General features: G+C 60.4%; 41 protein-coding genes (1 of these 41 running past the window's edge). 16 read left to right on the top strand and 25 right to left on the bottom strand.

What is annotated here, in order from left to right; all coding sequences use genetic code 11:
• A protein-coding gene (locus tag QYH43_RS08370) for an MAPEG family protein (RefSeq protein WP_095057437.1) crosses the window boundary here: on the top strand, positions 1-195 show its 3' portion. It extends 189 nt beyond the left edge of the window; 195 of the gene's 384 nt are visible here — the last part of the coding sequence; the start codon falls outside the window, past its left edge; it ends in the stop codon at positions 193-195.
• An 80-nt stretch (positions 196-275) separates the two neighbouring features.
• Here QYH43_RS08370 and QYH43_RS08375 read toward each other — a convergent pair whose 3' ends face one another.
• The gene (locus QYH43_RS08375; protein WP_301156866.1) at positions 276-1,451 is read right to left on the bottom strand and encodes an MltA domain-containing protein; all 1,176 of its coding nucleotides are present in this window, start codon (positions 1,449-1,451) and stop codon (positions 276-278) included.
• A 128-nt stretch (positions 1,452-1,579) separates the two neighbouring features.
• Here QYH43_RS08375 and QYH43_RS08380 point away from each other — a divergent pair, with 128 nt between their 5' ends.
• A complete protein-coding gene (locus tag QYH43_RS08380) occupies positions 1,580-2,029 on the top strand; it encodes a cytochrome c (RefSeq protein ID WP_095057439.1) in 450 nt (149 codons plus the stop codon).
• Between the two features lie 92 nt (positions 2,030-2,121).
• On the opposite strand, the gene QYH43_RS08385 is transcribed toward QYH43_RS08380, so the two are convergent.
• The 4 genes from QYH43_RS08385 to QYH43_RS08400 form a co-directional block, all read right to left on the bottom strand.
• Entirely contained in the window at positions 2,122-2,517 is a 396-nt protein-coding gene (locus tag QYH43_RS08385) for a DUF1090 domain-containing protein (protein WP_095057440.1), read from the bottom strand.
• A gap of 83 nt (positions 2,518-2,600) precedes the next feature.
• The gene (gene ligB / locus QYH43_RS08390) at positions 2,601-4,280 is read right to left on the bottom strand and encodes an NAD-dependent DNA ligase LigB (RefSeq protein WP_301156867.1); all 1,680 of its coding nucleotides are present in this window, start codon (positions 4,278-4,280) and stop codon (positions 2,601-2,603) included.
• A 188-nt stretch (positions 4,281-4,468) separates the two neighbouring features.
• The gene (gene metK, locus QYH43_RS08395; RefSeq protein WP_008050251.1) at positions 4,469-5,659 is read right to left on the bottom strand and encodes a methionine adenosyltransferase; all 1,191 of its coding nucleotides are present in this window, start codon (positions 5,657-5,659) and stop codon (positions 4,469-4,471) included.
• An 18-nt stretch (positions 5,660-5,677) separates the two neighbouring features.
• Positions 5,678-6,673, bottom strand: a complete 996-nt coding sequence (locus QYH43_RS08400; protein WP_301156868.1) for a metalloregulator ArsR/SmtB family transcription factor — start codon at positions 6,671-6,673, stop codon at positions 5,678-5,680.
• Positions 6,674-6,934: 261 nt separating this feature from the next.
• Between QYH43_RS08400 and tkt the strand changes: the two genes are divergently transcribed.
• The 6 genes from tkt (at position 6,935) to fba (ending at position 13,276) form a co-directional block, all read left to right on the top strand.
• Entirely contained in the window at positions 6,935-8,932 is a 1,998-nt protein-coding gene (gene tkt, locus QYH43_RS08405; protein ID WP_301156869.1) for a transketolase, read from the top strand.
• A 163-nt stretch (positions 8,933-9,095) separates the two neighbouring features.
• The gene (gene epd / locus QYH43_RS08410) at positions 9,096-10,151 is read left to right on the top strand and encodes an erythrose-4-phosphate dehydrogenase (RefSeq protein WP_095057444.1); all 1,056 of its coding nucleotides are present in this window, start codon (positions 9,096-9,098) and stop codon (positions 10,149-10,151) included.
• A 26-nt stretch (positions 10,152-10,177) separates the two neighbouring features.
• The gene (locus QYH43_RS08415; protein WP_095057445.1) at positions 10,178-11,341 is read left to right on the top strand and encodes a phosphoglycerate kinase; all 1,164 of its coding nucleotides are present in this window, start codon (positions 10,178-10,180) and stop codon (positions 11,339-11,341) included.
• Between the two features lie 35 nt (positions 11,342-11,376).
• Positions 11,377-11,598: a hypothetical protein gene (locus tag QYH43_RS08420; protein ID WP_301156870.1), complete on the top strand. Its 222-nt coding sequence runs from the start codon at positions 11,377-11,379 to the stop codon at positions 11,596-11,598.
• Positions 11,599-11,654: 56 nt separating this feature from the next.
• The gene (locus QYH43_RS08425; RefSeq protein ID WP_095057447.1) at positions 11,655-11,987 is read left to right on the top strand and encodes an MliC family protein; all 333 of its coding nucleotides are present in this window, start codon (positions 11,655-11,657) and stop codon (positions 11,985-11,987) included.
• Between the two features lie 224 nt (positions 11,988-12,211).
• Positions 12,212-13,276: a class II fructose-bisphosphate aldolase gene (gene fba, locus QYH43_RS08430; protein WP_053163154.1), complete on the top strand. Its 1,065-nt coding sequence runs from the start codon at positions 12,212-12,214 to the stop codon at positions 13,274-13,276.
• A gap of 75 nt (positions 13,277-13,351) precedes the next feature.
• Here fba and QYH43_RS08435 read toward each other — a convergent pair whose 3' ends face one another.
• A complete protein-coding gene (locus QYH43_RS08435; protein ID WP_095057448.1) occupies positions 13,352-14,020 on the bottom strand; it encodes a polysaccharide lyase family 7 protein in 669 nt (222 codons plus the stop codon).
• Positions 14,021-14,341: 321 nt separating this feature from the next.
• On the opposite strand from QYH43_RS08435, the gene QYH43_RS08440 reads away from it, so the two are divergent.
• The 3 genes from QYH43_RS08440 to QYH43_RS08450 are packed head-to-tail and all read left to right on the top strand — an operon-like array spanning position 14,342 to position 17,333.
• A complete protein-coding gene (locus QYH43_RS08440) occupies positions 14,342-16,465 on the top strand; it encodes a bifunctional diguanylate cyclase/phosphodiesterase (protein ID WP_301156871.1) in 2,124 nt (707 codons plus the stop codon).
• Between the two features lie 45 nt (positions 16,466-16,510).
• Positions 16,511-16,999: a M48 family metallopeptidase gene (locus QYH43_RS08445; protein WP_095057450.1), complete on the top strand. Its 489-nt coding sequence runs from the start codon at positions 16,511-16,513 to the stop codon at positions 16,997-16,999.
• A gap of 37 nt (positions 17,000-17,036) precedes the next feature.
• Positions 17,037-17,333, top strand: coding sequence for a winged helix-turn-helix domain-containing protein (locus QYH43_RS08450; protein ID WP_301156872.1), 297 nt, complete (start codon positions 17,037-17,039; stop codon positions 17,331-17,333).
• 123 nt (positions 17,334-17,456) lie between these two features.
• On the opposite strand, the gene QYH43_RS08455 is transcribed toward QYH43_RS08450, so the two are convergent.
• Positions 17,457-17,909, bottom strand: a complete 453-nt coding sequence (locus QYH43_RS08455; RefSeq protein WP_095057452.1) for a GNAT family N-acetyltransferase — start codon at positions 17,907-17,909, stop codon at positions 17,457-17,459.
• A 241-nt stretch (positions 17,910-18,150) separates the two neighbouring features.
• Here QYH43_RS08455 and QYH43_RS08460 point away from each other — a divergent pair, with 241 nt between their 5' ends.
• Positions 18,151-18,888 (top strand): ABC transporter substrate-binding protein, encoded by a 738-nt coding sequence (locus tag QYH43_RS08460; protein WP_095057453.1) that lies wholly within the window; start codon positions 18,151-18,153, stop codon positions 18,886-18,888.
• Between the two features lie 149 nt (positions 18,889-19,037).
• Here QYH43_RS08460 and yccS read toward each other — a convergent pair whose 3' ends face one another.
• The 9 genes from yccS to betI form a co-directional block, all read right to left on the bottom strand.
• Positions 19,038-21,221: a YccS family putative transporter gene (gene yccS / locus QYH43_RS08465; RefSeq protein ID WP_301156873.1), complete on the bottom strand. Its 2,184-nt coding sequence runs from the start codon at positions 21,219-21,221 to the stop codon at positions 19,038-19,040.
• A gap of 217 nt (positions 21,222-21,438) precedes the next feature.
• Positions 21,439-22,617, bottom strand: coding sequence for an NAD(P)/FAD-dependent oxidoreductase (locus QYH43_RS08470; RefSeq protein WP_095057455.1), 1,179 nt, complete (start codon positions 22,615-22,617; stop codon positions 21,439-21,441).
• 131 nt (positions 22,618-22,748) lie between these two features.
• The gene (gene dbpA, locus QYH43_RS08475) at positions 22,749-24,086 is read right to left on the bottom strand and encodes an ATP-dependent RNA helicase DbpA (protein WP_256580310.1); all 1,338 of its coding nucleotides are present in this window, start codon (positions 24,084-24,086) and stop codon (positions 22,749-22,751) included.
• Positions 24,087-24,191: 105 nt separating this feature from the next.
• Entirely contained in the window at positions 24,192-25,619 is a 1,428-nt protein-coding gene (gene mdtD / locus QYH43_RS08480) for a multidrug transporter subunit MdtD (RefSeq protein ID WP_301156874.1), read from the bottom strand.
• A gap of 142 nt (positions 25,620-25,761) precedes the next feature.
• Positions 25,762-27,099 carry a TldD/PmbA family protein gene (locus QYH43_RS08485; protein WP_301156875.1) on the bottom strand — a complete coding sequence of 446 codons (1,338 nt, stop codon included), beginning with the start codon at positions 27,097-27,099 and terminating at the stop codon, positions 25,762-25,764.
• A complete protein-coding gene (locus QYH43_RS08490) occupies positions 27,099-28,541 on the bottom strand; it encodes a TldD/PmbA family protein (protein WP_301156876.1) in 1,443 nt (480 codons plus the stop codon). Before QYH43_RS08490 ends, QYH43_RS08485 begins: the two co-directional genes overlap by 1 nt.
• 281 nt (positions 28,542-28,822) lie before the next feature.
• Positions 28,823-30,523, bottom strand: a complete 1,701-nt coding sequence (betA, locus tag QYH43_RS08495; RefSeq protein WP_301156877.1) for a choline dehydrogenase — start codon at positions 30,521-30,523, stop codon at positions 28,823-28,825.
• Positions 30,524-30,663: 140 nt separating this feature from the next.
• A complete protein-coding gene (gene betB / locus QYH43_RS08500) occupies positions 30,664-32,136 on the bottom strand; it encodes a betaine-aldehyde dehydrogenase (protein WP_301156878.1) in 1,473 nt (490 codons plus the stop codon).
• Positions 32,137-32,242: 106 nt separating this feature from the next.
• Positions 32,243-32,836 carry a transcriptional regulator BetI gene (gene betI / locus QYH43_RS08505; protein ID WP_095057462.1) on the bottom strand — a complete coding sequence of 198 codons (594 nt, stop codon included), beginning with the start codon at positions 32,834-32,836 and terminating at the stop codon, positions 32,243-32,245.
• A gap of 381 nt (positions 32,837-33,217) precedes the next feature.
• On the opposite strand from betI, the gene QYH43_RS08510 reads away from it, so the two are divergent.
• Positions 33,218-35,158: a BCCT family transporter gene (locus tag QYH43_RS08510; RefSeq protein ID WP_256580311.1), complete on the top strand. Its 1,941-nt coding sequence runs from the start codon at positions 33,218-33,220 to the stop codon at positions 35,156-35,158.
• 171 nt (positions 35,159-35,329) lie between these two features.
• Here the strand turns inward: QYH43_RS08510 and choV are convergent, their stop codons facing one another.
• The 3 genes from choV to QYH43_RS08525 form a co-directional block, all read right to left on the bottom strand.
• Complete coding sequence (gene choV / locus QYH43_RS08515) at positions 35,330-36,508, bottom strand: choline ABC transporter ATP-binding protein (protein ID WP_301156879.1); 1,179 nt, start codon at positions 36,506-36,508, stop codon at positions 35,330-35,332.
• On the bottom strand, positions 36,505-37,350 hold the full coding sequence (gene choW, locus QYH43_RS08520) for a choline ABC transporter permease subunit (protein ID WP_053163121.1): 846 nt from the start codon (positions 37,348-37,350) through the stop codon (positions 36,505-36,507). The genes choV and choW overlap by 4 nt, the downstream gene beginning before the upstream one ends.
• 76 nt (positions 37,351-37,426) lie before the next feature.
• On the bottom strand, positions 37,427-38,374 hold the full coding sequence (locus tag QYH43_RS08525; RefSeq protein ID WP_095057465.1) for a choline ABC transporter substrate-binding protein: 948 nt from the start codon (positions 38,372-38,374) through the stop codon (positions 37,427-37,429).
• 435 nt (positions 38,375-38,809) lie between these two features.
• On the opposite strand from QYH43_RS08525, the gene QYH43_RS08530 reads away from it, so the two are divergent.
• Positions 38,810-40,186, top strand: coding sequence for an L-serine ammonia-lyase (locus QYH43_RS08530; RefSeq protein ID WP_095057466.1), 1,377 nt, complete (start codon positions 38,810-38,812; stop codon positions 40,184-40,186).
• Between the two features lie 529 nt (positions 40,187-40,715).
• Positions 40,716-41,819 carry a GlxA family transcriptional regulator gene (locus QYH43_RS08535; protein WP_095057467.1) on the top strand — a complete coding sequence of 368 codons (1,104 nt, stop codon included), beginning with the start codon at positions 40,716-40,718 and terminating at the stop codon, positions 41,817-41,819.
• A gap of 75 nt (positions 41,820-41,894) precedes the next feature.
• Here QYH43_RS08535 and QYH43_RS08540 read toward each other — a convergent pair whose 3' ends face one another.
• The 6 genes from QYH43_RS08540 to choX form a co-directional block, all read right to left on the bottom strand.
• Positions 41,895-42,161, bottom strand: a complete 267-nt coding sequence (locus QYH43_RS08540; RefSeq protein ID WP_095057468.1) for a hypothetical protein — start codon at positions 42,159-42,161, stop codon at positions 41,895-41,897.
• A 392-nt stretch (positions 42,162-42,553) separates the two neighbouring features.
• Positions 42,554-43,717 (bottom strand): gamma-butyrobetaine dioxygenase, encoded by a 1,164-nt coding sequence (locus QYH43_RS08545; RefSeq protein ID WP_301156880.1) that lies wholly within the window; start codon positions 43,715-43,717, stop codon positions 42,554-42,556.
• A gap of 13 nt (positions 43,718-43,730) precedes the next feature.
• The gene (locus QYH43_RS08550) at positions 43,731-44,207 is read right to left on the bottom strand and encodes a thioesterase family protein (protein WP_095057470.1); all 477 of its coding nucleotides are present in this window, start codon (positions 44,205-44,207) and stop codon (positions 43,731-43,733) included.
• A gap of 128 nt (positions 44,208-44,335) precedes the next feature.
• Positions 44,336-45,301 (bottom strand): L-carnitine dehydrogenase, encoded by a 966-nt coding sequence (locus QYH43_RS08555; protein WP_095057471.1) that lies wholly within the window; start codon positions 45,299-45,301, stop codon positions 44,336-44,338.
• 133 nt (positions 45,302-45,434) lie between these two features.
• Entirely contained in the window at positions 45,435-46,322 is an 888-nt protein-coding gene (locus QYH43_RS08560; RefSeq protein ID WP_053163105.1) for a 3-keto-5-aminohexanoate cleavage protein, read from the bottom strand.
• Positions 46,323-46,396: 74 nt separating this feature from the next.
• Entirely contained in the window at positions 46,397-47,341 is a 945-nt protein-coding gene (gene choX, locus QYH43_RS08565) for a choline ABC transporter substrate-binding protein (protein ID WP_301156881.1), read from the bottom strand.
• 225 nt (positions 47,342-47,566) lie between these two features.
• Here choX and QYH43_RS08570 point away from each other — a divergent pair.
• A partial coding sequence (locus QYH43_RS08570; protein ID WP_301156882.1) for a GlxA family transcriptional regulator occupies positions 47,567-48,442 on the top strand: 876 nt, incomplete at its 3' end.

The raw sequence follows: 48,442 nt of genomic DNA on the forward strand, positions 1-48,442 counted from the left end.
TTTGCGGCTGCGGTGATCGTGGCTCACCTGGCTGGCAATGCAGAGCTGGTGACAGTCAATGTGCTGGCGGTGTTGTTCATTACCAGTCGACTGCTTTACATCATTTGCTACCTGGCGGACTGGGCAATGCTGAGGTCGCTGATGTGGTTTGTGGGGATGGGGTTGATCATCAGTTTCTTTGTGGTTTCTGCTTAAAGGCTGGATCAAAAGATCGCAGGTTCCTACGGGGTTTTGAGTCTCTGTAGGAGCTGGCGCAGCCTGCGATCTTTTTGCTGTTAGAGCTTGTCAGCTACCTGCGGCACTTGCGGCAATGCCGCGCCTTTAGGCCAGAGCATCCAGATCTGCCCCTGTTGTTTCATGTCCCCGGCCAATTGCCCGGCCGCCTCGCCGGTGCCCCAGAACAGATCCGCCCGAACCTCGCCGGCAATGGCGCCGCCGGTGTCCTGTGCGGCGACCGGTCGAACCAGTGCCGTGCCGTCCGGCTTGGTGGTGGATAGCCACAACAAACTGCCCAGTGGAATCACCTTGCGATCCACCGCCGCGCTATAGCCTGCGGTCAGCGGCACGTTCAGCGATCCGCGAGGACCTTCGTTGCTGTCCGGGTTGCGAGTAAAGAACACGTAGCTCGGGTTGCTGCCGAGCAGTTCAGGAATGCGTGACGGGTTGGCCTTGGCCCACGTGCTGATGGCGCCCATGGTCACGTCTTCCTTTTTCAGCTCGCCTTGTTCCACCAGCCAACGTCCGATGGGGCGATACGGGTGGCCGTTCTGGTCGGCGTAGGCGATGCGCAGCTGACGCCCGCTATCGAGCTGGATGCGTCCCGAGCCCTGGATTTGCAGGAATTGCAGGTTCATCGGGTCGGTCAGCCAGGCCACAACGGGTGCCTTGACCCCGTTGCTCTCGATAGTGGCTGCATCGTCGTAAGGCTTGAGTACGCGGCCTTCGAGCCGGCCGCGCAGGCGTTTGCCCTTCAACTCCGGATAAATGCTGTCGAGGGAAACGATGATCATGTCTTCGGGCACGCCATACACCGGGACATTCGCCACGTCGGTCTGGGTCAGGCTGCCGGGGTAGACCGGCTCGTAGTAGCCGGTGATCAGGCCGTTCGGGTTGTCATTGGCGGCGCGCAGGCCGTAGACGTCGAGGTTCTGCTTGAGGAAGCCGCGAATGTCGCTGGCGGTTTGCGGAACGTTGGCAGCCGCGGCGCAGGTGCCGCCCCAGACAGCGTCAGCCTTGAGTCGCGCGCAGGCGCTACGCCATGAGCCGAAACCGGCGACGAGGTCGCTGTCGGACACCGCTGGAAGTGCTTCCCACGTGGCGCTGGAGTAGGTGGCCAGGGCATGGGTTTTCGGTTTGTTGTCATCACTTCCGCCGGTGCAACCCGCGAGCACGGCCACCATCGGAAGGGTCCAGGTCAGGCTGTGACGCCAGGCCTTGAAACGGCTGTTCATGGAGTGATTCCTTTGCCGGTTGCCCGAGTGCTCCATGCGCTCAAGCAACCCGTATTGATAATAGGGCTATTGGTCTTTTACCGATCAGGCGAGGATACTGGCCGCCGTTTCCGTGACCTGAAGCCACCATGACTCTTAAAAGACTTTCTGTTGTATTGCTGGCCTGTCTGACACTGACCGCCTGTGGCGGGGTCGACCCCAATTCGCCGCTCGGTCAGCGCAAAGCCATTTTCAAGCAAATGCTCAAGACCGGTGAAGATCTGGGTGGCATGTTGCGTGGCCGTATTGCGTTCGACGGTCCGAAGTTCGCTGAGGGCGCGGTGAAACTTGATGCCCTGTCCCGTGAACCGTGGAAACATTTTCCGCAGGTGCGTGAAGAAGATCACACCAGCGCCACGAGCGATGTCTGGGAACAGCAGGCGCGCTTTCAGGCAATGACTCGTGATCTCGAAACCGCCACCGGTGAATTGGTGATTGCCAGCCAGGTTCAACCCTACAAGGCCAGCAACCTGGGGCCGGCGGTGCAGAAGGTCGAAGATGCTTGCAGTGCCTGTCATAAAGCGTTTCGGGACCATTGATTCAGGAAAGGATCGCAGCCTTCGGCAGCTCCTGCGCCGAACTAATGTAGGCGCTGCCGAAGGCTGCGAACTGTTGATCTCAAGACGCGCAGTTACTGATCCAGCTCATCCAGCGCATCCTGCAATTCCTTGCGGGATTCGGCGAGCTTGTCCTTGCGCTTGTTGATCTTGTCGGGATCGCCTTTTTTCATGGCCTTGTCGAGATCGGCCTGGCGCTGGCTGACTTCGTGCTTGGCGTCGAGCACCTTGTTTTCCCGTTCTTTTTTCAGCGATGCGTCCGTGCAGTTTGCCTCGACTTCGCTCAGAGCCTTTTCCAGACCGGCCTGTTGTTCGAGATTGGCGTGGGATTTGGCCAGTTCGATCTGGTTGATGATGCCTTGCTTCTTGGCGGCGCATCCGGTCAGCCCCGGTGCTTCTTCATCCGCCATCAGCGGAGTGGCCAGCACGCTGCAAAGGGTCAACAGGGCCAGCGGTGAAAGAAGTTTCATAAAAGCTCCATGTAAGAAAGCAAGCGGGGTGGCGATGGCTTGTTTGAGCCGATCGACACCTTGGGGTTCCCGGTGGACGTCGGCTAAAAGCCTTCGATCCCGATGTCACGTAGCGTTTCACTCAAGGCCAGCACCTGCGGATCGCGGAAAAAGGCGTTCAAATGCGCCGCGCGTCCCGGCCCGATACCTGCTTCGGCTTGCCATTGTTCGGTATTTCGTTGCGCCAGTACCTGCCAGGAGTCGGCCAGTTGTGCCTGGCCTGTCGGCGGCAATCCCAGGGCTTTGAGCCAGCGAGCGAACGGGCGTTGTCGGGCGCTGCGGAAACTGTCGGCAAGGCGCGCCGCGCTTCGTTCGCCGAAACCGTCAATGTTAGCAAGCTCTCGGACATCGAGGGTCATCCAATCCAACAGGCTGTTCAGGCGACCTGTTGCAAGAAGTTTTTCCCAGGTACCGGCGCCGACATGGGGCAGGGCCAGACCGTTCTTGCCGCTGAGCCAGGTCAGGCGCGCAAGAAACTGGCTTTCGCAGCCTGGGGTCGGTTGCCAACAGCTCAAAGGGTGAAAGTCTTCGGCTTGCGGCACGTTCAATTCGACACGCTCGGTACTGCGTAACACGACGTCATCAAGCCTTGGAATTGTCAGGCCGGCCAGGCTGATCGAGACTTGGTCACCGGGGCGTATATCCAGCGCCTGCCAGCGCTGTAGCGAGCTGACGCTGACGCGTTTGATCTGCCGGTCATCCAGTTTCACCGGTCGCAGCTCCAGTACCGGAGTGATGCGCCCGGTTCGCCCGATCTGGAAGTGAACCTTGCGCACTTCCGCCAGCGCCTGGGCGAAAGGGTATTTCCAGGCCACGCTCCAGTAAGGCGGTTTCGCCTGCCAGCGTTTGGCGGGTGGGCGCTGGTTCTGCCGCAGGACGATCCCGTCGCTGGCGAAGGGCAGTGCGGAGCGATACCAGTGATCACGCCAGCGCTCAGCGTCAGCCAGTCCATTGACCGGCTGGATGTAGGCGACGGTGTCCGAGAAGCCCAGTTCATTCAATGCAGTTGCCCGTGCGAGCAGGTTCGCCGGGCCTTGGGGCCAGTCCCACGCAAACAGGCCGATCCCCGCGGCTTGTGCGGCATTCAACGTTTTGCGACCCATCAGCCCGGCCACCGTGGCGCGGGCATTAACGCTGCCGTCCCGGGCCTGTATGTGGTTGTCCAAGCGCCAATAGAGCTCGCCCTGCACAAGCAGGTCCAAAGGTTGTGACAACTGTTCGGGAATGGCCTGGATCTGCCGTGCCGCAATCGTCCAGTCCTGCCCCTTCACGCCATCGCCGCGACTGATTGCCTGAGTCAGCAGGCCTTTTCGGTAAATCAGCGTGACTGCCACGCCGTCGATTTTCGGTTGCGCCCAGACATCCGCGCGGTCGCGCAGCCAGTTTTCGACAGCGCGTGCGTCGTGCAGTTTTTCCAGGCCGGTGTGGGCTATGGGGTGTGGGAGTGTGCCACGAGCTGTGCGCAAGGGGTTTGCGGGTGGGGTCAGGTTGAAGCATTGGCGCCAATGGCTCAGTTGCGCCCGGGACTGATCGTAGAGTTCATCGGCAACCAGAGAGCGGCCCTGGCGGTGATAGCTGTCGTCCCAGAGGTCGATTTGCTGTTGCCGTTTGCCGACTTCGTCCAAGGCGCGTTCCGCTGACCAGTCGGGGCAATCCATGGCGCGGGCGCCGAGGCAGGTCAGCATCAGCAGAAAGGCGAAAAACAGGTGCAATGGCGGGAGCATCGTGAGCGTCCTTGCTCAATGAGATGCTTGAAGGTTAGGTCAGGATGGGAGGGTGTCAGGGCTGGGTGTTTTTCCGGGTATTTCGGGAGGCTGTGCCCGCGAAGGCCGCGCCACGGTGTAAAGCCAATCCCAATAAAAAGCCCCGCAGGGCGCGAGCCGTGCGGGGCTTTTGGGTGCAGCAGGAAGTGTTACAGACCGGCAGCGGAACGCAGGGCGTCGGCGCGGTCGGTTTTTTCCCAGGTGAACGTGGTGAAGGTATCGTCGCCCACGGTCTTGGTCGCCGGGGTGCGGCCGAAGTGGCCGTACGCTGCGGTTTCCTGGTACATCGGGTGCAGCAGGTCAAGCATGGTGGTGATCGCGTATGGACGCAGGTCGAACACTTCGCGGACCAGTTTGACGATCTTGTCGTCGCTGATCTTGCCGGTGCCGAAGGTGTTCAGCGAGATCGACGTCGGCTGGGCAACGCCGATGGCGTAGGACACCTGAATCTCGCAACGCTCGGCCAGGCCGGCAGCGACGATGTTCTTGGCCACGTAACGGCCGGCGTAGGCCGCCGAACGGTCAACCTTCGATGGATCCTTGCCGGAGAACGCGCCGCCGCCGTGACGGGCCATGCCGCCGTAGCTGTCGACGATGATCTTGCGACCGGTCAGACCGCAGTCACCTACCGGGCCGCCAATGATGAACTGGCCGGTCGGGTTGATGTGGAACTGGGTGTCCTTGGACAGCAGTTCGGCAGGCAGCACGTGCTTGACGATCAGCTCCATCACGCCTTCGCGCAGGTCGTTGTACGACACTTCCGGGTTGTGCTGGGTCGACAGAACAACGGCGTCGATACCGACAACCTTGCCGTTTTCGTAACGGCAGGTCACTTGCGACTTGGCGTCCGGGCGCAGCCAAGGCAGCAGGCCGGATTTACGGGCTTCGGCCTGGCGCTGAACCAGCTGGTGCGAGAAGGTGATCGGTGCAGGCATCAGCACGTCGGTTTCGTTGCTGGCGTAGCCGAACATCAGGCCCTGGTCGCCGGCGCCCTGATCTTCAGGCTTGGCACGGTCGACACCCTGGTTGATGTCAGGGGACTGCTTGCCGATGATGTTCATCACGCCGCAGGTCGCGCCGTCGAAGCCAACGTCGGAGCTGGTGTAGCCGATGTTGGTGATCACGTCACGAACGATCTGCTCCAGGTCAACCCAGGCCGAAGTGGTGACTTCGCCGGCGATGATGGCCACGCCCGTTTTCACCAGAGTCTCGCACGCCACACGGGCGAACTTGTCTTCAGCAATGATGGCGTCCAGCACCGCATCAGAAATCTGGTCGGCGATTTTGTCCGGATGCCCTTCAGACACGGACTCGGAGGTGAAAAGGGAGTATTCGCTCATCTCGATGTTTTCCTGAAATTACCGATGGTGAGTGTCGCCAGCCGGCCGCTGAAAGTTACGGACCTGGATCTGGAAACCATTACGTAAGCCTACATAGAGGCTTTCCCCGGGAACGAGTCCCGCAGCGGTGGCCCAACGGGCCAGATCGTCCTGTTCAAACCCCAACCAGAGATCACCGCAGGCCTCCTTGGCCCAACTCTGGTTGTGGCTACATAACTCTGTCACTAACAGGCTACCGCCTGGTTGCAGCAAGTGGGCCATGTGCTTGAGCGCATCGGCCGGTGCGGCAAAGTGGTGCAGCACCATGTTCAGCACCACGCAATCGGCCTTGAGGGTGACGCCGTTCAAGGCGTCGGCCAGTTGCAGGCTGACGTTAGTCAGCTTGTCGCGTTCGCAGACCTGGCGCGCCAGTTCGAGCATCGCGGTGCTGTTGTCCAGCGCCGTGACCTCGGTGAAGCGGCGCGCCAGTTCGGGCAGAAATGCGCCGTCTCCGGGGCCGACTTCAATGGCCGTAGCGCCTTGACCGAAGCTCAACTTGTCGAGCAGGGCCACCACGCTGTCGCGGTACTGCGGCAGACCGGCGATAAGGTCTTGCTGGGCGCGAAACTTCTCCGCGACCCGTGAGAAAAAGTCCTGGCTGGCCGCTGCGCGTTGCCCGTGGACCTGTGCGATGCGCGCCAGTACGTCAGTCGGCAGCGTCAGGTTGTCCACTTCGTCGAGCAGCGCGGCGTGAAGTTTGCCGCCCAGCAACCCGGTGTGGGGCAGGGCGCGACGGTAAAAAATCGCGTTGCCTTCACGGCGGGTCGCCACCAGGTCGGCCTGGGCCAGTACTTTGAGGTGGTGGCTCATGCCTGACTGGCCGATGCCGAAGATCTGCGCCAGTTCCAGCACGCCGAACGAGTCGTTGGCCAGTGCGCGCAATACATTCAACCGCAGAGGGTCGCCGCCAGCCTTGCACAGGGCCGCCAGCTCATCGCAATCGTCATGTTGAATGGAAGGCACGCGTAAGTTCATAGGGCCGGCAGTCTAGTCATGGGTCGAAAGCATCGCAAGAGCAATATCAAAAAGTTTTGATATTGCTCGATAGATGGCACTTCTCGACGTTAGCTTCAGTCAACAAACGAACGGCGGAAAGGTTTCACCAGGCGAAACCGTCGTTATCCGTTGGAAAAACGCCTCCAGATGACTATCTGTCATTGCCCCGAGGCGTCCGGGTGAGGGAAAATGCTCGCCTTTTTTCCGATTCGTTTTAATCAAGCCCCCAGGAGAACAGCGATGCCTAGCCGTCGTGAGCGTGCCAACGCCATTCGTGCCCTCAGCATGGATGCCGTGCAAAAAGCCAACAGCGGCCATCCGGGTGCCCCTATGGGTATGGCGGATATCGCCGAAGTACTTTGGCGCGACTACCTGAAGCACAACCCGAGCAATCCATCCTTCGCCGACCGTGACCGCTTCGTGCTGTCCAACGGCCACGGCTCGATGCTGATCTATTCGCTGCTGCACCTGACCGGCTACGACCTGTCGATCGAAGATCTGAAGCAGTTCCGCCAACTGCACAGCCGCACCCCGGGTCACCCGGAACTCGGCTACACCCCGGGTGTTGAAACCACCACCGGTCCTTTGGGCCAAGGCCTGGCCAACGCCGTGGGTTTCGCCCTGGCTGAAAAAGTCCTGGCGGCGCAGTTCAACCGTCCGGGCCATAACATCGTCGACCACCACACCTATGTGTTCCTGGGTGATGGCTGCATGATGGAAGGCATTTCCCACGAAGTCGCTTCCCTGGCCGGTACCCTGGGCCTGGGCAAGCTGATCGCTTTCTACGATGACAACGGCATCTCCATCGACGGCGAAGTCGAAGGCTGGTTCACCGATGACACGCCGAAGCGCTTCGAATCCTACAACTGGCAAGTGATCCGCAATGTCGACGGTCACGATCCGGAAGAGATCAAGACCGCGATCGACACTGCCCGCAAAAGCGAGCAGCCGACCCTGATCTGCTGCAAGACCACCATCGGCTTCGGTTCGCCGAACAAGCAAGGCAAGGAAGACTGCCACGGCGCCCCGCTGGGTGACGCGGAAATCGCCCTGACCCGTGCGGCGCTGAAATGGAACCACGGCCCGTTCGAAATCCCGGCCGACATCTATGCCGAATGGGATGCCAAGGAAACCGGTCGCGCTGCCGAAGCCGAGTGGGACCAGCGTTTCGCGGCCTACTCCGCGGCCTTCCCGACCGAAGCCAACGAACTGGTGCGTCGTCTGAGCGGTGACCTGCCAGCTGACTTCAGCGAAAAAGCCTCGGCCTACATCGCCGAAGTGGCGGCCAAAGGCGAAACCATCGCCAGCCGTAAAGCCAGCCAGAACGCCCTGAACGCGTTCGGCCCGCTGCTGCCTGAGTTCCTCGGCGGTTCGGCTGACCTGGCCGGTTCCAACCTGACCCTGTGGAAAGGTTGCAAAGGCGTCACTGCCGAAGACGCCAGCGGCAACTACATGTACTACGGCGTGCGCGAATTCGGCATGACCGCGATCATGAACGGCGTTGCCCTGCACGGCGGCCTGGTGCCTTACGGCGCGACCTTCCTGATGTTCATGGAATACGCCCGCAACGCAGTGCGCATGTCCGCTCTGATGAAGCAGCGTGTGATCCACGTCTACACCCACGACTCCATCGGTCTGGGCGAAGACGGCCCGACTCACCAGCCAATCGAGCAACTGGCCAGCCTGCGCTGCACGCCGAACCTCGACACCTGGCGTCCAGCCGATGCTGTTGAATCGGCCGTGAGCTGGAAATACGCACTGGAGCGCAAGGACGGTCCTTCGGCCCTGATCTTCTCGCGTCAGAACCTGCAGCACCAAACCCGTGATGCCGGCCAGATCGCCGACATCAGCCGTGGTGGTTATGTGCTGAAAGACTGCGCTGGCGAGCCAGAGCTGATCCTGATCGCTACCGGTTCGGAAGTCGGCCTGGCTGTTCAAGCCTTCGACAAACTGACCGAGCAGGGCCGCAAGGTTCGCGTGGTTTCCATGCCATGCACCAGCGTCTTCGATGCCCAGGACGCCGGCTACAAGCAATCGGTTCTGCCGTTGCAGGTCAGCGCCCGTATCGCCATCGAGGCTGCTCACGCAGACTACTGGTACAAGTACGTGGGCCTGGAAGGCCGCGTGATCGGCATGACCACCTACGGCGAGTCGGCGCCTGCGCCTGCCTTGTTCGAAGAGTTCGGTTTCACCCTGGAAAACATCCTGGGTCAGGCTGAAGAGCTGCTGGAAGACTAAAGCACAACGCGGTGTTCTAACGAACACCGCGGTCTCCTGTAGGAGCTGGCTTGCCAGCGAAGGCGTCCGTTCAGGCAGCATTTATGTTGACGCTGATGACCCCATCGCTGGCAAGCCAGCTCCTACAGGGGTTGTGTTGTTAGCGAATACTATCGAGAACCCCATGCCTCAACCGCGTCCTTACAAAGTTGCACTCAACGGCTACGGCCGGATTGGTCGTTGCGTCTTGCGTGCGTTGTTTGAGCGAGGCGACAAGGCCGGGTTTGAAATTGTCGCGATCAACGATCTGGCGGACATGGCCAGCATCGAATACCTGACACGCTTTGACTCCACTCACGGGCGTTTTCCCGGCGAAGTGAGGGTCGATGGCGATTGTCTGCATATTAATGGCGACTGCGTGAAGGTCCTGCGCAGTGCCACCCCCGAAGGCATCGATTGGGCGTCCCTGGGCGTCGATCTGGTGCTGGAGTGCTCCGGCGCTTACAACACGCGCGAAGACGGCCAGCGGTTCCTCGACGCCGGCGCCCCGCGCGTGCTGTTTTCCCAGCCGATGGCCAGCGAGACCGATGTCGACGCCACCATCGTCTACGGCGTGAACCAGGACTGCCTGACCGGCGACGAACTGCTGGTGTCCAACGCGTCCTGCACCACCAACTGCGGCGTGCCGCTGTTGCGTCTGTTGAATCAGGCCATTGGTCTGGATTACGTGTCGATCACCACCATTCACTCGGCGATGAACGATCAGCCGGTCATCGATGCCTATCACCACGAAGACCTGCGCCGCACCCGTTCGGCGTTCCAGTCGGTGATCCCGGTGTCCACCGGTCTGGCGCGCGGCATCGAACGCCTGTTGCCGGAACTTGCCGGGCGAATTCAGGCCAAAGCCGTGCGGGTGCCGACGGTTAACGTGTCCTGCCTCGACATTACGATGCAGACCGCCACCGCGACCGACGCCACCGAGGTCAACCGAATCCTGCGCGAAGCTGCCACCAGCGGCCCGCTCAAAGGCTTGCTGGCCTACACCGAGTTGCCTCACGCCAGTTGTGATTTCAACCATGACCCACATTCGGCCATCGTCGATGCCAGTCAGACCCGCGTTTCCGGCCCACGGCTGGTGAACATCCTGGCCTGGTTCGACAACGAATGGGGGTTTGCAAACCGAATGCTCGATGTTGCAGAACACTATCTGCACACAGCCTCTACAAAACCTGCTCTCTAAGAACAGCTATTCAGGAAGTGCGACCCATGACCGTGTTGAAGATGTCCGACCTCGATCTGCAAGGTAAGCGCGTATTGATTCGCGAAGACCTCAACGTCCCAGTCAAGGACGGTGTTGTCACCAGCGATGCGCGAATCCTGGCCTCGCTGCCGACCATCAAGCTGGCCCTGGAAAAAGGCGCGGCCGTGATGGTTTGCTCGCACCTTGGCCGTCCGACCGAAGGCGAGTTCTCGGCCGAGAACAGCCTCAAGCCAGTCGCTGACTACCTGAGCAAGGCTCTGGGTCGTGAAGTGCCGCTGGTGGCGGATTACCTGGGCGGCGTCGACGTGAAAGCGGGCGACATCGTGCTGTTCGAAAACGTGCGCTTCAACAAAGGCGAGAAAAAGAACGCTGACGAACTGGCCCAGCAATACGCCGCCCTGTGCGACGTGTTCGTGATGGACGCCTTCGGCACCGCTCACCGTGCCGAGGGTTCGACCCACGGCGTGGCCAAGTTCGCCAAAGTCGCTGCTGCCGGCCCGTTGCTGGCTGCTGAACTGGATGCACTGGGCAAAGCCCTGGGTGCCCCGGCCCAGCCAATGGCTGCCATTGTTGCCGGCTCCAAGGTGTCGACCAAACTCGACGTGCTGAACAGCCTGAGCCAGATCTGCAACCAGTTGATCGTGGGCGGCGGCATTGCCAACACCTTCCTGGCCGCTGCCGGTCACCCGGTCGGCAAATCCCTGTACGAGCCGGACCTGCTGGACACCGCTCGCGCCATCGCCGCCAAGGTCAGCGTGCCGCTGCCGGTTGACGTGGTCGTTGCCAAGGAATTCGCTGAAAGCGCGACGGCCACCGTGAAGCTGATCGCTGACGTCGCTGCCGACGACATGATCCTGGACATCGGCCCGCAGACCGCGGCGAACTTCGCCGAACTGCTGAAGTCGTCGCAAACCATCCTGTGGAACGGTCCGGTTGGCGTGTTTGAATTCGATCAGTTCGGTAACGGCACCAAAGTCCTGGCCCAGGCCATCGCGGACAGCGCGGCGTTCTCCATTGCGGGTGGCGGCGACACCCTGGCGGCCATCGACAAGTATGGCGTTGCCGAGCAGATCTCCTACATTTCTACCGGTGGCGGCGCGTTCCTCGAATTCGTCGAAGGCAAAGTGTTGCCAGCCGTTGAAGTCCTGGAAAGCCGGGCCAAGGCCTGAGGGTCGCCCGTTTGACCAGGCAAGGGAGTGTTGAAATGGTCAAGACGTTAGTGCTGTTGATCGTCGCGGGTTCGCTGGCGGCTTGCGGGAGTAACCCGAAAGCCACGCCGGAACCTGCGCCTTCCGGCTCGGAAAAAAACTGCTACCAGGCCGACTGGCAGGCGGAAACCAACCCGGTGCTCAACAAGCGGTCCGGGCCTGATGGCCTGGACAAATACGAGACACAGACTCCCGCCAAGGAACATGGCTGCCCCTGACGGGTCTGACTCTTTACTCAGGGCTGGCGGCGTGTGCCGTCGGTCGAGGGACACGGATGAAAGGTTTTATCGCCGTTGCGGCACTGGCATTACTGGCAGGATGCGCCTATTTGAACCCGTTCCAGTCGTCCGCCCCTGTGGATAACTGGACCACCTGGACCTGTGACAGTCAGGCCAAGGTGCTATGGCGCTTCACCGACGACAGCCGCAAGGAAGTCGACGTGCGCCTGGGTGGTGCCGACCAGGTTTATCGCCTGAAAGAGGAACCGGGTGCGTCGGGTGCGCTGTACAGCAACGACATGCTGGCGTTTCACATAAAAGGTGAGGAAGGCCTGGTTTACTGGGTCGCCACCAATGATTTGATTGGCCGTGGCTGCAAGGCCGAATAACAACGCAAACCCTGTAGGAGCTGGCTTGCCAGCGATGAGGCCCTTGAGGCATGCACTGTCCAGGCGGACGCCATCGCCGGCAAGCCGGCTCCTACAAGGGATGAGTTGAGCAATTAGCGAATTCGCAGGCCGGGCCAACCCCCGATCTGCAATAACTTGAATAGCCGCCGCCGCTCCGGCAGGCTGGCACGATTAACGACCCTCAACCGGGAGAGATACACACAATGGCACTTATCAGCATGCGCCAGATGTTGGACCACGCAGCCGAGTTCGGCTACGGCGTTCCAGCTTTCAACGTCAACAACCTTGAGCAGATGCGCGCCATCATGGAAGCCGCTGACAAGACTGACTCCCCGGTGATCGTCCAGGCTTCGGCCGGTGCTCGCAAATACGCCGGCGCGCCGTTCCTGCGTCACCTGATCCTGGCAGCCATCGAAGAGTTCCCGCACATCCCGGTGTGCATGCACCAGGACCACGGCACCAGCCCTGACGTCTGCCAGCGCTCCATTCAACTGGGCTTCAGCTCGGTGATGATGGACGGCTCCCTGGGCGAAGACGGCAAGACCCCGACCGACTACGACTACAACGTCCGTGTTACCCAACAAACCGTTGCCTTGGCTCACGCCTGTGGCGTTTCGGTAGAAGGCGAGCTGGGTTGCCTGGGTTCGCTGGAAACCGGCATGGCCGGTGAAGAAGACGGCATCGGCGCTGAAGGCGTTCTGGATCACAGCCAAATGCTGACCGACCCGGAAGAAGCCGCTGACTTCGTAAAACGCACTCAGGTGGATGCCCTGGCCATCGCCATCGGCACCAGCCACGGCGCGTACAAGTTCACCAAGCCGCCTACCGGCGACGTGCTGGCCATCGACCGCATCAAGGAAATCCACAAGCGCATTCCGAACACTCACCTGGTGATGCACGGTTCGTCTTCGGTTCCGCAAGAGTGGCTGGCGATCATCAACCAGTACGGCGGCGACATCAAAGAAACCTACGGCGTTCCGGTTGAAGAAATCGTCGAAGGCATCAAGCACGGCGTGCGCAAGGTCAACATCGACACCGACCTGCGCCTGGCGTCCACCGGCGCCATGCGTCGCCTGATGGCCACCAACCCGAGCGAGTTCGACCCGCGTAAATTCTTCGGCGCCACCGTCACCGCCATGCGCGACGTGTGCATCGCTCGCTACGAAGCCTTCGGCACTGCCGGCAACGCTTCGAAGATCAAGGCGATCTCGCTGGAAGGCATGTATCAGCGTTACCTGAAAGGTGAGTTGAACGCCAAGGTCAACTAAGCCTTAGCGTTTGAGTCGCATAAAAAACCCGCCGAAAGGCGGGTTTTTTGTGGGCGATGATCCGACTTTGTGGCGTTACTTGTCGTGATCAATATCCAGCTTGCTGAACGTCACCTTCCCGCCTTCGCTGGTGTACCCGGTGTTGTCCTGCACATAGACCCCGGCCTTGAAGTACAGCGGTTTCTCGCGCCAGGTCGTGCTGATGTTGGTGTCCCACGTGTAGCCCGCCGCGCTGATGCCCAATGCGCCGCCGGGGCTGAGGTGAATGAGGTAGGAAAATTCGCGGTCGAGTTTGACGCCGGTGGCGATGGTGATTACCCGTCCTGTGTCGTCATAGGGGTGCATGCGCACTTTGGCGACGATGTTGCCTGTCTCGGTGTCGGTCTTGTACTGGTACTCCACCTTCACCATGGGTTTTTGACTTTGATAGGCATGGATCTGGCCGATGACAATCTTCCCCGAACTCGGCACCTGGTTCACTGCCAGGGTGGCGCGCAAGGTGTTGTCGGCGTCGGGGTAGTACCAGTTGCGCAGGGTGCCGTTGCTGTAGGTTTCACGCAGTTCTGTGCGGGGATAAATAGCATTTTCGGTTCGTGAGCCGGTCACCGGCGTCCAGAAAAACAATGTGCCGGTATCGGAATGGAAGTACTGATCCTTGAAGCCGTCTACCAGTTTGGAGGTTTCTACTGTGTACGGCGGGCTGCCAACGGGGACGCTTAGGTTCCAGGTTGCGAGATCGATCATGTAGGTTCTTCCATTTTGGTCGTGCTGCACGGGCGTGCCAGAAGCTCTAGCCCGCACCTTTTGGGGCGGTCTTTATAAGCGCAGAGGGGTGTTTTGTTAACGCCCGTCTGGCGGTTCGTTGGCGCCAACATCCTGTCGAAATGCCATCCTTCCCGGTTTTAGCGGGCTGTAGAGGTGACCGTTAGTCGGCGAGTTAACCCTTTGGTTAGGTGATGGCGCTCTGATGGCTTCTGCTTTTTTGGATCCAGGTCTAGAGTAATGGCTTAGTATTTGTCCGGTTTTCACGAGAAGCCGGCCTGGCCTCGCACAAAGAGAAGCAGCATGGAATGCGCGCAACCCACGTCCGTCGAAGGCAACTCAACGTTACTGATTGTCGACGACTACCCTGAAAACCTGATCAGCATGCGCGCGTTGTTGCAGCGTCAGGACTGGCAGGTCATTACCGCCGCCTCGGGTTTCGAGGCGCTCGGCTTGTTGCTTGAGCATGATGTCGACCTGGTGCTGCTGGACGTGCAGATGCCGGGCATGGACGGATTTGAAGTGGCCCGCCTGATGCGCGGCAGCCAGCGAACCCGTCTCACACCGATCATCTTCCTGACCGCCAATGAGCAGTCGCCGGATGCGGTAATCAAGGGTTACGCCAGTGGTGCCGTGGATTACCTGTTCAAACCCTTCGATCCGCAGATCCTCAAACCCAAGGTCCAGGCGCTGCTCGAACATCAGCGCAATCGCCGACAACTGCAGCGTCTGAGCCACGATCTGGAGAGCGCACGCGCCTTCAATGCTTCGGTGCTGGATAACACCGCCGAAGGGATCCTGGTGTTGGGTGAGGACGGGGTCATTCGCTTCGCCAACCCGGCCATGTCGCGGCTGCTCAACGCGACGGTGCAGGAGCTGCAAGGCAAAGAGTTTCTCGACTACCTGCAAAAACCGCATTTTCCAATCTGGGCCGATTCCGAATTTTTCGCCGGTTACAAACGTCGCGAGACTTTGCGTCTGCACGACGCCGTATTGCGCACGGCGCCCGGTCAGCAAGTGCCAGTGGCGTTGTCCTGCGCGCCACTGCCCTCCGAACAGCACGCGATGGTGGTGACCGTGCTGGACATGTCGGTGGTGCGTCATCTGCATCAGCAACTGGAGTTTCAGGCGGTCACCGACCCGCTGACCGGTTTGCTCAATCGCCGGGGTTTTTACCAGACGGCGGAAAACCTGCTGCTGCGGGGCGAGCGCTCCGGGAGTGCCTGGGTGCTGCTGTATCTGGACCTCGACGGCTTCAAGCGCGTCAACGATTCCCTGGGGCACGATGCCGGTGACCGTGTGTTGCGTTGGGTGTCCGAACAGTTGAAATCCTGCTTGCGGCCCTTCGACATTCTGGCCCGCATGGGGGGCGATGAGTTCACCGCGCTGCTGGATCTGGAGTTCCCCGAGCAAGCGGCCAAGATTGCCGAAAAGCTCATTGAGCGGGTGTCGATCTGTCAGCAGATCGATGGCCTGGATATGGCCTTGGGGGCCAGCATCGGCATTGCCACGTTCCCCGATTGCGGTGCCAACCTGGATGGGCTGCTGCGGGCGGCTGACATCGCCATGTATGAAGCCAAGCGCGCCGGGCGTCAGCAATATCGTTTCTACGATCATGACATGAACGGGCGGGCACGCTCGCGGCTGATGCTTGAAGACAGCGTGCGCACCGCCATCGAGAACCGTGATTTCAACCTGGTGTATCAACCTCAGGTGTCGATTGTCGACGGGCGGATTCGCGGGTTCGAGGCCTTGCTGCGCTGGCAGCACCCGAGCGTCGGCGATGTGCCGCCGGGTCTGTTTTTACCTTTGCTGGAAGAAGCGCGGCTGATCAGTCGTCTGGGCAGCTGGATTTACCATTGCAGCGCAGGCCAGCGTAAAGCCTGGGAAACACTGTTTACCGAAGACCTGGTCGTGGGCGTCAGTTTGAGCAGCACGCAGTTCGGCATGCCCAATCTGGCCACTGAATTGCGCCAGGTGCTTGAGCGTCATGGCTTGCAGGCGCGTCATCTGGAGCTCGAGGTCACGGAAGAAGCCTTGATGCACAACCCTGAAGAGACGCGTAAACAACTGCGTCTGCTGCGCAACCTGGGGGTGCGTGTGGCGCTGGATGATTTCGGCTGCGGACATTGCTCGCTGTCGCATCTGCGCGACCTGGAACTGGACACCCTCAAGCTCGACCGTCACTTGATCGCCCGGCTGCCGGATTCCGTTCGAGACGCGGCACTGGTGCGCAGTGTGATCGACCTGTGCAAACAGTTCGGCATGCTGGTGATTGCCGAAGGGGTGGAAACGGTCGCGCAATATGAGTGGCTGCAAGCCAATGGCTGCGAGTATGTACAAGGGTTTCTGGTGGCGCGACCGATGACGTCTGAAGACGCCGGTGAGTTTGTACAGCCCTTCGACTGGAGCGCGCTGACCCGCTGAATTCGCTACACTGGCGACCTTTTAGTGATCTGTATTGCCGCCCCGATGACCGCGTTGAAATACCTCCAGGCTTATCCCGCCAACTTGCAGGACCAGGTGCGACAGCTGATCGCCGACGGTCGGCTGGGCGATTACCTGACCCAGCGTTACCCGGAAAAGCACGGGGTGCAGAGCGACAAGGCGCTGTACACCTATGCGCTGGACCTCAAGCAGGAATACCTGCGAAATGCCCCGTCTATCGACAAAGTGCTGTTCGACAATCGTCTGGACCTGACTCACCGCGCGTTGGGCCTGCACACCACGATTTCCCGGGTGCAGGGCGGCAAGCTCAAGGCCAAGAAGGAAATCCGCATCGCTTCGTTGTTCAAGGAAGCACCGTCCGAGTTCCTGAAAATGATCGTCGTGCATGAGCTGGCGCACTTCAAGGAATCGGACCACAACAAGGCGTTCTACAAACTGTGCGAACACATGCTGCCGGGGTATCACCAGGTCGAATTTGATGTGCGGGTCTACCTGACGTGGCGGGATCTGTAGGCGCTGCCGCAGGCTGCGATCTTTTAAGGAGTATTGGATGGACGTGAGCAAGACCAAAAGCAGCTTCTATCGCCGCTTGTACGTGGCGTACCTGATCGACAGCGGGCTGGCCAGCAGCGTGCCGTCGCTGACCGAAGTCACCGGCATGCCCCGGCGCACGGCGCAGGACACCATCGCGGCGTTGGCGGATCTGGATATCGTCTGCGAATTCGAGCAGGAAGAAGGCGCACGCAACCATGCGGGGCGTTATCGGATTCGCGAGTGGGGGGCGATTGATCGCGGTTGGATCGAGCGTAATCTGCGGCAGATCAAGGCGGTGTTGGAGTATCCCTGAGATTTGCCTTGCCTGAGCTGACGCCATCGCGAGCAAGCTCGCTCCTGCAGTAATCGCGTTTGGATCAAAATCACTCAATCCAATCGGTACCCTGCGGGAGCTGGCCTGCCAGCGATGGGGTCGTCAGGGACGGCGCATTCCAATGTGTGGAATGCCATCCTCGACAAACTCCTCACCTGTCACGACAAACCCGTACCGCCCGTAATACCCCTGCAAATGCGTCTGGGCCGAGAGGTAAATCGGCGTTTGCGGCCAGCGTTCTTCAATCTGCTCCAGCGCCTGGTCCATCAACGTGTGTCCAAGCCCGGCGCCACGTGCGTGCGGGGCGATGATCACTCGGCCAATCACCACGTCCCCGCCTTGCAGTTCCGGGTCGAGCAGCCGCAGATAGGCCACCAGTTGATTGCCGTCCCAGGCCATCAAGTGGCAGGTGTCACCTTCCAGGTCCTGGCCATCCACGTCTTGATAAGCGCATTGCTGCTCAACGATGAACACCTCGGCGCGCAGCTTCAAAATGGCATAGAGCTGTTCTTTGCCCAGGTCGCTGTGATGCTTGCAGATCCAATCGACTGTCATGTTTTGATTCCCTGAAAACGTCGCTCCGATACTAAGCGCACTCGCGCCAGAAGTCTTTATGGCGGAGGAATCTGTAACAAAGGCCAAAATGCCATCATTCGATTCTCGCGGCCTTGTCGTCTTTGTGTAATCTGCAATGCAGCGCTGTGCAGTGGTTCCCATGAGCCAAGGTTTGCAAGACGAGCCTTGGGGTTTTGGCTGAAAACAAGAAGGGCTGACCGCCCGCTAAGGACTTTCTAGCATGCCGCGATTGCATCGAGCCTTTGCCTTGACTGGATTGCTGTTGCTGGCTCAGGGGGTGGCAGCAGAAAAGCTGCGCCTGGTTGCTGATGCCTGGCCACCTTTTACCGATGCCACGCTCGTCAATGGTGGCTTGGCCACGGATATTGTCAGCACTGCATTGGCCAGGGCCGGTTATGCCAGTGAATTTGAGCAGGTGCCTTGGGCCCGGGCGCTGATGGGATTGGGCGAAGGGCGATACGACGTGCTCGTCAACGCCTGGTACAACGACGAGCGCAAAAAGCTGGGTCAGTTTTCCAGCGAGTACCTGCTCAACCGCGTGCGCTTTCTCAAGCGCAAAGACGCGCCGATCGAGTACAACAGTTTGCAGCAACTGCACACTTACCCGATTGCGATCGTGCGCGGTTATGCCTATTCACCGGCGTTCGATAAAGACGAATCCCTGCAGAAAGTCCCGGTGCACAGCTTCGCCATGGCGGTGCGCATGCTCGCTGCCGATCGGGTCAAGTTGACCCTTGAAGACGAATACGTCGCGCGCTATTACCTGGCCCGTGAAGCGCCCAGTGTGCGTAACGCGGTTGAGTTTCTGCCGAGGCCTCTGAGTGAGAACAGCCTGCACATCCTGGTCAGCCTGAAGAACCCCAGGCACAAGCAAATCGTCGCCGGTTTTGAGCGGGAGATCGCGGCGATGAAGGCGGACGGGAGTTATGCCAAATTGATGAGGCAGCATGGGATGTGAGTAGGCGGGTCCAGAATCCATGTTGTTTTTGCCAGCCTCATCGCGGGCAAGCCCACTCCCACAGTGGGCGAACGCAAAACGTGTGACCACCAGATAACCCTGTGGGAGCAGGCTTGCCAGCGATTGCGTCGGTCCGGACAGCGAAAATCTCAACCCTCACGGCTGTCCTTGATCAGGTGCGCCGCCAATGTCCGCAGCGGCCCAAGCTGCCGACAGATCAACGCCAATTGCGTCTGCACCAGTCGCTGGCCTTCATCGATCTCATCCGGCATCTGCTCAAGCGTGTCGGCCAGCGCTTCCTCTTCATCACTCTGAATCGCCACCGAGGATTTGCTCGCCAACCCTTGCGCGATCTCGTCGATGCTGGCGGCCAGCTTCGCGCCAGCGCCTTCGATCAATTGCTCGCGCACGTCCGCCGGCAGCGGGGTTTCCCGATGCGCGCCCAGGCCTGAGAGGTAACTGAGCAGCGTGTGTGACAGCACCAGGAAACGGAAACCCACGTCCGCCTCCTTACGGAAATGCCCCGGCTCCATCAGCATGTTGGCCAGGGTGGTCGACAGCGCGGCATCGGCGTTGTGCGCGTTGCGGCGGGCCAGGCGATAGGCCAGGTCGTCACTTTTGCCATCAGCGTATTGCTGCATGATCTGGCGCAAGTAAATGCTGTTGCAGGACAACGTATTGGCCAGCACCTTGTTCAGGCGTCGACCCTGCCAGTCCGGCAGGAACAGGAACACCGCCAGCCCGGCGATCAGGCTGCCAAGCAAGGTATCGAACAATCGCGGCAGGAACAGCCCGTAACCATCGCCGACCTGATTGAAGCAGAACAGCACCATCAAGGTGATCGCTGCTGTCGCCAAGGTGTAGCGGGTGGTGCGGTTGGTAAAGAACACCACGCCGGCGGCAATGGCGAAGCACGACTGGATCAGCGGATTGGGGAACAGGTCGAACAGCGCCCAGGCCAGGGTCAGGCCAATGGCGGTGCCGATGATCCGTTGACCGAGTTTGCGGCGGGTCGCGCCGTAATTCGGTTGGCAGACAAACAGCGTCGTCAGAATGATCCAGTAACCTTGGGACGGGTGGATCAAATGCACCATGGCGTAGCCGATGCACAAGGCCAGGGGCAATCGCAGGGCATGACGGAACAGCAGGGAAGTCGGCGTCAGCTGTGTGCGTAACCGCAGCCATACGTCCTTGAGGCTGCGTGGCGAGCGATCGAGCAGGCTGCTGTCAGTGGCATCGGCCAGGGCGTCGGGGTTGCTGGCGTCGCTGAGCAAACGGTCGAGAGTGCCAAGGTTGGCCGCCAGCGCCCGCAACGAGCGCAGCAAGCCGCGCCAGGCCGGGTTGCTCTGGACGCGCAGGTGTTCGAGAGAAGCATCAAGATCGCTCAAGGCTTCGGCGAAGCTGGCGTCGTAGGTGAACGGCTGGCGCATCTGGATCGATTCGGCCAGGGCCCGGCAGGCCTTGCCTTGCTGGCGCAGCAGGCGCTGACAGCGGAACAGCACGTCACTGTGGAAAAACGCTTCCGCCAGCGCGTTATAGGGGTAGTGCGAGGAACTGGCGCGCTCGTGGATGTCCTGGGCGAGGAAATACAGCTTCAGGTAGCGACTGACTTTCGAGCCCGGACGACCGTTGCCGACCCGGTGCAGGATGATTTCCTTGGCCGCGTTCAATGCGGCGACGACGCGCCCGTTTTGCTGGGCCAACTCCAGTCGACGTGCCTCGACGTCCAACTGGCGAATGGGTTCAAGCAGCGACGATTTCAGCTTCAGGTAAAACCCCAGCTCCCGGAACAACCGCGCCAGGCTCTGCTGCACCGGTTGATTGGAAAACAGCGCCTGCCACAACACCGACAGCAAGCCGTACCAGGCCGCGCCGGCCACCAGCAACACCGGTTCGTGCCAGAAGTCGGTGACCGCGCCACCGCGCTGGTCCACACCGATCATGGTGTAGACCGACAGAATCAGCGTCGCTGAGGCAATCGCGCCATAGCGTTCGCCCAGCGCGCCGAGCATGGTCAGGCAGAACGCGGCGAGGGCGAAAGCGATGACGAAGAGATAGGGGTAGGGGAAGAGCAGTTCGACGGACAGGGCGGCAACGGCAAAACACACCAGCGTCACCGCCAGCGCGTTGAGACGGCCCTGCCAACTGTCGTCGGTTTCGGCCAGGGCGCTGGCGATAATCCCCAGGAACAAGGGAATCAGCAGCCCCATTTCATCCTGATACCAACACAGCGCCATGGTGCCGGTCAGGGCAATGAACACCCGCACACTGTAGCTGAATTTATCCAGCGCCCACAGGCGCCGCAGAGACTGACGGAACGAAGTCGATGACATGAAGTGCGAAGGCCTTCCGAGGCAATGACGCTAAATTGAGCCACTAATGACGCCGACGCAATGGCGTCGATCACATCAGACAGCAAAATCTGTTCCTTCCCTGTGACACACGGCATTTGTAGGAGCCGGCTTGCTGGCGATGAATGATCATGCGGTCTGCCTGGTAGACCGTGTTGTCCGCATCGCTGGCAAGCCAGCTCCTACAGGGCTTTGGGTGTCAGACGTATTGCGCAGCCGCGTAGCCCGAGGCCCAGGCCCACTGGAAATTGAATCCGCCTAAATGCCCGGTCACGTCGAGCACTTCGCCGATGAAGTACAGGTCTGGGCTTTTCAGCGATTCCATGGTCTTGGACGACACTTCATTGGTGTTGACGCCGCCAAGGGTCACCTCGGCCGTGCGATAGCCTTCAGTGCCGGCGGGCACGACTTTCCAGCTCGCCAGTTTTTCAGCGATGGCGGCCATTTCTGCGTGGGTGTACTGCTTCATCGGTTTGGAGACGAACCAGTTGTCCGCCAGCAAGTTGGCCATCTTCTTGGTGAAGATTTCACCGAGCAGGGTTTTCAGCTCGCTGTTGGGGCGTTCAGCTTGCTGTTGTTGCAGCCAGCCCGGCACGTCGTGATCAGGCATCAGGTTGATCTCGACCGTGTCACCGGATTCCCAGAACGAAGAAATCTGCAAAATCGCCGGGCCGCTGAGGCCGCGGTGGGTGAACAGGATGTTCTCGCGGAAACTCTGCTCGTTGCAGCTCACCAGGCAATCGACCGACGTACCCGACAGCTCGGTGCACAGTTCCTTGAGCTGATCGGTGATGGTAAACGGCACCAGGCCGGCGCGGGTCGGCAACAACTCGTGGCCGAACTGCTTGGCCACTTGATAACCAAAACCGGTGGCGCCCAGGGTCGGGATCGACAGACCGCCAGTGGCGATCACCAGGGATTCGCACGTCACTTGGCCAAGCGTTGTATCCAGCAAGTAGCCTTTTTCAAGCTTCTCGATGGTCTGGATCGACGTGTCCAGGTGCAGGCTGACGCCAACCTGGTCGCACTCGTTGAGCAGCATTTCCAGGATGTCGCTGGATTTGTTATCGCAGAACAACTGGCCGAGTTTTTTCTCGTGGTACGGCACACCGTGCTTGGCCACCATGCCAATGAAATCCCACTGGGTATAGCGGGCCAGGGCAGATTTGCAGAAGTGCGCGTTTTGCGAAAGGAAATTGCTCGGTTCGGTGTACATGTTGGTGAAATTGCAGCGGCCACCGCCCGACATCAGGATTTTCTTGCCGGCCTTGTTGGCATGGTCGAGCAACAACACCTTGCGCCCGCGCCCGGCGGCGGTCAGCGCACACATCAACCCTGCGGCGCCAGCGCCAATGATCACGACTTCGGTAGAGCGCAAAACGGTGTCCTCACAAATTTTTAATCAAACGCAAAACCTGTAGGAACCGACTTGCTGGCGATGCAGACGCTGCGGTCCATCAGGTCGACCGCGTCATCGTTCATCGCCAGCAAGCCGGCTCCTACAGTGAATCAGAGGATACGAACGCGCAACGAACGGCCCTTGATCTTGCCGTCGTTCAAACGCTGCAGGGCCTGCTTGGCGACGCTGCGATCCACGGCCACGTAAGCCTGGAAGTCGAAGATCGCGATCTTGCCGACCTGGGCACCGGGGATGCCGGCGTCACCGGTCAGGGCGCCAAGGATGTCACCTGGGCGAACCTTGTCTTTACGGCCGGCGCCAATGCACAGGGTGCTCATCTGCGGCAGCAGCGGACCGCCGCCCTGGGAGACGAGGTTGTCCACCTGATCCCAGGTCAATGGCGTTTTCTGCAACAGTTCGATGGCCTGCGCACGCTGCGCTTCGGACGGCGCGACCAGGCTGATGGCGAGGCCTTTCTCACCGGCACGACCGGTACGGCCGACGCGGTGGATGTGGATTTCCGAATCACGGGCCAGCTCGACGTTGATCACCATGTCCAGGGAATCGATGTCCAGACCACGGGCAGCAACGTCGGTGGCAACCAATACCGAAGTACTGCGGTTGGCGAACATTGCCAGCACCTGATCGCGGTCGCGCTGTTCCAGATCGCCGTGCAGGCCGACGGCGGAAATGCCTTTGGAGGACAGGTGATCAACGGTTTCCTGCACTTGCTGCTTGGTGTAGCAGAAGGCGACGCAGGACGCCGGACGGAAGTGACCCAGGACCTTGGTCACCGCGCTCATGCGGTCGTCAGGGGAAATTTCGTAGAAGCGCTGCTCGATCTGCGTGTCGTCGTGGAACGCTTCAGCTTTAACCTGCTGCGGGTTGCGCATGAACTTCGACGCCAGTTGCTTGATGCCCACCGGGTACGTGGCGGAGAACAGCAACGTCTGGCGACGCTCCGGGGACTGCATGATGATTTCTTCGATGGAATCGTAGAAACCCATGTCGAGCATGCGGTCGGCTTCGTCGAGGATCAGGGTATTGAGGCCGTGAAGCACCAGCGAACCCTTGCGCAGGTGCTGCTGGATGCGCCCCGGGGTGCCGACGATGATGTGCGCGCCGTGTTCCAGCGAAGCGATCTGCGGGCCGAGGGACACGCCGCCACACAGGGTCAGGACCTTGATGTTGTCTTCGGCACGGGCCAGACGACGGATTTCCTTGGCGACCTGGTCAGCCAGCTCACGGGTCGGGCACAGGATCAGCGCCTGGCAACCGAAGTAGCGCGGATTGATCGGGTTCAGAAGGCCGATACCGAAGGCGGCGGTCTTGCCGCTGCCGGTCTTGGCTTGGGCGATCAGGTCCATCCCCTTGAGGATCACCGGCAAGCTTTGCGCCTGGATCGGCGTCATCTGGGCATAACCGAGGGAGTCGAGGTTAGCCAGCATGGCGGCGGACAGCGGCAAAGTATTAAATTCGGTGGCGATGGTGGTCACGGGACTGGCCTGCAAAACAAAATGTCGCGCAGTGTACCAGTCCGGTGGCCATTCGCCCTAAGGTTCGATGTGCTGTTCCGGACGTTTGACGCGCCGTCCGTCTTCCTTTGAGAGCTGCGAGAAGATCGTCGCGGCCAGCATGGCCATGATTCCGACGGTCACAAACGTCAGCTGGAACGCACCGAGCACCGTCTCGACGCCGCTGCTTCCAATCTCCGCCGTGAAACCACCGAGCAATGCACCCGCACACGCAACGCCGAGGCTCAGGGACAATTGCGCGACCACCGACAGCAGGCTGTTGCCGCTGCTGGCGCTGGCGTCGTCGAGATCGATCAGGGTCACGGTGTTCATCGCGGTGAACTGCAAAGAGTTGATCGCGCCAAGGACCGCCAGCTGACACAACAGCAGCCAATATGGCGTCTGCTCGCTGACCAGGCCCATGCTCGCCAGCATGATCCCCAGCGCCAGGGTGTTGCCGGTGAGCACGATGCGGTAACCCAGGCGCTCGATCAGCGGTCGTGCCACCCACTTGGCAACCATCGCCGCAGCGGCCAGCGGCAACATGCTCATCCCGGCCTGGGACGGCGAATAGCCCAATGCGACTTGCAGCAACAACGGCACCAGAAAAGGCAGGGCACCGCTGCCGAGGCGGGCGAACAGGTTGCCGAGAATGCCCACGGCAAAGGTCCGGGTCTTGAATAGCGACGGTGCGAACAGCGGGTTTTCGATATGCCCGGCACGCAGCCAGTACGCGGCGAGGCACGCCATGCCACCGAACAGCAACAGCATCACCCGCAAGTGCGGTAGGTGCAGTTCGCCCAGGCCTTCCATGGCGATGGTGATCAGAATCATCGCCGCGCCGAACAGCACAAATCCCAAACTATCGAAACGTGTGCGTTCAGCGCCGCGCAGGTCAGGGATGAATTTCCACACGGCGTAGCAGCCGACCAACCCCACCGGCAGGTTGATCAGGAAGATCCAGTGCCAGGTCAGGAATTGCACCATCCAGCCGCCCAGGGTCGGGCCGATCAACGGACCGAGCAGGCCGGGAATGGTGATGAAACCCATGATCCGCACCAGTTCCGAGCGCGGGTACGCCCGCAGCACCACCAGCCGCCCGACCGGCAGCATCAAGGCACCGCCCAGGCCCTGAATCACTCGGGCGCCGATCAACTGGGTCAGTGTGGTCGACAGTGCGCAGAGCAACGAGCCGAGGCTGAACAGCAAGATCGCGCTGAAGAAGATTTTCTTGGTGCCGAAGCGGTCGGCAATCCAGCCCGATGCGGGGATCAACAAGGCGACGGTGAGCATGTAGGCGATGATCACGCCTTGCATGCGCAACGGGTCTTCCGCCAGATCCCGGGCCATGGCCGGCAGGGCGGTGTTGAGGATCGTGCCGTCGAGGGACTGCATGAAGAAAGCAATGGCGACCACCCACGGTATCCAGCGGGCGGTCACGGCGTCGAGAGGCGGGCGGTTGGGCATGGGACCTCTTGTCAGGGAATATCAGCGTTTCACCGATACTGTAGGAGCTGGCTTGCCGGCGATGAGGCGGTCAAATTCAACATAGTTGTTGGCAGAAAGACCGCGATCGCTGGCAAGCCAGCTCCTACAGGGTATTGCGGTGTTACAGGGTCAAGGTCAATCGGCTGACAAGGGCCCCCGGCAACAACGCCGACGCCGTCGCCCGCTGGCTGTACGTACTCGCCGACAACAACAACTCGCGCTCCTCGGTCAGCGCTTCCAGTTGCGAACCGAGCAGGCTGAACGCACTGTCATCAAACCGCATGGTGCTCACCGGCGCCTGGATCTCGCCATTCTCGACCCAGAACGTCGCAAAGCGCGTCATGCCAGTCAGGCGTGCCGCCGGTTGATCCGAGAAGTTCAGGTACCACAGGTTGCTGATGTACAAGCCGGTGCCGAGTTGTTTGAGGATGTCCGCCTCAGGCAATGCCCCGGCCTGCATGTTCAACGCGCTCGGTGATTCGCCACCGTCGGCGCCATTGGCCGTGAGGCCATACTCAGCGGCACTGCGTGAACCGACCAGTTGCGCGCCTGCATTGCCCTCGACAATCAACTGAAGATCGCTGCGCGGATAGCCTTCCTCGGAAAACGCCGGGCTTAAGGAACCACTGACTTTTTCATCCAGCGAGATCAGCGGGCTGAAGCGTTGATCGCCGCCGTAGAGCTTCTGCAGCGGGCTGCTTTTGCTGGCAATCGACTGCGCTGAAAAACCGCCCCAGCAGAGCATGCCCATGATTTCTTCCAGCGCGGCCGGCGCGAGGTAGGCGCGGTACTGACCCGGTGCCAGGGTGCGCAATGGGCGACTCAGATACTCCAGTTGTTCGCGGGCCTGCTGGAAGCGTTTGGCAAACCCTTCGCTGCTCCAGTCGTGCCCGGCATAGCTCGCTTTTACTGCCTGGCCGTTTGCGTGGAACAGGCTGAAATCGAAATTGAAGCTGTTGGCCTGATGCCAACCGAACGCGCCTGAAGAACTGGCAAAACCACGACTGATGGGACCGGCCGCGTAAAAGCCGACCAGGTCCAGACCTTCGGCGGCCTGGGCAATCTCAGCGACCACCTGTTCTGTATCCGGCAGCGGATGCTCCTGCACATTCGTGCTCTGCCAGCCGTTATGGTTGAGCAGCAGGTACGGATCCTGAGGCAGCAGCGGCAGGGTTTCGCGCAGTTGCTGCACACCTTCCAGCAGACGCTGAAGGTCAACTTCCGGGTCGCCCGCCAGCGTGATCTGCAGGTCGGCGTGGCGGCCATCGTTGATCAGTTTCAGGCCGATGTTCGCTTGCTGCACCTGTCCGGCCTGACGGACCTTGGCGTGGTTGAAGCGCACGAAGGCCGACGACTCGGCGGCGTAGCTGAGGGTGAATTGTTCCGGCTCTTGCAGCGCTTCGCGTAACCCGGCGACCAAAGTCTTGAAAGACTCGGCCTGAGCTTTTGATTGACTCATCAGGCGTCTCCTCCAAACACATCCACGTGACTGAACACACACGCTGGCGAAGCATGCCCGACGCGAATCACCTGATTCGGTTCGCCCTTGCCGCAGTTCGGGGTGCCGAGCACCTTGAAGGTGTTGGCATCGCCGACGGCGCTGAGGCTCTTCCAGAACTGTGCGGAAATCGCCCGGTAATTCGGATTTTTCACCACGCCTTTGAGCTCGCCATTCTCGATCAACTGGCCCCATTCACAGCCGAACTGGAATTTGTTGCGCGCATCATCGATGGACCACGAGCGGTTGGTGCTCATCAAAATGCCGTGCTCGATGTTGCCGATCAGTTGTTCCAGCGGCTGATCGCCGGGCTCGATATTGAGGTTGGCCATGCGGTCGATCGGCGGACGGTTCCAGCCGCAGGCGCGGCTGTTGGCGACGCCATCCATGCCGGCGCGGAACTGCGACAGCGCGCCGCCCAACGGGCGCAGCAACAGGCCTTCGCGGATCAGGAATTGTTTGCTCGCAGCGGTGCCGTCGTCGTCATGGCCGTAACTGGCGAGCTGTTCGGGGATGTCCGGGTCGAAGGTCACGTTGAGCAGTTTGGAACCGTATTGCAGGCTGCCGAAATCCTCGGCTTTGACGAAGCTGGTGCCGGCGTAATTGCGCTCGTCGCCGAGGATGCGGTCCAGTTCCAGCGGATGGCCGATGGACTCGTGGATCTGCAACATCATCTGATCGGGCATCAACAGCAGGTCGCGCGGACCTTGCGGGGTGTTGGGTGCGAGCAGCAATTGCATTGCCTGATCGGCGACTTGCGCGCCGGCACCGATCAGGCCGCAACGGCTGATGACATCGGCGCCGCCTTGCTGGCCGAAGTTCTCGCGGCCGAGGCTGCGAGTCTGGCTGTCGTTGCCGTCGTAGGCTGTGACGTCCAGGCCTGGGTAGACAAATCGTTGTGCCTGGCGCAGCTCGGCACCGGCGCTGTTCAAGTAGATCTGCTCGACGTGGGTGATGCCGACGCTGACCTGCCAGTTCACCAGGCGCTCGTCCTTGGGCACGGCGGCGGACTCGGCGCCGAGCAGTTGGTAGCAATCGCTCAGGGACGGAAAGGGCTGGTCGAGGTTCGGCGAGAAGTAGTCGGCGCGATCACTCGAAACAGCCTGGTCGCGCAGGTCCAGCAGGGCGTGGGGCTTGAGTCGGCGAGCTTGTTGTTCGGCTCGGCCCAGTGCCGCTTGCAGGCCTTGTTGTGACAGATCGTTGGTCGCGGCATAGGCTTCGACCCCATTGACCCGCACCGTCAGCATCGCCCCTTCGTCACGGCTCAGGCTCGGCGGTTCGGCGACGTTCTTGCGCACCGACAGGTACTGGCCGGATTCGCGCACATAACGCAGGGAAAAGAACTCGGCCCCCGTGCGCAATGCAGCAAAACGCTGCTTGAGCTGGGGATGGAAATCGAACATTCGGGAACCTCCTTGGTATGGAGTGGCGGCGAAGCGGTGTAGCGAGGGGAGAGGTGAAACGATTGTGTGGCGCTAGATTAGGCCTGTGCGGGGGGAGGAGCAAGTTTGGAATGGGGTCGGGGTGGGTTGCTGAGTCTGGCGGCAAGATGTGTGCTGAATGGCTGGCCTCATCGCTGGCAAGCCAGCTCCCACAGTGACCAAGTTGGACGCAAATTTTGCGGCCGACATAAAACCTGTGGGAGCTGGCCTGCCAGCGATTGGCCGTGACGCGGTATAGCGCCTTACGCGATCTGGGTCACTTCACGCATCGGCTTGCCCTTCACCGGCGCTTCACCCGCCACGTAGTAAGTGGCGGTGCTGCGCGGCAACGGTTTGCGGCCACGGATCTTGTCGGCGATTTTCTCGGCCATCATGATCGTTGGGGCATTGAGGTTGCCGGTGGTGATGATCGGCATGATCGAGGCATCGACCACGCGCAGGCCTTGCATGCCGTGCACGCGACCTTCGCCATCGACCACGGCCATGTCGTCGGTGCCCATCTTGCACGAGCAGGACGGATGGAACGCGGTTTCGGCGTGCTCGCGGATGAACTTGTCCAGCTGCGCATCGCTCTGCACGTCGATGCCCGGGCTGATCTCGCGACCACGGAAAGCGTCCAGTGCAGGCTGCTGCATGATTTCACGGGTCAGGCGGATGCCGTCGCGAAATTCCTGCCAGTCCTGTTCGGTGGCCATGTAGTTGAACAGAATGCTCGGGTGCTGGCGCGGGTCCTTGGACTTGGCCTGGATGCGCCCGCGGCTTGGCGAACGCATGGAACCCATGTGCGCCTGGAAGCCGTGCTCTTTCACACCGTTGCTGCCGTTGTAGTTAATCGCGACCGGCAGGAAGTGGTACTGGATGTTCGGCCATTCGAATTCTTCGCGGGTACGGATGAAACCGCCGGCTTCGAACTGGTTGCTGGCGCCGATGCCGGTGCCGTTGAACAGCCACTCGGCACCGATGGCCGGCTGGTTGTACCAGAGCAGCGACGGGTACAGCGAAACCGGTTGGGTGCACGCGTATTGCAGGTACAACTCAAGGTGATCCTGCAGGTTTTCACCGACGCCGGGCAGGTCGTGGACCACCGGAATGTCGAGCTTGTTCAGCAGTTCGGCCGGGCCGACGCCGGAGCGTTGCAGGATCTGCGGCGAAGCGATGGCGCCGGAGCACAGCAGCACTTCCTTGCGCGCTTTGACTTCAACGCGCTCTTCAGCGTCGCCGACCAGGTAACGCACGCCGACCGCACGCTTGCCGTCGAACAGGATCTTGTCGGTCAGGGCGTGGGTGACGATGGTCAGGGTCGAACGTTTCTTGGCGACGTCCAGGTAACCACGGGCGGTGGAAGCACGACGACCTTTCGGTGTCACGGTGCGGTCCATCGGGCCGAAGCCTTCCTGCTGGTAGCCGTTCAAGTCTTCGGTACGCGGGTAACCGGCCTGCACGCCGGCTTCAACCATGGCGTGGAACAGTGGGTTGTTGCCGGCCTTCGGCGTGGTCACGCTGACCGGGCCGTCGCCACCGTGGTAGTCGTTCGCGCCGATGTCACGGGTTTCGGCCTTGCGGAAATACGGCAGGCAATCGAGGTAGGTCCAGTCTTCCAGGCCTGGCAGTTTCGCCCAGCCGTCGTAGTCCATCGCGTTGCCGCGGATGTAGCACATGCCGTTGATCAGCGAAGAACCACCCAGGCCCTTGCCGCGACCACATTCCATGCGACGACCGTCCATGTGTGGCTCGGCATCGGTTTCGTAGGCCCAGTTGTAGCGGCGGCCTTGCAGCGGGAACGCCAGTGCCGCAGGCATTTGCGTGCGGAAGTCGAAACGGTAGTCCGGGCCGCCTGCTTCGAGCAGCAGGACGGTGACGCCTGCGTCTTCAGTCAGACGGGTCGCCAGGGTATTACCGGCCGAGCCGGCACCGATGATGATGTAATCGAATACTTGGGACATTGAATGCCTCCGTGAGCTGCAAGCCTCAAGCTTCAAGCTGCAAGTAGAAGCAGCGAAGCGGGGCTTGGTTGAAATGAGAGCGGTGGGCAAGCAAGGCTTTTGCCCTTGCTTGCCGCTTGAAACTTGTGGCTTGCCGCTGCTCAGAACACTGAGCTGTAATCGCCCAGTTCGACCTGTACCGATTTGATGCGGGTGAAGTTGTTCAGCGAGCTGATCCCGTTCTCACGGCCCACACCCGACTGCTTGTAGCCGCCCACCGGCATCTTCGCGTCGGACTCGCCCCAGGCGTTGATCCAGCAGATACCGGCTTCCAGTTGATGAATCACGCGGTGGGCGCGGTTCAGGTCCTTGGTGACGATACCGGCGGCCAGGCCGAAGTCGGTGTCGTTGGCGCGACGGATCACTTCTTCTTCAGTTTCGTAGGTGAGGATCGCCATCACCGGGCCGAAGATTTCTTCGCGAACGATGGTCATGTCGTCGGTACAGTCGGTGAACACGGTAGGTGCCACGAACGCGCCTTTGGCGAATTCACCGTCGGTCAGACGCTCGCCGCCGCACAGAACACGGGCGCCTTCTTCCTTACCTTTGGCGATGTAACCCAACACGCTTTCCATGTGGGCGAAGCTGACCAGCGGGCCGAAGTTGGTGTTTTCGTCTTCCGGGTTGCCGACGCGGATGCGCGCAACACGCTCAACGATCTTGGCTTCGAACGCAGCTTTCAGGTGAGCCGGTACGAACACGCGAGTGCCGTTGGTGCAGACCTGACCGGAGCTGTAGAAGTTGGCCATCATTGCGGTATCGGCGGCGCGATCGAGGTCGGCGTCGTCGCAGATGATCAGCGGCGATTTGCCGCCCAGTTCCATGGTCACGTCTTTGAGCGACGAGGCCGAAGCGCTGGCCATGACTTTCTTGCCGGTGTCGGTGCCGCCGGTGAAGGAGATTTTTTCGATGCGTGGATGCTCGGTCAGCCAGGTGCCGACTTCACGGCCGCTGCCGGTCAGGACGTTGAACACGCCGTCCGGCAGGCCGGCTTCGGTGTAGATCTCGGCCAGTTTCAGAGTGGTCAGCGAGGTGACTTCGCTTGGCTTGAAGATCATCGCGTTACCGGCCGCCAGGGCAGGGGCGGATTTCCACAGCGCAATCTGGATCGGGTAGTTCCACGCGCCGATACCGGCCACGACGCCCAGCGGCTCGCGACGGGTGTAGACGAACGAGGTGGTGCGCAGCGGGATCTGCTCGCCTTCGATGGCCGGAACCAGGCCCGCGTAGTATTCCAGCACGTCAGCACCGGTGACGATGTCGACATACTTGGTTTCGGAGAACGACTTGCCGGTGTCCAGGGTTTCCAGGGCGGCCAGTTCATCGTTGCGCTCGCGCAGGATGTCGACGGCACGACGCAGGATGCGCGAACGCTCCATGGCGGTCATGGCGGCCCAGATCTTCTGGCCCTTTTCGGCGCTGACGACGGCGCGTTCGACGTCATCGAAGGTCGCACGTTGCACTTTTGCGAGGACTTCTCCGTTAGCCGGGTTGATGGCTTCGAAAGTGGCGTCGCTGCTGGCGTCGCTGTACGCGCCATCGATGTAGAGTTTTTGCAGTTCGAAACGGGCCATAAAGTCCTCGCAAGAGCATAAGTGGTTGGCGTTGACCACCGGGCGCGCCGTGAAGCCTGGGTGCGCTGATCAGTGGCGGTTCAGGGGTTGAGCGTTTATGTGTGCTCTAACTCACCCGCTTGGCCAATTGGATATCCATGTATTCGTAAGCGATCTGTTGCGCCTGCTCGGTGTCGAAAGCGTCTCCCGACAGCGCGCCGCGCAACCACAAACCGTCAATCAACGCTGCCAGGCCTCGGGCGGCACTGCGCGCATCATTGAGCGGCAGTACACGGCGGAACTGGCAGCACAGGTTGGAATACAGACGGTGATCGTTGATCCGCTGCAACCTGTGCAAAGACGGCTGGTGCATGCTGGTGGCCCAAAAGGCCAGCCAGGTTTTCATTGCCGGGCCGTTGACCTGGCTGGCGTCGAAGTTGCCTTCGATGATCACCTGCAGATGCGCCCGCGGGCTGTCATCTGTCAGCGCCTGTCGGCGCGCGGTGACGTTCTCGCTCAGGACAGTCATCAGGTACCCCATGGTGGCGGCGATCAGGCCATTCTTGTCCTGAAAGTAGTGACTGATGATGCCATTCGAGACACCGGCCAAACGGGCGATCAGCGCAATGCTGGCGTCCCCCATTCCGACCTGGTCGACCGCCAGCAACGTGGCTTCGATCAATTGTTGGCGACGGATGGGTTGCATACCGACCTTGGGCATCTTGCACATCTCCTTAGGCCTTCCGGCAGACGTGGAACGTCTATCGGCTTGTGGGCCAGTCTATTTTGTTTTGATTGAACGTTCAATCAACAAAGAATAAGATCTGCGACAAATCGTCGCTGCCTACAGATTTTTTCCTACAGGTAGCGGCGGAAAAATCGACTTCCGAAACTGCTCGAAACCTATGCGCTGCGGCGCTTCAGGGCTTCGGGCTTTTTTCGGGCTGTCTTTATATCACCCGTCGGTCGGCTGCCCACTAACCGATTAGTCGGGTAACACGTTTGTCTTGCGTTCTTCTCTCGCACTGCCTGGAGCATCTGTGCCATGAGTTCTGCCTCGCTAATAAAGACCCCACCGGAGAAGGTGACGGTCAACGGTTGGGTGTTCTACACCTCTACCGCGTTGATTCTATTGTTGACCGCCATTCTGATCATCGCCCCGCAAGAGGCCGGCAGACTGCTCGGTATGGCGCAAGCCTGGTTGTCCCGCAGCTTCGGCTGGTACTACATGGTGGTGATTGCCGCCTACCTGATTTTTGTCATCGGCCTGGCGTTTTCGTCCTACGGCAAACTGAAACTGGGCAGCAAGGACGACACCCCGGACTTCAGCTACGGCGCCTGGGCGGGGATGCTGTTCTCGTCGGGTATCGGCATTTCGTTGCTGTACTTCGGCGCGTCCGAACCGCTGGATCACTACTTCAATCCGCCGGAAGGCGTCTCCGGCAGCAACCTCGCGGCACGTCAGGCGGTGCAACTGACGTTCCTGCATTGGGGCCTGCATGGCTGGGCGATCTACGCGTTGGTCGGTCTGGCGGTGGCGTACTTTGCCTATCGGCATAACCAGCCGCTGGCGTTGCGTTCGGCGTTGTACCCGCTGGTGGGCGAGCGCTGGGTCAAAGGCGCAGCCGGGCATGCGGTGGACGGCTTCGGCATGTTCGTGACCCTGTTGGGTCTGGTGACCAACCTGGGGATTGGTTCGCTGCAAGTGTCTTCCGGGTTGGAAAACCTGTTCGGCATGGAGCACAGCAACACCAACCTGCTGATTGTGATCATCGTGATGAGCACTGTGGCGACCATCGCCGCTGTGTCGGGCGTGGAAAACGGCATCCGCCGTCTGTCCAACCTGAACATCGTGCTGTTCAGCGGCCTGCTGATTTTCGTGCTGCTGTTCGGCCCGACTCTGCACCTGCTCAACGGCTTTGTGCAAAACGTTGGTGACTACCTGAACGGCGTGGTGCTGAAGACGTTCGACCTCTATGTGTACGAAGGCGATAGCGAGAAGTCCGACCGCTGGTTGGGCCTGTGGACCCTGTTCTATTGGGCCTGGTGGATTTCCTGGGCGCCATTCGTAGGCATGTTCATCGCGCGTATTTCCCGTGGTCGCACGGTGCGTGAACTGGTGGCGGGCGTGTTGCTGATTCCGCTGGGTTTCACCCTGGCGTGGTTGTCGATCTTCGGTAACTCGGCCCTGGATCTGGTGATGAACCATGGGGCGGTGGAACTCGGGAAGACAGCGCTGGAGCAGCCGTCCATGGCGATCTACCAGTTGCTTGAACATTACCCAGCGTCGAAGGTTGTGATCGGCGTGTCGATCTTTGTCGGTTTCGTGCTGTTCCTGACCCCGGCGGATTCCGGCGCGGTGATGATGGCGAATCTGTCGTGCAAGGGCGGCAACGTCGACGAAGACGCCCCGCACTGGCTGCGGATTTTCTGGTCGGCGGTGATCACCCTGGTGACCATCGGCCTGCTGTTCGCCGGTAACTTCGAAGCCATGCAAACCATGGTGGTGCTGGCGGGCCTGCCGTTCTCGGTGGTGCTGGTGTGCTTCATGTTCGGCTTGCACAAGGCCATGCGCCAGGACGTGCAGATCGAACAGGAGCAAGCGCAGTTGGCGGAACGTGGCCGTCGTGGTTTCAGCGAGCGTTTGACTCAACTGGATCTGCAACCGAGCCAATCGGTAGTGCAGCGTTTCATGGACAAGCAGGTGAGCCCGGCGCTTGAAGATGCGACGGCGCAGATGCGTGCTCAAGGTCTGGAAGTGCAGACGTTGCTCGGCAAGTCCAAGCGTTGCATGGGCGTGCGCGTGGAGATGGAAGAGGGCAACCCTTTCGTCTACGAAGTGAGCCTGGATGGCTACCTGGCCACGCCGACCGAGTCGGTGCAGTCCGACGAGGCGCGTCAGCGCTTCTATCGCGCCGAGGTGTACCTGCACAACGGCAGCCAGGACTACGACCTGATGGGCTTCACTCAGGATCAGATCACACGTGACGTGCTCGATCAGTTTGAAAGCCATCGGCAGCTCCTTGGCCGGGTTTATAGTTGAGTGAACGCACAGTCTTTGTAGGCGCTGGCTTGCCAGCGAATGCCATACCGCGGTGTATCTGATACACCGCCATCGCCGGCAAGCCGGCTCCTACAGAGATAGCGTTGATACAAATAACGCGTTCAAACAAAAACGCCGCGATCCTCTCGCGGCGTTTTTGTGTCTGTCGTCTTACCCCAGGTTCTTGCCGAGCAGCGCGTGATACAGCTCGCTGTCACCCAGAATTCCCACCACATGATTGTTGTCGTGCAGCACCAGTTTGTTGCCGGTCTGATAACGAATCTGCAACGCGTCGCGCATACCGATGCTCGAGTCCACCAGGGTGGGTCGACGACTCAGGCCTTCGACGGCCTGACCCGGTACCCAGTTTTGCAGATCCAGGTTTGAGCCGTTCTGGCGGGCGCCCTTGATGGTGTTGCCTTCCGCCAGGTCCAGCCACGAATCGCCGCCTGGATCGAGGCACACGGAACCGTTGATGCGTTTGCATTTGTCCAGCGTGCGCATCAGGCTGCGACCGCACAGCACGTTCAGCGGATTGGTGTGGGCGACGAAGGTCCGTACATAGTCGTCCGCTGGGTTGAGGACGATTTCTTCCGGCTTGCTGTACTGGATGATCCGGCCGTCTTTCATGATCGCGATGCGACTGCCGAGCTTCAGGGCTTCGTCGAGGTCGTGGCTTACGAACACGATGGTTTTGCTCAGCTTGCGTTGCAGTTCCAGCAGTTCATCTTGCAGGCCTTGGCGGATCAGCGGGTCAAGTGCCGAGAACGGTTCGTCCATCAGCAGGATGTCAGCGTCCATCGCCAGCGCACGGGCCAGGCCCACACGTTGCTGCATGCCGCCGGACAGCTCATCGGGTTTCTTGTTGCGCCACTGGGTCAAGCCCACCAGTTCAAGCTTTTCGTCGACCAGTTTTTTGCGTTCCTTCTCTGGCCGACCCTGCATTTCCAGACCGAAACTGATGTTCTCGCGCACGGTCAGCCAAGGCATCAGGGCGAACTTCTGGAACACCATCGCGATGCGTTTGGTGCGCATCATTTTCAGTTCTGCCGGGGTGCAGGAGGCGATGTCGATCTGTTTGCCTTCATGCTCGACGAACAGTTTGCCGCGGCTCACGGTGTTGAGGCCGTTGATGCAGCGCAGCAGGCTGGACTTGCCGGAGCCGGACAGGCCCATCAGTACGCAGATCTCACCTTTCTCGATATCCAGGCTGGCTTTTTCAACGCCGACAATCTGCCCGGTCTTTTTCAGGATTTCGTTTCGGGTCATGCCCTGGTCAAGCAGTTTCAAGGCTTCTCGCGGATCTCTGGCGAAGATCACGTCGACGTCTTCAAAGCGAATAATGCTCATGCGTCACCCCCTACTTTAGCGTCGGGTTGTTTGCAGATTCGGTCGAGCATGATCGCCAGCAGTACGATCGCCAGGCCCGCTTCGAAGCCCAGGGCGATATCAGCGGTATTCAGTGCGTTGACCACCGGTTTGCCCAGGCCATCGGCGCCCACCAGTGCCGCGATCACCACCATCGAGAGCGACAGCATGATGCACTGGGTGATGCCGGCCGCGATGCTTGGCATGGCATGGGGCAGTTCGATCCGTGAGAGCAGTTGGCGACGCGAGCAGCCAAAGGCCTTGCCGGCATCCATCAGTTCTTGCGGGACATCGCGGATGCCCAGGTAGGTCAGGCGGATCGGCGCGGCAATGGCGAACACCACTGTGGAGATCAGGCCCGGCACCACGCCCAGCCCGAAGAGGGTCAGGGTAGGAATGAGGTAAACGAAGGTCGGTACGGTCTGCATCAGATCGAGTACCGGACGCATTACAGTGTAGAACATCGGCTTGTGCGCGGCGACGATGCCCAACGGCACGCCGATCAATACGCAGACCAGGGTGGCGAACAACACCTGGGCGAGGGTTTCCATGGTTTCCTGCCAGTACCCCAGGTTGAGGATCAGCAGGAAGGAGGCGATGACGAAAGCGGTCAGGCCCCATTTGCGTTGGATGAAGTGGGCGAGCAGTGCGATCAGGCCGATCAATGCCAGCGGGTTGAACCAGGTCAGCGCAAAAGTCACGCCGTGGATCATCGTTTCCAGTGTCACGGCGATGGCGTCGAAGGTGTTGGCGCCGTGTTGCGTCAACCATTCAACGAAGCCTGCGATGTACTGGCCTAGGGGTATTTTCTGATCAATCAGCATGGTAGTGAACGTCCGCATGCGAGGAAATAAACAGCCCGGGCGGCTACACCGCCCGGCATAAGCGATGCTCCCTGATTCAAGGCGTCAGTTTGGCTTTCACGGCCTCCAGGCCAGGTTTACCGTCAATGGTGGTCACGCCAGCGAGCCAGGTATCGAGCACCTGTGGGTTCTTTTTCAGCCAGGCCTTGGCGGCCGCGTCAGGTTTCATCTTGTCGTCCAGGATGTTGCCCATCAGTTCGCTTTCCATGTCGACGGTGAACTCCAGGTTCTTCAGCAACTGACCCACGTTGCTGCACTCCTGGGCGTAACCCTTGCGGGTGTTGGTCGCCACGGTGGCGGCACCGAAATCCGGGCCGAAGAAGTCATCGCCACCGGTCAGGTATTGGATCTTGAAGCGCTTGTTCATCGGGTGCGGCGCCCAGCCGAGGAACACCACGGCGGTGTCGCGTTTCTGTGCACGATCGACTTGCGAGAGCATGCCCGCTTCGCTGGACTCGACCATCTTGAAACCGGCGGTTTTCAGGCCGAAGGCGTCTTTGTCGATCATGCTCTGGATCAGACGGTTGCCGTCGTTGCCAGGCTCGATGCCATAGATCTTGCCGTCGAGTTCTTTTTTGAATTTGGCGATGTCGGCGAAGTCATGCAGCCCTTTGTCGTACAGCGCCTGAGGCACGGCGAGGGTGTACTTGGCGCCTTTGAGGTTGGTGCGCACAGTCTCGACGGTGCCCGCATCGCGGTAGGCCTTGATGTCGTTTTCCATGGTCGGCATCCAGTTGCCCAGGAACACGTCCATGTTCTTGCCGTCGGCCAGGGACTTGTAGGTCACGGGCACGGAAATCATGGTGGTCTTGGTCTTGTAGCCGAGGGCGTTGAGTACGACGCTGGTGGTCGCGGTAGTCGCGGTGATGTCGGTCCAGCCGACATCGGAGAAGTTTACGGTGCTGCATTGGGCCGGTTCGGCGGCTTGCGCCAGAACCGGCAGACTAAGCAGGGCGGCCAACAACAACGACGGGGAACCTTTCATGGATGGACTCCTTGGTGTTTTTTTTGGCAGTGTTCCGACTGGACCACCGCACTTATAGGTTGCGGTTGGATGGCGTTCTGGAGACAGCTCTACCACGGCGCCTTGCAATCGAGTCGATACGATCATGTACCAGTGAAAATCTGACGCCTACAGGGCGCGTCGTATCCAGTACAGGGATGGTCGCATCCAGTGTCGGTGACGTCGTTTACAGATTTTTTCAGGCACATTTGGCCGTTCGGATCGCAAAAAAACGGCGAAAACGCGGCGTAAAAGACACGCGGCGTTCGTGGGCATGAGTGCGTCGGTTAGAGACGTCGAACAACACGATAAAAGCTTGATGATGCGGCCACCTCGACGGATTGCAGCTTGAGCGTAGCAGCTCCGTCACCGGGCGTTTTTGCGCCTGGAGTTGGTACATCCAGGAGTTCTGCAGTCATGGCAATCAGTGTTTTCGACCTGTTCAAAATCGGTATCGGACCTTCCAGCTCCCACACCGTTGGGCCCATGCGGGCAGCGGCGTTGTTCGTTCAAGGCCTGCGTGATCGAGGACAACTGAAGCAAGTGCGGCGTGTCGAAGTCCAGTTGTTCGGCTCGCTGTCGGCCACCGGCATCGGGCACGGCAGCGACAACGCGGTGATCATGGGCCTGATGGGCGAATGGCCGGACGCGATCGATCCGTCGCAAATCGGCATTCGCATCGCCACGCTGCGCGAAACCAATACCTTGTTGCTCGACGGCCACCTCGAGGTCCCGTTCGTCTGGGGCAGCGACATGCGCCTGATCGACGAAAACCTGCCGTACCACCCCAACGCCATGACCCTGATTGTCGAGGACGAACGCGGTGAGTTTCATCGCGACACCTACTATTCGGTCGGTGGTGGTTTTGTCGTCGATGAGGCGCAGGCTGCAAGCGGCGTCGTCGACCTGGATCGCACGATGTTGCCGTACGATTTTTCCAGCGCGGCCGAGCTGCTGGAACTGTGCAAGAAGCACAACCTGCGGGTGGCCGAATTAATGATGGCCAACGAGAAAGTCTGGCGCAGCGAGGAGGAAATCCGCAGCGGCCTGATGACGCTCTGGCGTGCCATGCAGGATTGCGTCGAGCAGGGTCTCAAGCACGAAGGCATCCTGCCCGGTGGCCTCAACGTGCGGCGCCGCGCGGCAAAACTGCATCGCAGTTTGCAGGAGCTGAACAAGCCCAACGTCATCGGTTCGACCTTGAGTGCGATGGAGTGGGTCAACCTGTTCGCCCTGGCGGTCAACGAAGAAAACGCGGCCGGCGGGCGCATGGTCACGGCGCCGACCAATGGTGCGGCGGGGATCATTCCGGCGGTGTTGCACTACTTTATGAAGTTCAGCGAAGCGGTGACCGACGCCAACGTCGTGGATTACCTGCTCGGGGCTGCGGCGGTCGGGATTCTGTGCAAGAAGAACGCTTCGATCTCCGGTGCCGAAGTGGGTTGCCAGGGCGAAGTCGGTTCGGCCTGCGCGATGGCAGCAGCGGGGCTGGCGGAAATCCTCGGCGCCACGCCGGAGCAACTGTGCAACGCGGCGGAAATCGGCCTGGAACACAACCTCGGCCTGACGTGCGACCCAGTGGGTGGCCTGGTGCAGGTGCCGTGCATCGAGCGCAACGCAATTGCGGCAGTGAAAGCGATCAACGCGGCGCAAATGGCTCTGCGGGGTGATGGGCAGCACTTCATTTCGCTGGATCGGGTGATCCGCACCATGCGCGATACCGGCGCCGATATGCATGACAAATATAAGGAGACATCGCGGGGTGGCCTGGCGGTCAGCGCGGTGGAGTGTTGAGTGTAGGAGCCGGCTTGCTGGCGATTCAGACGACGCGGTGAGTCAGTCAATCCGCGTTATCGTTTATCGCCAGCAAGCCGGCTCCTACAGACGAGGCTTCTTTACCAGTCAAAACTGCGCGCTAAGTGAACACCCGATTTAAACCGCGCCACCTTTTGGCGCGTCGCTAACAGATAAATAGTTTTGCCGGCGGTCGGGCGTCATTCCGGACTTGACCACTCGTCCCCCGTGCCTGTGGTGACACTCTTTCGCGGCGGCTCTGAGCCCAGTTCCCACAAGTGCTACCGAATTGCTCACAGCTCGTGGGGCGGGGCGCTTGCCAGCCTTGATGGCCATTTAAATCCCCCTTTCCTGTGTGTCATGTACAGACACATTCCGACGTCGTTTTCAGGAGTTATTGAACGCACATTCAAAAATAGGCACGGCAATTGCTCTGTCATTACAAAGCCCGTCTCCCACGCGAGAACGATGGCAATAACAAGAGCCTCCGCCTGAGGCCATCACCTGCTTTGTGTGAGGAGATACCGCGATGACGTCGTTCAACTCCGGGGCCCAACCCCAGAACCGTGCGCCTCAATCCATCGGCTTTCTGCTGCTGGACAATTTCACGCTGATTTCTCTGGCCTCCGCGGTAGAACCGCTGCGCATGGCCAACCAGTTGTCCGGCCGCGAGCTGTATCGCTGGACGACCCTCACCGTTGATGGCGGTCAGGTCTGGGCCAGTGACGGCCTGCAAATCACCCCCGACGCCTCCATGCACAAAGCCCCGCCAATGGACACCATCATCGTTTGCGGCGGCATCGGTATCCAGCGCACTGTTACCCGGGAACACGTGTCATGGCTGCAAAGCCAGGCGCGTCAGTCCCGTCGTCTGGGCGCGGTCTGCACCGGCAGCTGGGCCCTGGCCTGCGCCGGTCTGCTGGATGGTTTCGATTGCAGCGTGCACTGGGAATGCCTGGCGGCGATGCAGGAAGCTTTCCCGCGTGTGGTGATGAGCACCCGTCTGTTCACTCTCGACCGAAACCGTTTCACCAGTTCCGGCGGCACCGCGCCGCTGGACATGATGTTGCACCTGATCAGCCGCGATCACGGTCGTGAGCTGTCGGCCGCGATTTCCGAGATGTTTGTCTACGAGCGTATCCGTAACGAGCAGGATCACCAGCGCGTTCCACTCAAGCATATGCTCGGCACCAACCAGCCGAAGCTGCAGGAAATCGTTGCGCTGATGGAAGCCAACCTCGAAGAGCCGATCGATCTGGACGAACTGGCGGTGTATGTCGCGGTGTCACGTCGACAGCTCGAACGGCTGTTCCAGAAATACCTGCACTGCTCGCCGTCGCGTTACTACCTCAAGTTGCGTTTGATTCGCGCTCGGCAGTTGCTCAAGCAAACGCCGATGTCGATCATCGAAGTGGCGTCGGTGTGCGGGTTTGTGTCCACGCCGCACTTCTCCAAGTGCTACCGCGAGTACTTTGGCATTCCGCCGCGTGACGAGCGCGTAGGTTCCAATACCACGCAGCAAGTGGCGATGATGCCGCTGCCGCAGGCGCTGGTACTGTCGCCGTTGTCCGGGCCGTTGTCGGCGCTGAGCCAGGCGCGTAATGAGTCGACGTTTGCCAGTGTAAGGCTCTAGACCGAGGGTCCATTAAAAGATCGCAGCCTCCGGAGCTCCTGTAGGAGCTGCCGAAGGCTGCGATCTTTTGATCTTTTATCGGCTGGTGTGGCTCTGCTGATACTCCGCCAATGCCGGCAATAACTGCTTGTCGATGGCCTGGCGCACTGCCGGCAAAATTGTCGCGCTGCTGGTGTACATCTGCTTGACCATTGTGCGCAACACGGTGGCCCGTTCGTTGTTCAAACCTCGTACCGCACACTCACAAGCCTGCTCGGCTGTGGATCCGCTGGGTACCTGAAAGCCCAATGACTTGAGCTGCCCCAACAGGTCTTCCTGGTCTATCAAATCGGCGTACATCATGACGCAATCCTTCTTCAGGGAACGGTGTCGTGAATCGATTCTGGTGGGGGTGCGGGGTGTCGGCAAGGGCGATTTGTCGCAATGCCTCAATTGGTTATGAACATGTCGTTTTCGGCTAACCTGGCGGCGAGAGGAGTGGGCACACTGGACCCAGCTCGCTTAACGAAGGTTTGGTCACCATCGCACGGCAGCTCCTCAACAGTACCCTCTGCCTCGATCCTGTCACGGCTTGATCGGGGCTTTTTTTGTCTGTGAATCCGGGAAATGTGCGGTGTCTGGATTGGCACTATCGCGGGCAAGCCACGCTCCCACAGGATTGGGGTTACCACCAATTGGGTGAACGACGCCAAACCCGTGGGAGCTGGCCTGCCAGCGATGAACGATGACGCGGTTTATCGTTGCAACACCAGAATCCGCGACAACAACTCATCCCGGTCGACATAGCACCCCTGGAAATGCCGCGCCCCGCTGGCAGGGTCAAACGCGTTGCGCGCGTGCAAGGTGCGGCGGTTGTCGAAGCACCAGAGTTCGCCCGGGTTGAGCCGCTGCATCAGCCTGAACCGGGGCTCGCGTGTCATCGCGATGAAGCGACGATAGGCGCGATAGAGCCTGGGCATCTGCTCCACCGACGCATCGAACGGGCCGCGCAGAAAATTCGCCATGCGGATTTCCGACACCTGCCCCAAGGGATCCAGGGCGATGATCGGTGCGAGGCAACGGTAGTCGCTGTGGCGATCCTTGTTGCGGAACTCCACGGGTATTTCACACAGGCTTTTGAAGGCCTCCGGATCCTCGCGGCGCAACGCATCGGCGATGGCAAAACCATCGACAAAAACGCTCTCGCCACCGTCGGCGTCGTTGACCAGACAATGCAAAAACTGCAGCCCCGGTTGCAACTCCCGGGTTGGCAGATCGCTGTGCAATGGCAGGTTGAATGCGGTGTAGGCGTTGCTGTCGGCATCAGCCTTGGATTGCACGTTGAACAGCACGCCAAAATTGCTCTCGCGGATGAAGGAAATCCGTTGGGCGATCAGCTTCAACGAACCGGGTTCAGTGGGTACGCCGCGGACTTGGGTCAGTCCGGTATCACGCACGGCCAGCAGCCATTGCAATAGCGCATCGTTGTCGGTCATCAGCGCCTGATAGTCGAAAACAGGAAGCTGCAAATCGCTGTGCCACAGTCTGGCTTTCGGCTTGCCTTCCCGGCGCTCGGCGCGGGATTCGTCGTCATAGGCATGTGCCCTCAACCAGCCGGGGTCGAAGCGGCTGAGGTGACCGTCCTGCCACTGAACGCACAGGCAACCTTCAGCATCAACGCCGGTTTCGGCGGGCATCAGGTTTTCCGCAACATCGACGATTTCCAGCACCTGTTCGCGGGTCACCGTGTACACGCAATGCGGGCACGGGCAGTTGTCCCGAAGCCATTGATGATGGAAAGGGCTGACGCGATCGTCGGCCCACTTCACCAACACGCGATCCGCCATGGCTTGCACGCCAGTCAGCGCGCTGATCAACGGATAAGTACGAAAGTCGGCAAACGCAGCGGCGGTATTCATGGCGATCTCCTTGTTATTTTTTTGGGGGCAATGCGATCACTCGGCCGATGTAGGCGGGTGTGGGCAGGTCAGCCTGTTCGGCGACGATGGCTTGCAGCTTGCTCAATGACTGTTCACTGAACGGTGCCGATCTTGGTCCGGCGAGATCGACATGCAGCAGCATTTGCTCGTTGCCCGCCAGCGCCTTGTCATCTCCGACGAGGTGCAGGCTGTGATAGAGGTGCAGGCGTTTGCTGTCGTGGGCGATGATTTGCGTGTGCACTTCGACGTCGGCGTCGAGCTTCACTTCGTGCAGGTAGTTGAGGTGCAGTTCGAGGGTGAACAGTGAGTTGCCGCTGGCTTCGCGGCTGTTGCTGTCGAGGCCAAGGCGATCCATCAGGGCGTCGGTGGCGTAGCTGAAAATCAGCAGGTAGAAAGCGTCGCGCAGGTGGCCGTTGTAGTCGACCCAGTCGGGGATGATTCGGGTTTGGTAGGTGGTCAATGCAGGCATGTCATCAAATCCTGAAATCACGAAAACCTGTAGGAGCCGGCTTGCTGGCGATTGCGATGTTCGCAGCGCCGAAGGTCGGAGGATGCGCCGGCCTCATCGCCGGCAAGCCAGCGCCTACAAGGGTAGGGTTATTCGGCAAATGCCATCCCATGCTTCTCTTTGGTGGTCTTCACCGCCTCCAGCACCGCCAGCAGGCAGTCATCACGATAGCGTTCCAGCGCTGAAATGCTGTGCTTGCCCAGTTGATCGCTGGTGCCATCGACCACATCGTCGATCAGTTTGTCCGTCAGCTCCGGTGCGGGCAGATAGGTCCACGGCAGCTGCAATGCCGGACCGAACTGTGCCATGAAGTGGCGCATGCCTGCGTCGCCGCCGGCCAGAGTGTAGGTCAGGAACGTGCCCATGAACGACCAGCGCAAACCGGCGCCAAAACGGATCGCGTCGTCGATTTCGCCGGTGGTCGCCACGCCGTCGTTGACCAGGTGCAAGGCCTCGCGCCACAACGCTTCGAGCAGACGATCGGCGATGAACCCCGGCACTTCCTTGCGCACGTGCAGCGGGCGCATGCCCAGGGATTCGTAGACTTTCATGGCCGCTTGCACCGCTTCAGGTGCAGTGTTTTTACCGCCGACCACTTCAACCAGCGGCAGCAGGTAAACCGGGTTGAAGGGGTGACCGACCACGCAGCGTTCCGGGTGTGTCGAACTCTCGTAGAACTCACTCGGCAGCAGGCCCGAAGTGCTGGAGCCGATCAACGCATTGGGCTTGGCCGCCGCGCTGATTTTGCTGTGCAGTTCCAGTTTCAGTTCGAGGCGTTCCGGGGCGCTTTCCTGAATGAAGTCAGCGTCGCGAACGCACTCTTCGATGGTGGCGACGAAGCGCAAGCGATCCTGTGAGGCACCGGGTGCCAGGCCTTGTTTCTCCAGCGCGCCCCAGGCATTGGCGACACGTTTGCGCAGCGCCGCTTCGGCGCCGGGCGCCGGGTCCCAGGCCACCACATCCAGGCCATGGGCGAGGGCGCGGGACACCCAGCCGCTGCCAATGACACCACTGCCCAGCGCTGCGAAGGTTTTGATTTCGGTGATGAAGGTCATGGTCATTTCCTGAAAATTTCGGTGTCCCTGTAGGAGCCGGCTTGCTGGCGAAGACGGTATTCCCGTCACGGAAAATGTGGCGGATGTACTGGCCTCATCGCCAGCAAGCCGGCTCCTACAGGGGGAGTGGGGGTTAACCACGCTGGGTCAGGCCCATTTTCTTGCGGCCTTCAGCCGGGGTCAGGACGCGGGCGCCGAGGCGGCTGAGGATTTCGGTGGCGCGCTCGACCAATTGGCCGTTGGTCGCCAACACACCCTTGTCCAGCCACAGGTTGTCTTCCAGACCGACCCGCACGTTGCCGCCCAGCAGCACCGCTTGCGCCGCCATCGGCATCTGCATGCGACCGATGCCGAAACCCGCCCACACCGCATCGGCGGGCAAGTTGTCGACCATGGCCTTCATGGTGGTGGTGTCCGCCGGCGCGCCCCACGGAATGCCCAGGCACAGCTGAAACAGAGGGTTGTCGAGCAGGCCTTCCTTGATCATCTGCTTGGCGAACCACAGGTGACCGGTATCGAAGATTTCCAGCTCGGCTTTTACGCCCAGCTCTTGAATGCGTTTGGCGCCAGCCCGCAATTGCGCCGGGGTGGACACGTAAATGGTGTCGCCATCGCCGAAGTTCAGGGTGCCGCAGTCGAGGGTGCAGATTTCCGGCAGCAGTTCTTCGACGTGGGCCAAGCGGGTGAGCGGGCCGACCAGGTCGGTGTTCGGACCGAATTCCATCGGGTTCTCGCCAGCACCGATTTCCAGGTCGCCGCCCATGCCGGCGGTCAGGTTGACGATGATGTCCACGTCCGCCTCGCGGATACGCTCCATCACTTCGCGGTACAGCGCCACATCACGACTGAACTTGCCGGTTTGCGGGTCGCGAACGTGGCAGTGCACCACCGTGGCGCCGGCCTTCGCGGCTTCCACGGCAGCGGCGGCGATCTGTTTCGGGGTGACCGGCACGTGTGGGCTTCTGGCGGTCGTGTCGCCAGCACCGGTAAGTGCGCAGGTGATGATGACGTCGTGGTTCATTTGGCGGTTTCCTTCAGGCGTGTGGGTCCCGTTCGCAGCCCGGTCGGGCTGCGAATCGGTGATTCAATCAGGGTTTATTTGCTGGTCAGTTTCAAGTTTTCCGCAGCCGGTTTGCCGTCGAAGGTGGTGACGCCTTCGAGCCAGCGTTGCTTGTCCTGCGGGTGATCCTTGAGCCATTGCCTGGCCGACTCGAAGGCGTCCTTGTGATCGAGCAGCGGCTGCATCATCCGGCTCTCGTCTTCGGCGGTGTAGGTCAGGTTGCTGAGCAGGCGGCCGATGTTCGGGCACTGCTCGGCGTACTTCGGTGCGGTGACGGTCCAGACCGTGGCCATGCCTTCGTTCGGGCCGAGGGCGTCTTCACTGCCGGTGAGGTACGTCATTTGCACATTGACGTTCATCGGGTGCGGTGCCCAGCCGAAGAACACCACGGCTTCGTTGCGGCGCACGGCGCGGTCCACGGCGGCGAGCATGCCGGCCTCGCTGGATTCGACCAGCTGGAATTTGCCGAGGCCGAACTGGTTCTTCGCGATCATTGCCTTGATCTGGGTGTTGGCGCCCGAGCCCGGTTCGATGCCGTAGATCTTGCCGCCCAGTTCCTTTTCGAACTTGGCGATGTCGGCGAAGGTTTTCAGGCCCTTGTCGGCGAGGTAGGTCGGCACGGCGAGGGTGGCGCGGGCGTCTTTGAGGCTTGGGGCTTCAAGCACCTTGACCTGATTGGCGTCGACGAACGGGGTGATGGTCTGGGTCATCAGCGGGTTCCAGTAACCGAGGAACAGGTCCAGGCGCTGATCGCGGATCCCGGCGAAGATGATTTGCTGGGAGGCGCTGGTTTGTTTGGTTTTATAGCCGAGGCCATCGAGCAATACCTGGGTCATCGCACTGGTCGCGATCACGTCGGTCCAGTTCACTACACCCATGCGCACGTTCTGGCACGCGGCGGGTTCGGCGGCCATGACACTGGCGCTCAGAAAAGCGGTACCACTGAGTGCAAGAACACAGCTGCTGATCAGTCGTTTCATTCTCAGGTTCCTCGGCAGTTCGTTTATTGTGAGTTCCGGTGTCTGATGCGCCGGTGATGACACGTTACGCAGCAAATCAGCCGTGAAAGCGCACTGCGGCGACCAGCACTTGCACTGCAGCGACCTGCGCTCTTGAATGCCACGGGCAAGTGGCGTATCAACATCCCTACTGAACCCGCCCTCTTGTTACCTGGCCTCTTGTTACCTGCTAAGCGAGTGCGCTCCATGTCCCAGGATTTCTACTTCTTGTTGATGCCGGGTTTCTCGGCCATCGGCTTTATCTCGGCCATCGAGCCGCTGCGGGTCGCCAATCGCTTTCGCGGCGAGCTCTATCGCTGGCATGTGTTGAGTGCGGACGGCGGCGCGGTGCTGGCCAGCAACGGGATGTCGGTCAACGCCGATGCGGCGCTGGAGCCGTTGAAGAAAGGCGCGACGCTGCTGGTGGTCGCCGGATTCGAACCGCAGAAGTTCGCGACCCCGGTACTGGAGCATTGGCTGCGGCGGCTCGACAACGAAGGCGTGACCCTCGGCGCCATCGACACTGGCAGCTTCATCCTCGCCGAGGCCGGTTTGCTCGATGGTCATCGCCTGACCCTGCACTGGGAAGCCATCGACGCGTTCAAGGAGTCCTATCCGCAGCTCAGCGTCACCCAGGAATTGTTCGAAATCGACCGTCGACGTATTACCTCTGCCGGCGGTACTGCCTCCATCGATTTAATGCTGGATCTGATCGCCCAGGCCCATGGCCCGCAACTGGCGATCCAGGTCAGTGAACAATTCGTACTTGGCCGCATTCGCCCGCGCAAAGACCACCAGCGCATGGAAGTCGCCACGCGTTATGGCATCAGCAACAAGAAACTGGTGCAGGTGATCGGCGAGATGGAGCAGCACAGCGAACCGCCGTTGAGCACGCTGGAATTGGCGGAATCGATCAAAGTGACGCGGCGACAACTGGAGCGATTGTTTCGGTTGCACCTGAACGACACGCCGAGCAATTTCTACCTGCGGTTACGGCTGGAGAAGGCGCGGCAGTTGCTGCGTCAGACCGACATGAGCGTGCTGGAAGTGAGCATTGCCTGCGGCTTTGAATCGCCGTCGTAC

The organism is Pseudomonas sp. C32, assembly GCF_030417915.1.
Taxonomy (GTDB): Bacteria; Pseudomonadota; Gammaproteobacteria; order Pseudomonadales; family Pseudomonadaceae; genus Aquipseudomonas.

Coding starts and splice junctions, on each gene's coding strand:
- QYH43_RS08530 (WP_095057466.1), top strand. CDS start 38,810: ATGGCAATCAGTGTTTTCGACCTGTTCAAAATCGGTATCGGACCTTCC.
- QYH43_RS08535 (WP_095057467.1), top strand. CDS start 40,716: ATGACGTCGTTCAACTCCGGGGCCCAACCCCAGAACCGTGCGCCTCAA.
- QYH43_RS08460 (WP_095057453.1), top strand. CDS start 18,151: ATGCCGCGATTGCATCGAGCCTTTGCCTTGACTGGATTGCTGTTGCTG.
- choW (WP_053163121.1), bottom strand. CDS start 37,350: ATGCTGATTGATCAGAAAATACCCCTAGGCCAGTACATCGCAGGCTTC.
- QYH43_RS08375 (WP_301156866.1), bottom strand. CDS start 1,451: ATGAACAGCCGTTTCAAGGCCTGGCGTCACAGCCTGACCTGGACCCTT.
- ligB (WP_301156867.1), bottom strand. CDS start 4,280: ATGCTCCCGCCATTGCACCTGTTTTTCGCCTTTCTGCTGATGCTGACC.
- QYH43_RS08420 (WP_301156870.1), top strand. CDS start 11,377: ATGGTCAAGACGTTAGTGCTGTTGATCGTCGCGGGTTCGCTGGCGGCT.
- QYH43_RS08450 (WP_301156872.1), top strand. CDS start 17,037: ATGGACGTGAGCAAGACCAAAAGCAGCTTCTATCGCCGCTTGTACGTG.
- epd (WP_095057444.1), top strand. CDS start 9,096: ATGCCTCAACCGCGTCCTTACAAAGTTGCACTCAACGGCTACGGCCGG.
- dbpA (WP_256580310.1), bottom strand. CDS start 24,086: ATGCTGGCTAACCTCGACTCCCTCGGTTATGCCCAGATGACGCCGATC.
- QYH43_RS08525 (WP_095057465.1), bottom strand. CDS start 38,374: ATGAAAGGTTCCCCGTCGTTGTTGTTGGCCGCCCTGCTTAGTCTGCCG.
- QYH43_RS08385 (WP_095057440.1), bottom strand. CDS start 2,517: ATGAAACTTCTTTCACCGCTGGCCCTGTTGACCCTTTGCAGCGTGCTG.
- mdtD (WP_301156874.1), bottom strand. CDS start 25,619: ATGCCCAACCGCCCGCCTCTCGACGCCGTGACCGCCCGCTGGATACCG.
- tkt (WP_301156869.1), top strand. CDS start 6,935: ATGCCTAGCCGTCGTGAGCGTGCCAACGCCATTCGTGCCCTCAGCATG.
- betA (WP_301156877.1), bottom strand. CDS start 30,523: ATGTCCCAAGTATTCGATTACATCATCATCGGTGCCGGCTCGGCCGGT.
- betB (WP_301156878.1), bottom strand. CDS start 32,136: ATGGCCCGTTTCGAACTGCAAAAACTCTACATCGATGGCGCGTACAGC.
- QYH43_RS08380 (WP_095057439.1), top strand. CDS start 1,580: ATGACTCTTAAAAGACTTTCTGTTGTATTGCTGGCCTGTCTGACACTG.
- betI (WP_095057462.1), bottom strand. CDS start 32,836: ATGCCCAAGGTCGGTATGCAACCCATCCGTCGCCAACAATTGATCGAA.
- QYH43_RS08490 (WP_301156876.1), bottom strand. CDS start 28,541: ATGTTCGATTTCCATCCCCAGCTCAAGCAGCGTTTTGCTGCATTGCGC.
- QYH43_RS08445 (WP_095057450.1), top strand. CDS start 16,511: ATGACCGCGTTGAAATACCTCCAGGCTTATCCCGCCAACTTGCAGGAC.
- choX (WP_301156881.1), bottom strand. CDS start 47,341: ATGAAACGACTGATCAGCAGCTGTGTTCTTGCACTCAGTGGTACCGCT.
- QYH43_RS08485 (WP_301156875.1), bottom strand. CDS start 27,099: ATGAGTCAATCAAAAGCTCAGGCCGAGTCTTTCAAGACTTTGGTCGCC.
- QYH43_RS08555 (WP_095057471.1), bottom strand. CDS start 45,301: ATGACCTTCATCACCGAAATCAAAACCTTCGCAGCGCTGGGCAGTGGT.
- QYH43_RS08560 (WP_053163105.1), bottom strand. CDS start 46,322: ATGAACCACGACGTCATCATCACCTGCGCACTTACCGGTGCTGGCGAC.
- QYH43_RS08545 (WP_301156880.1), bottom strand. CDS start 43,717: ATGAATACCGCCGCTGCGTTTGCCGACTTTCGTACTTATCCGTTGATC.
- QYH43_RS08455 (WP_095057452.1), bottom strand. CDS start 17,909: ATGACAGTCGATTGGATCTGCAAGCATCACAGCGACCTGGGCAAAGAA.
- QYH43_RS08415 (WP_095057445.1), top strand. CDS start 10,178: ATGACCGTGTTGAAGATGTCCGACCTCGATCTGCAAGGTAAGCGCGTA.
- QYH43_RS08550 (WP_095057470.1), bottom strand. CDS start 44,207: ATGCCTGCATTGACCACCTACCAAACCCGAATCATCCCCGACTGGGTC.
- choV (WP_301156879.1), bottom strand. CDS start 36,508: ATGAGCATTATTCGCTTTGAAGACGTCGACGTGATCTTCGCCAGAGAT.
- QYH43_RS08540 (WP_095057468.1), bottom strand. CDS start 42,161: ATGATGTACGCCGATTTGATAGACCAGGAAGACCTGTTGGGGCAGCTC.
- fba (WP_053163154.1), top strand. CDS start 12,212: ATGGCACTTATCAGCATGCGCCAGATGTTGGACCACGCAGCCGAGTTC.
- yccS (WP_301156873.1), bottom strand. CDS start 21,221: ATGTCATCGACTTCGTTCCGTCAGTCTCTGCGGCGCCTGTGGGCGCTG.
- QYH43_RS08425 (WP_095057447.1), top strand. CDS start 11,655: ATGAAAGGTTTTATCGCCGTTGCGGCACTGGCATTACTGGCAGGATGC.
- QYH43_RS08440 (WP_301156871.1), top strand. CDS start 14,342: ATGGAATGCGCGCAACCCACGTCCGTCGAAGGCAACTCAACGTTACTG.
- QYH43_RS08400 (WP_301156868.1), bottom strand. CDS start 6,673: ATGAACTTACGCGTGCCTTCCATTCAACATGACGATTGCGATGAGCTG.
- QYH43_RS08435 (WP_095057448.1), bottom strand. CDS start 14,020: ATGATCGATCTCGCAACCTGGAACCTAAGCGTCCCCGTTGGCAGCCCG.
- metK (WP_008050251.1), bottom strand. CDS start 5,659: ATGAGCGAATACTCCCTTTTCACCTCCGAGTCCGTGTCTGAAGGGCAT.